The following is a 53984-nucleotide window of genomic DNA, read 5'->3' on the forward strand; positions in this document are numbered from 1 at the left end:
GCTAACATTCCATTTTTCGTAGTTAGATTGAAATACAATTTGTTTATCGTCGAAACTCCAATATGCTTCAGCATTATCACCACCAAAAGTAACTTGACGTAGCTCTTTAAAGTGCACTTCATCTGGATAGATTAAAGGATTCTTATTGCTTGTTTTTTCTGAAGTTATTTCTGTTTTTTTGTCTTCAGTTTTAACTTCATTTTTACAAGAAAAAGAAATAAGAGTAATAAGTAATAAATTAAATATACGTGTTTTCATAAGTCTATATTTATTGTTTTTTATGGTCACATGCTGTTTGCTATTAACCATTCGTTAAGGTGATTAATTTATAACATGCACGTTTCATAACTGCTTAATATTGTCTAATTTTGTACAAAATTAATACTCTTATAATGAAATACATAATCACTTCCCTTTTTTTAGTGTTTTTAACAGCTTGTAAAACCGAAACAAAAGAAACAATTAAAACAGTTTCTATAAAAGACGACGTTACTTTTCTTGCCTCTGATGCTTTAGAAGGCCGACAAACAGGAAGTGATGGAGAGCAAAAAGCCGCGAAGTATATTGCTGAAAGGTTTCAAAGCATAGGCTTGCAAGAAAAAGGAACAAAAGGATATTTACAGACGTTTTCATTTCGTCCAAAAACAGATCCGCATCAAAAAGTAAATTACACTGTAAAAGATGGCGATAGCACAATTACAGGAACAAATGTTATTGGGTTAATAGATAATAAAGCCGAAAACACCATTATTATTGGCGCACATTACGATCATTTAGGTTTAGGTGCAGAAGGTTCGTTGCATAGAGGAGAAAAAGGAGCAATCCATAATGGAGCAGACGATAACGCAAGTGGAGTAGCGGTACTTTTAAATTTAGCAGAAAGATTAAAAGCAATAAACACAAATAACAACTATTTATTTATGGCTTTTTCTGGTGAAGAAATGGGGTTATTAGGTTCTAATTACTTTGTAAAAAACCCAACTATCGATACTAAAAAAGTAAATTATATGATTAATATGGATATGGTTGGACGTTTAAAAGCAGATACTACTTTAGCTGTTTATGGCGTTGGTACATCTCCAATTTTAAAGCAAACTGTAACCTCTAATAATTCTAAATTTAAAATAGTAGCCAAAGAATCTGGTGTTGGACCAAGTGATCATACAAGTTTTTATCATGCAGATATTCCTGTATTACACTTTTTTACTGGTCAGCATGAGGACTATCACAAGCCGAGTGATGATACCGAAAAATTAAATTACGAAGGCATGCAAACCATTTCTAATTACATTTTAGAAATAATTACAGATCTTGATAATAATGGAAAGTTACCATTTAGAGAAACAAAAAATGAAAGCGATTCTGTGCCAAAATTTGAAGTTGGCCTTGGTGTTACTCCAGACTATTTATACGATGGCGAAGGTATGCGAATAGATGGAACGCGATCTGATACTCCAGCAACAAATGCAGGAATTCAAAAAGGAGATATTGTAATGAAAATTGGTGCTCAGGACATTACAGACATGATGAGTTATATGACCGCATTATCAAGCTTTAAAAAAGGAGACACAACTAAAGTTACAGTAAAACGTGGTGAAGAATTGATTACCGTTGACTTGACTTTTTAATAAACATATATTTTAATCCTTAAAGTTATTGAAATCAAAATATATTTTGATTGAAGATACTAGAGCGAAGCCTATAAACTGTATTGATAAACAGTATTATGATAAAAACAAAAACCGATTTCATAAACAAAATACACCTCATCATTTCGGTTTGCATAGTGGTTCCTACAGCTATTATATATGGTTTTAAACCTGAATTAAGTTTCGATATGTTTTTAGAAACTATAGATGAACATAATTTTTACAAAGCTGTTATGGGATTATATTTAGGATTCTCAACCTTATGGCTTTTAGGTATTTTTAAAGCACACTATCTCAAGATAGCAATGACTACTAATATTATTTTTATGTTAGGTTTGGGCTTTGGTAGAGTGGTTAGCATTCTTTTAGATGGTATTCCAACTTTTGGATATGTTTTTGGGGTAATTGCAGAACTTTTTTTAGGCTTTTACGGACTTTGGGTGTTAAAAAAACAGCGCTAAAGTTTTGTAAAACGTAAACGGATGTTTCCGTTTTACAACTAATTTTATACTTATGAAAATGAAAACCATATTAATTATTTTAGGTGTTATTTTTGTAGCCTTTTTAATCTTTCAAGCCTATTTTATGTATGCGCAAAAAGATATTGAAATGCATCAATATAAAACGGTAAAAACTATTGATGATATAGAAATACGCAAATATGAATCCGCATTATTTACATCAATAAAATTACAAACAAGCGATTACGATAAAGCAGGAACCGAAGGTTTTAACGCATTAGGAGGTTATATTTTTGGTAATAACGAAACCAAAGAAAATATTGCCATGACGTCTCCTGTAAACATGAGTCTCGAAGATTCTGTTACGATGCAGTTTATGGTGCCAAAACAATATAATAAAGAAGATTTACCCAAACCAAATCAATCAAATATTGAGTTTAAACAAATGCCAGAAAAAACAGTCGCTGCTATTAGTTTTGGTGGTTGGGCAGACAAAGAAAAAATAGAAAAATATAAAAGCTTGTTAAAAGAGACCTTAGATAAAAATAGTATTTCTTACACTAATAAGTTCTCCTTTTTAGGTTACAATGCGCCTTTCGAGGTTTTTAATAGAAAAAATGAAGTTATTGTAGAGTTAAAGTAAAACCCTAACAAAGTGTTGTTAGGGTTTTTCAAACATTAAATTATAAGAAGTAATAAATTGACTTATAGTCTAGAAGATTCATCACTAAAATTGGATGTAGTTTGTATAGTAGAACCATCGGTATTAAACATAATTGCTGCTGATCTTGCTCCTGTTTCAAGGTCAATGTCTAATATTACCCGATAAATAGTAACATCTATTAAAGCAATACTATTACCAGGATCAGCACTTATACTATATTTTGTTGGAGGGATGTCCGACATAAAATCTAAATACCCTTTAATACCTAAGGGATGTAAAGTAATGTTTACAGGAGTACCATTAACAGATATTAATTTTGCTATTCCCATGTTCTTTTCAAAATCCCAAAGATAATTGTACTCACATACTGGGTTTTCTAAAACAGGTGTTCCTTGAAAGGCATTACTTAATACAACACTAAAAGTTGCATGTGACGCTGTGATAACTTGTTTTGACATATTTTATTTGTTTTGTTAGTTCCAAAGATATGTCTGAATTTCAATCCGTTTTAACGTGTATATACTTATAACAAGAAAAGAGTATAAACACTTAACATTTATATTAAGTGCAAATTACATTTTAGTATTCTTCATAAAAAAGTATTAATTTTGCCCAAAAATTAAACATCTTGGTAAAAATAGACACCATAGAACTTCCAGATTTCCCATTGCTTTTAGCACCAATGGAAGATGTTAGCGATCCACCTTTTCGTGCATTATGTAAAGAACAAGGCGCAGATGTTGTGTATACCGAGTTTGTAAGTAGTGAAGGCTTGATTCGTAATGCTGCGAAAAGCGTTATGAAACTTGATATTTATGAAAAGGAGCGACCTGTTGGCATTCAAATATTTGGAGCTAATATGGAAAGTATGCTAGAAACTATAGATATTGTAACTGCTTCTAAACCAGATATTATTGATATTAATTTTGGTTGTCCAGTAAAAAAAGTAGTAAGTAAAGGAGCAGGAGCAGGTATTTTAAAAGACATCTGTTTAATGGAACAGTTGACTGCCGAAATGGTTAAACGCACTATTATTCCAATTACTGTAAAAACACGTTTAGGCTGGGATGACGATTCTATTAGAATTGTTGAGGTTGCCGAAAGATTGCAAGATGTAGGTTGTAAAGCTATTGCAATTCATGGTAGAACCAGAGCACAAATGTATAAAGGTGATGCAGATTGGAAACCCATTGCTGCAGTAAAAAATAACCCAAGAATGCATATTCCTGTATTTGGAAATGGAGATGTAACAACTCCAGAACGTGCAATGGAAATGCGAGATGATTATGGTTTAGACGGCTGCATGATTGGTAGAGCAACCATTGGTAATCCATGGTTTTTTAAACAAGTAAAACACTTTTTTGAAACAGGAGAACACTACAGACCAATTACTATGCAAGAGCGTGTAGAAGCTGCTCGTAGACACTTACAAATGGCTATTGATTGGAAAGGTGAAATTCTTGGTGTTTTTGAAACCAGAAGACACTACACAAATTACTTTAAAGGGATTCCACACTTCAAGGAGCACAGAATGAAAATGGTAACAAGTGACGCTTCTATAGATGTTTTTGCTGCTTTTGATGAGGTTTTACAGAAGTTTGGTGATTATGAGTTTATGGAATAGAGAATTAAAACTCCAAAAAGCAATAACAATATTCCAATGCTCACAAATTAATTTTACTAACGACTCTCTTTAGTTAAAGAGCGATGTGTTTTAATCTAATATTAAAAACGGAGCGTTTGTTAATTGCGGGAAGCTGCAACAAATATTAACCTTTTAAGTAAAAAAAATTTCGATTTAATAAAAGAACTTTGTAAGCACCCGCGAGAAGGATTGAACGGTCTGTTTGAGCTCCTCGTAGAGCGCAAGTAGTAAAATATTTATATTCACGATTTCATTTATTTAAAAGATAAACCAATGAGTAAAGCCTGCTTGCCTTTTTTAGGCAACTCGACCAAATAATTTAACTAGTTTTCACCATGTTTTTAGTAATACGAACCGAAGCAATTTTTGATGCTATAATGCCTAGAAAAGTGATCGTTAAGAAAACAATAACAAGGTTTTTAGCATGAAAGGATACAGGATAAGCTAAGTTTTGTGTTATCATTACTTTCATACTATCTGGACCGTAAAGCTGAAATAATATTAAAAACGTACTAACTACCAATCCAATTATTCCTCCAAAAACACTCATTAAGGTGCCTTGTAAAAAGAAAATTCTTCTAATGTCTTTTACTGTGGCTCCAATGTTAAATAGGGTATTGAGACTTTTCTTTTTATCGAGCATCATCATTATTAAAGACCCAACGACATTAAAAAATGCGATGATGAGTATTAATGTGAAAATGAGGTAAACAGCAAGGTTTTCGGTATTAAGCATTTTATACAACGTGTCGTTTAGTTGTGCTGTATTTTTTAAGGTAATAGTGTTTCCTAAAACGGCTTGAATTTGAGACGTTACTTCCTCCTCGTCTGCATCTTCTTTTAATCTAAACTCTAAATTTGTAATCTGGTTTTCTTTAAAATTAAGAAGTTCTTGTGCGAGATCTAAACTAGCGAAAATATGACTGTCGTCTAATTTATCGTTTACTCCAAATACACCAACATTTATGGTTTGCACTTGATTGAAAGCTTGTTCTATAGACGTTATTTGTCCTTTCCCTGGTTTTGGTACAAATAGAGAGATGCGTTTACCGTAATCTAAAACTCCAATATTTAAACTGTGAGATACTCCAGCTCCTACTACAACTTGGTTGGTTTTTTCTGTTAGCCAACTACCACGCCATAGAATTGAATCTAATGTATTTATTTTTTTATAATTGGCATCAACTCCTTTTATATACAGGGCTTTTTTATTACCATCGAAAGAAGCAATTACACGCTCTTCTATTACTTTAGAATAGCTAGCAATACCACCGATTGCATTTAGTTTTTCTTCTGTATTAGGTTCAATAAAAAAAGATTTTCCAATGTTGGTTTCTGCTTTTAAATCAGGATCGATTACAGTTGTAAACTGAAGCGTAAAGTCACGCAGACCAGCAAAACCAGACAATACAATAAATAAGGATGCAGATCCTAATATAATACCGGCAATGGCTATATAGGTTATAAAATTAATCGCATTATTGCTGCTTTTAGAACGTAAATAGCGTTTTGCGATGTAAAGAGGAAAGCTCAAACAGTTTAAGATTTTTTACGTTTCCCAAAAAGGTCTGGATCTTTTAATGGGTTATCAGTACCTTTTAAAGATTGCTCGATTTTATCGATATGCTCTAGAGAATCGTCCACAAAAAAGTAAAGTTGTGGCATTCTGCGTAATTGGTTTCTTGTACGTTGGGCTAATTCGTGACGTATAAACGGTTGATTAGACTTTATGCCTTCTACCAATTCCTTTGCTTTATCGTTTGGAAAAATGCTTAAATACACCTTTGCTACTGATAAATCTACGGTTACCGAAACCTTAGAAACCGAAATAATAACACCTCGCATGCCACCTTGAGTCGCTGCTGTTTGTAAAATATCTACGAGATCGCGTTGTAATACCGATCCTATTTTTTTTGTCTTTGACTTTCTTCTGTTTTCATTATGTGTATTGCTCCCAATTATTTTGGGTTATATAGATTGCAAAAATACGCTTTTTAAATATTATAGTATTTTTGAAAGCAAAAATTGTACCTTATAATAAGGTTGTAAAAAGAATAAACAATATAAAAATGATATTTTCGCTTTCGCGGAAATAATAAAACAGAGTATTAAATGAAAAAAATTGAACATATAGGGATTGCTGTAAAGAGTTTAAAAGATTCGAACGAATTGTTTGCAAAACTTTTTGGAGAGCCACATTATAAAGTAGAGGAAGTAAAGTCTGAAGGCGTGAACACATCCTTCTTTCAGATTGGAGAAAACAAAATCGAATTGTTAGAAGCGACAAAAGAAGATAGTCCTATAGCTAAGTTTATTAACAAGAAAGGAGAAGGTATTCACCATATTGCTTTTGATGTTGATGATATTGAAGCAGAAATTACAAGATTAAAGTCCGAAGGTTTTATTGTTTTAAATGAAATACCAAAGAAAGGAGCCGATAACAAATTAGTTGCTTTTCTGCACCCAAAAACGTCAAATGGAGTTTTAATTGAGCTTTGTCAAGAAATAAAGGAATATATAAAGAAATAAATCTTGTAGAATCTTAAAATTAATATTAGATTTGCACACCAATTTTGGTCCCATAGCTCAGTTGGTTAGAGCACCTGACTCATAATCAGGTGGTCCTTGGTTCGAGCCCAAGTGGGACCACTTTTAAAAATTGTAAAGCCTTTCATTAAGTTGAAAGGCTTTTTTTTGCTAAAAACTTATTAACATTAAGTTTTTTTTTCCGACTTCATTTGTAATAAAAAGGACAAACTTAGTGTAAATTAGGTATTTCATCGATAAAAAATAGCCGTTCGTAGGGGTTTTTTACAAAAACTGATCTAAAAGTTTTGTTAACAGAGTTTTTTTTATAAATTTACCAACTTAGAAACAATACATGATCCCAAATAAAAAAATAATTGCCTCTATCTTATTTGTATTAATAAGTTTTGTCTGTACAGCACAATTACCGCCTTCTCCATCAGGAAGACCTCCTGGACCTCCTGGAGATGATTTACCTATAGATAGTAGTATATTAATATTAGCAGCAGCAGCTATTTTGTATGGCATCTACAAAATATATACTTTCAAAAAAAAGCAATTTAATTTTTTAAAGCGTTTAATCTCGAAACGTATTTTCCAATTACATCAAACTCTAAATTTACAATAGAACCAATTTTAAAGGTTTTAAAATTAGTATGCTCGTAAGTATATGGAATTATGGCTACGCTAAACCTATCGCGTTTAGAGTTTACAACTGTTAAGCTTACTCCGTTAACGGTTATAGATCCTTTTTCAATAGTAATATTATTTAATAAAGAATCGTAATTAAAAGTATAAAGCCAGCTTCCTTGGGTCTCTTCAACATGAACACATTCTGCCGTTTGGTCCACGTGACCCTGCACAATATGTCCATCTAGTCTATCTCCAAGTTTCATAGCGCGTTCAAGATTTATAACATTAGAAATTTCTAAACGTCCAATATTAGTTTTATCTAAAGTTTCTTTAATTGCAGTAACGGTATAACAATTATCATTAATGTTTATAACCGTTAGGCAAACACCATTGTGAGCAACACTTTGGTCTATCTTTAGCTCATTTGCAATACTACTTTCAATGGTAATATGTAAATTATTTAATTCATATTTAAGATTTGTAACACGACCTAAGGTTTCAATAATTCCTGTAAACATACTTTAAACTATATTATTTGGTTAGATTTGCGAGTATAAAATTACGAACAATAGTTAGCATTATTAATGAAGAGAGAAGAAAAAATAATTTTAGGCATCTCTATAGGAGATTTAAACGGTATAGGTTCAGAAATTGTATTAAAAATTTTTGAAGACAATAGAATGTTGGATTTTTATACTCCAGTAATTTTTGCATCCACTAAAACAATGACTTTTGTTAAAAACCATTTTAAATTAAACATTAGTTTAAACGGAATTAATAACACAAACGAAATTCTTCATGGTAAAGTAAACGTTCTTAATTGTTGGAAAGAAAATGTGAACATTAATTTTGGTCAAGAGGATGTTAAAATTGGTGAGTATGCTATAAAATCTCTAGAAAGCGCAACCAAAGCTTTAAAGGATCAAACTATAGATATTTTAGTAACAGCTCCAATAAATAAAAGTAATATTCAATCTGAAACCTTTAAATTTCCTGGGCACACAGATTATCTGGCTCAAGAATTAGAAGGAGATAGCCTAATGTTTATGGTTACTGATACTTTAAGAGTTGGTTTATTAACCGACCATGTTCCAGTAAAAGATGTTTCAAGCCATATTTCTTCAGAATTAATAACAAAAAAGATAGAGACGGTTTATAATTCTTTAAAAAAAGATTTTAGAATTAGTAAACCTAAAATTGCAGTTTTAGGTATAAACCCGCATACAGGAGATAATGGTGTAATTGGAGATGAAGATGATACCATAATGAGACCTACACTTAAAAAAATTAAGGAAACTGGAAAATTAGTTTTTGGACCATATGCTGCAGATAGTTTTTTTGGGAGTGATAATTATAAAAGTTTTGATGCTATAATTGCATCCTATCATGATCAAGGTTTAATACCATTTAAAACATTATCCTTTGGTCAAGGTGTAAACTTTACTGCAGGATTAAATAGAGTAAGAACTTCGCCAGATCATGGCACGGCATATGAAATAGCGGGTAAAGGACAAGCAGATACTAGTTCTTTTAAAGAAGCAATATTTACAGCGGTTAGTATTTTTAATAATAGAAATGAGTTTGAAGAGCTAAATAAAAATCCTTTAGCAATAAGTAAAAGGAAGCGTTTTGATGAAAGAAAATACGAATCAAAAAAGAAGTAAACAAAAAATTGTTGATAAGTCTGTGCAGTTAATAAAAATTTGTATATTTGCAGGCTCAAAATAGATGTGATAATGAAACCATTGAAAGAGTTTACAATTCCTTTTGTCGGTTTAAAATTAGGCAAACATAATTTTGATTTTAATATAGATAATAAGTTCTTTGAATATTTTGAGTATGAAGACTTTAACAGTAGTGATTTAAAAGTTAATGTTGCATTTGAAAAAAAGGCAACGCTTTTAGAACTACATTTTGAAGTTTCAGGAACAGTAAACGTTAATTGCGACGTTACAAATGAGCCTTACAATCAACCACTTGAAAATGATTTCGATTTGGTAGTTAAGTTTGGTGATGAATATAATGATGAGAATATAGATATTCTTATTATTTCTCATGGGGAATACGAGATAAGTATACAACAATATGTATATGAATTAATTGTATTAGCTATGCCAACAAAACGTATTCATCCTGGAGTTGAAGATGGCACTTTAGATTCAGACATACTCGAAAAATTAGAAGAGTTAAGTCCTAAGGAAAAGGATATAAAAGAAGACCAAGAGGAAACAGATCCTCGTTGGAATACATTAAAGAAACTATTAACGGATAAATAAAATAATAAAATGGCACATCCTAAAAGAAAAATCTCAAAAACAAGAAGAGATAAAAGAAGAACACATTACAAAGCAACTGCGCCACAAGTTGCAACTTGCCCAACAACTGGTGAGCCGCACTTATACCATAGAGCACATTGGTTCGAAGGTAAATTATATTACAGAGGTCAAGTTTTAATTGACAATGCTGTGGTAGAAGAGAATATTGCATAATTTACTATGCATGCATATAGAAAAACGCTCACTTGTGAGCGTTTTTTTTGTTATATATTTTTCTTTCAGTTAAAAACAACTTAATTTGCACGTAATTAACCAGAATTCGGTATTTTTAATAAAATTTCGTCTTTTTTTGGCGATTTCGAGCAGTTTTTGGTCAAATTAACTTAAAAGTATGAGTAAAATCTCTGCGGCAATAACAGCTGTAGGCGCGTATGTGCCAGAGTACGTTTTAACCAACAAGATCTTAGAATCTATGGTTGATACAAACGACGAATGGATTACCTCCAGAACAGGTATCAAAGAACGTCGTATCCTAAAAGGAGAAGGTAAAGGTACTTCCTATATGGCTATTAAAGCCGCTCAAGACCTTCTTGAAAAATCTAATATAAATCCTGAAGATATAGAATTGGTTATTGTGGCTACCGCTACACCAGATATGCAAGCAGCATCAACAGCAGCATATACTGCTACACAAATTGGAGCTGTAAATGCTTTTTCATTTGATTTGGAAGCAGCATGCTCTAGTTTTCTCTTTGGCATGTCTACTGCAGCACGATATATCGAGTCAGGACGCTACAAAAATGTATTACTTATTGGAGCAGATAAAAACTCTTCAATGATTAATTATGAAGACAGAGCAACATGTATCATCTTTGGTGATGGAGCTGGAGCTGTTTTATTTCAACCAAATGAAGAAGACCTAGGTCTGCAAGACGAATATTTAAGAAGTAATGGAGCAGGTAGAGAATTCCTTCAAGTAAAATCAAGCGGTTCTTCGTATCCAGTTACTGCAGAAACTATAGCCAAAAAAGAGAATTTTGTTTTCCAAGACGGGAAAACGGTATTTAAAAATGCCGTTTTTAATATGGCAGATGTAGCTGAAAAAATTCTTAAAAGAAACAATTTATCAAAAGACGACGTAACCTGGTTGGCAGCTCATCAAGCAAATAAGAGAATTATTGATGCGACAGCAAGACGAATAGAATTGGATAGCAAAAAAGTAATGATGAACATAGAGAAGTATGGTAATACAACCTCTGCCACATTACCATTATTGTTAAACGATTACGAGTCGCAATTAAAAAAAGGAGATAACATCATTTTTGCTGCTTTTGGAGGCGGCTTTACATGGGGCTCAATATATTTAAAGTGGGCGTATAATTCTTAAAAAACGAACTAAAAAAACTTAATAACTCTAAAATTATGGATTTAAAAGACATTCAAAACTTAATCAAATTTGTAGCAAAATCTGGTGCAAGCGAGGTTAAATTAGAAACAGATGACGTTAAGATTACAATTAAAACAGGGTCAGACGAGACAACTTTTGTACAACAAATGCCAATGGCGCAAATGCAACAAATGCCAATGTCAGCAGTACAAGCACCAGCGACTTCGGAGCCAGCAGCGGTAACTCCACCAGCAGAAAGTGAGGATTCTAAATACATAACGATAAAGTCTCCAATTATTGGAACATTTTACAGAAAACCATCTCCAGATAAACCATTATTTGTAGAAATAGGACAAACTATTGCTGAAGGAGACGTGCTTTGTGTTATTGAAGCTATGAAGTTATTTAACGAAATAGAATCTGAGGTTTCAGGGAAAATAGTTAAAGTATTAGTAGATGATGCTTCTCCAGTAGAATTTGATCAACCATTATTTTTAGTAGATCCATCTTAATTTTAGAGTATTAGATTTCTCGATTATTAGATGTTTACTATTCTAATAATGCAATAATCCAATTTTCTAATTTTATCTAAATCAGCATTTATGTTTAAAAAAATACTAATTGCAAATAGAGGAGAAATAGCACTACGTGTTATTAGAACCTGTAAAGAAATGGGCATTAAAACAGTAGCAGTTTATTCTACAGCAGATGCCGAAAGTCTTCACGTTAAATTTGCAGACGAAGCAGTTTGTATTGGTCCAGCTCCAAGTAGCGAATCATACTTAAAAATGTCTAATATTATAGCAGCAGCAGAAATTACAAATGCAGATGCTATACATCCAGGTTACGGGTTTTTATCAGAAAACGCTAAATTTTCTAAAATTTGTAACGAACATGAAATTAAGTTTATTGGTGCCTCTCCTGAAATGATTGATCGTATGGGAGATAAAGCCAATGCTAAATCAACAATGATTGAAGCAGGTGTTCCTGTTGTTCCAGGAAGTGAAGGTGTAATAGAAACTTTCGAAGACTGTATAAAAATAGCCAAAGAAACCGGTTATCCAGTAATGCTTAAAGCATCTGCTGGTGGTGGTGGAAAAGGAATGCGTGCAGTATGGAAGCCAGAAGACCTGCAAGAAGCATGGGAATCTGCTAGACAAGAATCTAAAGCCGCATTTGGGAATGATGATATGTATATGGAAAAGCTTATAGAAGAGCCAAGACATATCGAAATTCAAATTGTTGGCGACTCTAAAGGTACAGCTTGTCACCTTTCTGAAAGAGATTGTTCTATACAAAGACGACACCAAAAATTAACAGAAGAAGTACCGTCTCCATTTATGACACCCGCTTTACGTAAAAAAATGGGAGAGGCAGCAGTGAAAGCAGCTGAATATATTAAATATGAAGGCGCAGGAACGGTAGAGTTTTTAGTAGATAAGAACAGAAACTTTTACTTCATGGAAATGAATACACGTATTCAAGTAGAGCATCCAATTACCGAACAGGTAATTGATTTCGACTTAATTCGTGAACAAATTCTAGTAGCTGCAGGTGTGCCAATTTCAGGTAAAAATTATTTACCACAATTACACTCTATAGAATGTAGAATTAATGCCGAAGATCCATTTAATGACTTTAGACCTTCACCAGGAAAAATAACAACATTACATGCGCCAGGAGGTCATGGCGTGCGTTTAGATACCCACGTATATGCAGGATATTCTATCCCTCCAAATTACGATTCTATGATTGCCAAGTTAATTACTACTGCGCAAACAAGAGAAGAAGCCATTAATAAAATGAAGCGCGCTTTAGATGAATTTGTAATAGAAGGTATAAAAACAACAATTCCGTTCCATAGACAATTAATGGAACATCCAGATTATTTAGCAGGTAATTATACGACTAAATTTATGGAAGATTTTGTAATGGAGAAACCAACTGAAGATTAAAATAGATTAATTATTCTCTGTTTTTTTGTTTCCAGAGTGTTAAAAAGCACAATTTTAAGAAACTTAAGTAAATTTTTACTTAAATTTATGTATAAAAAATTAACTCATAAAATAATCACTATGAAAAAAAATACTTTTTTTGTATTATCATTACTGTTTTTTTCTTGCGCAACTATGTTTGCTCAACAAAATATAAATGCACAAAAAACGTCTGCGAATGCGCAAGAGGCTTTAGAATTAACTGATGAAACTATCAAATCAATTAATACTACAGGTTATGCTCGTTGTTTAACAGATGAATACGAAATTTCTTTACAAAAGCAATTTCCTGACAGATCTACAAGACAAGAATTTGAAGATTGGTTAGCTCCAAAAATTGCTGCAATTAAAGCAAACAGAATAGCAGGAAAATCTTCTCTAACTATATTTAATATCCCAATTGTAATTCATGTGGTTCACAATGGAGATGCTGTAGGAACAGGAGAAAACATCTCTGATGCTCAAGCATTATCTCAAATTCAAGTAATGAATGAAGATTTTAGAAGGCTTGCAGGATCAAGAGGTGGAGCAAACACTACAGGTTTAGCTGTGGATGTAGAATTGAATTTTTGTATTGCTCAAATAGATGAGAATGGTGTCGCTACCAATGGTGTTGTTAGACATAATATAGCGCCATATTCTAATAATGTTGCAGATACAAATGGCGCAGATTGGGAGACTTTTGCAGATGTTCAACAAATGAAAACTGCTACACAATGGGATCCAACTGAATATTTAAATATGTGGACCGTAAGAGTTGGAGGTTTATCATTACAAAATGGCGGAATATCAGATCTTTTAGGATATGCACAATTTCCAAATAACACTCCAAGTTTGGGAGGATTAAATGCAATAGGAGGTTCTGCGAATACAGATGGTGTTGTAGCAGCGTTTGATACAATGGGAACAGCGGATTTAGATGATGGCTCATTCACTTTAAACCCTCAATATAATTTAGGTAGAACAATGACTCACGAGGTAGGACATTGGGTTGGACTATTACACATTTGGGGAGATGGAGACTGCTCTGCAGATGATTTTTGTGTAGATACACCTAATGCTGGTGATGCAAATTATACTTGTAACCTTTCCGCAGATTCATGTCCAACTTCAGCTGGTGGTGATATGGTTCAAAATTATATGGATTATACCAATGATGCTTGTATGGATACATTTACTCAAAATCAAAAAGATAGAATTCAAGCGATTATGGGTGCGTCTCCAAGACGTATGGAATTAAACACTTCTAATGCTTGTAGTGTTGAACCAACGGTGTCAATAACATCAACATTGCCCTCAGAAATTAACGAAGGAAGTGATTGTAATTTTACAGATGTAGTAATTGACTTAGGAGTGAGTACTATAGCTTCTGCAGGTATTACGGCTGTTCTGGTAAACACCGGTACAGCAACAGAAAATGAAGATTTCGAATTATTAAATAACTCAGTAGTAATTGCTCAAGGCGCAACAACAGGAGGGAATAGTGTAACACTTAGAGTTTTTAACGACAGTTTCGTTGAGGCTTCTGAAACAATTATTTTGGGAATTAATATCGCTACAAGTGGAGACGCAGTAGCAAATAATTCAACTTTCGATATAAGCATTTTAAATGATGATAATGCTGTTGCAGATGTGTCGACAGTAACGTATTTTTCAGATGACTTTAACGATGAAGATCTTTCAGATTGGACACTTACCGATGATGATGGTGACACATACAATTGGGGAGACCAAACCACTGTTGATGCAGGAACTAGTCCTGGATTAGTTTCAAGATCTTGGCTTGGTGGTGGCATAGGAGCTATAATGCCAGATAATTGGGCCGTAAGTTCAGCTATAGATTTATCATCGGCAACAGGTTCTATTGTTTTAGACTGGACTACTTTAGTTGCTGCATTCGATTGGGATGAAGAACAATACAGTGTTTACGTTGGTACAACAAACAATATTACTACTCTTGTAGGTTCTGCGACTTCTTTTACTGAAGTTTTAGGTGATGCAGGAAATACAGGTACAGTTGAAAATCATTCTTTAGATATATCTGCATTTGCTGGTCAAGCAAGTGTTTATATTGCTTTTAGACATTGGGGAAGTACAGATGAAGACTTTATTCTAGTTGATGATGTTACAGTAACTTCACAAGTAGCAACAACTATCCAAACTGCAGTTAACAGTGCAACAGGAGCATCTATTAACCTAAATGCAACTGGAATTGCTTTTTGTACAGATTCTACTTCTGGAAACATTATGCTCGATATAGACAATACAGATGGTTTTGATTATGGCTGTACTACAGCTCAAGTTTCAAGAGACATTGCAACTGCAGGAGCTGATGCTGTAATGTATCTTGGTACAAATGCCGATTCATTTGTAACAGCAAAAACGTTTAATATAACATCTGTTAATTCGAGTATTACGGATGCAACAATTATTACGTTTTATTTTACTGAGACTGAAATTGCAGGATGGGAAACAGTAACAGGAAATAGTAGAAACGACTTATATGTAAAGAATGAAGATACAGATGAAGTTGCAGTAATTTCTATTACTCCGTTTGGATCAGGTCATGAGTTAATAGGTTCGTTTAGTAAAGGAGTAGCAGGAACTTACTACTTTGGTACTCAACTTGCATTGTTATCTACAGCTAATTTCAGCTTAGATAATGCTTTAGAAGTTTATCCTAATCCAAATAATGGAGTGTTTAATATTAAATTCACACCAACCTCAAATAATGTTGAAGTTGCAGTATTTGATATTAGAGGGCGTTCTATTTATAATAAAGCGTACAGTATTTCTCAGACGTTTAACGAAAGTATTAATATAGGAAACGTTCAATCTGGTATTTATTTACTTAATGTAAAAGATGGTACTAGAACAGTAACGAAAAAGATTATTGTTGAATAAATAATAATTTTAATATAATTAAAAACTCCGGAAGTAATTTTCGGAGTTTTTTTATGCTCTAAGAGCTCAAATAATTAAACTACATTAGGCTTATGAATTTGTCTTACTGGGAAATTAAAACTTGGCTTAGCAATATCGACTATACTATAGTTGGAAGTGGTATTGTAGGTCTTAATTGTGCTCTAGAATTAAAAAACCGGTTTCCAAAAGCTAATATTTTAATTTTAGAAAAAGGCTTTCTACCACAAGGAGCAAGTACAAAGAATGCCGGCTTTGCCTGTTTTGGTAGTTTAAGCGAAATTTTAGACGATTTAAAACAACATAGTCAAGTTGAAGTCTTAGAATTAGTAAGCCAAAGACAAAAAGGCTTAAAGCGACTAAGAGACAATTTAGGAGACAAAAACATCAATTACAAAGCATTAGGTGGCTACGAATTGTTTTCAGAAAAGGATACTACTTTATTTGAAGCTTGCCTTTCTAAAAGAGAGGCCATAAACCAATTTTTAAAACCATTATTTAAAGCAGATGTTTTTAGCTTAAAACCAAATAGCTTTCAATTTAAAATGGTTCAAGAAAACACTATTTTTAATCAGTTTGAAGGTCAAATTGATACAGGGAAAATGATGGATGCTTTGCTTAAGAAAGCACAGGAAAAAGGCGTTAAAATATTAAATAACGTTTTAGTTGAAGAATTCTCAGACAATAATAACTCTGTAAATATCAAAACAAACCAATTCGAATTCACTACCACTAAGTTATTAATTGCCACAAACGGTTTTGCTTCGCAATTGTTAAATGAAAGCGTAAAGCCAGCAAGAGCTCAAGTATTGATTACAAAGCCAATTAAAAACTTGCACATAAAAGGCACGTTTCATTTAGAAGAAGGCTACTATTATTTTAGAAATATAGATAATAGAATATTATTTGGAGGCGGAAGAAATCTCGATTTTAAAGCTGAAGAAACCACTGAAATGTCTCAAACAGATCTCATTCAAAACAAACTTGAAGAATTATTAAAAACCACCATTTTACCTAACATACCTTTTGAGGTTGAACATAGATGGAGTGGAATCATGGGAGTTGGTAGTCAAAAAAAACCAATAGTAAAACAATTGAGTAATAATGTGTTTTGTGGTATAAGATTAGGTGGAATGGGAGTAGCAATAGGGAGTACTATTGGAAAGCAGTTAGCAGACTTATTAGAATAATTCATGAATAGATTATTTCGTTTTTTTGTTAAACTATTTTTCTGGAGTGTGGTATCTTCTATCGGTTTAGTCGTTTTATTTAAGTTCGTGCCAGTTCCTGTAACGCCTTTAATGGTAATCCGTTATTTTGAAAGCCCTTCAGAAAATAAAATGTGGAATCACGATTGGGTTCCTATAGAGAATATTTCTAAAAACATACAATTAGCTGTTATTTGCAGTGAAGATCAGAAGTTTTTACAGCATAATGGTTTCGATATCGACGCTATAGAAAGAGCCTACAATAATAATAAGAAGAAAGGTAAACGCATAAAAGGAGGAAGTACTATTAGTCAGCAAACGGCGAAAAACGTGTTTTTATGGCCGGCACGCAGCTGGTTGCGAAAGGGTTTAGAAACGTATTTTTCTTTTTTAATTGAAAAAATATGGAGTAAAGAGCGAATTCTCGAAGTGTATTTAAACAGTATAGAGATGGGAAATGGTGTTTATGGTATTGAAGCCGCATCGCAGTATTGGTTTAAAAAATCAGCAATAAAACTATCAGCTTATGAAGCCGCAGCAATAGCATCAATATTGCCAAGTCCTAGAAAATATCGTGCAAATCCAGCTTCTGTTTATATTGAGAAAAGAAAGGAATGGATTGTAAAGCAGATGCAATTTTATGGCACATTAGAATTAAAAGAATTAAAATGACTACAAAAGAAAAACTATATAATCTATGTTTAGAATTTATTGACAACCGCTTATTAACGGTTAAATCTACAATGGATGAAATACAAGAATCTTTACTTTCTGAAACCAAAAGTAGCGCAGGAGACAAGCACGAAACTGGACGGGCAATGTTACAATTAGAGCGGGAAAAAGCAGGAAATCAACTTGCCGAAATACTTAAAATAAAAGTAAATTTGGCTAAGATTGATGTTTCAAATCACTCTAAAAAAGCTAGACTTGGTAGTGTTGTTTATACTAATAAGTTAAATTATTTTATAAGTATTAGTGCAGGAGAACTAACAATTGATAAAGATTATTTTTATGCCATTTCACCAGAAACACCAATTGCGAAGTTACTTTTAGGAAAAATAGTTTCCGAAGAGGTTCAATTTAGGGATCAATATTTTAAAATTATTAAGGTTATCTAAATCTATTTCGACTTATCTTTATAAAAAAGATTGATAACTAGAAATTGAATACAACTCAGGTAAATTTTGATGTCATTATAGTTGGAGGTGGATTGGCTGGTTTGTCTAGTGCAATTCATCTTTCTAAAGCAAAACTTAGTGTTTTACTTATAGAAAAAAACAGCTATCCCAAGCACAAGGTTTGTGGTGAATACATTTCTAACGAAGTATTACCATACTTAGACTTTTTAGATTTAGATGTCTTTAAGCTAGGCGCAAAAAAAATCAATAAATTCCAATTATCTACAACCAAAGGAAAATTAATTTCTGCACCATTACCTTTAGGCGGATTTGGAATTAGTAGATTTTGTTTAGATGAAGCTTTAGCAAATAAAGCTATTGAAAATGCTGTGGTAATTCTTCAAGATAGCGCAGAAGACATTCAGTTCCTTAATGATGAATTTTCAGTAGAGACAAAAAAAACAAGAGTTTTAAGGCTAGAATAGTAATAGGCGCTTATGGTAAACGCGCTAATTTAGATGTGAAATTAAAACGAAAATTCATAAAAACCAAGTCACCATATTTAGCCGTAAAAACACATGTAAATGGGGATTTTCCTAACGATTTGGTCGCGCTTCATAATTTTGAAGGTGGCTATTGTGGCGTTTCCAAAGTAGAAAATAATAGCATTAACTTATGCTACATTACGAATTTTAAAACCTTTAAGAAGTATAAAGATATAGAAGAGTTTCAGCAAAAAGTGGTTCTTAAAAACAAGTATTTAAAAGTTGTTTTTAGTAACACAGCTCCTGTTTTCGAGCAACCACTAAGCATTAGTCAAATTTCATTTGAAGATAAAAAACCTATAGAAAATCATGTGCTTATGTGCGGTGATACTGCGGCTTTAATTCACCCACTATGTGGAAATGGAATGAGTATGGCCATTAGGAGTGCGCAAATAGCATCACTTTTAATTATTGAATTTTTTAATTCTGAAACACCCAATAGAGAAACCTTAGAAAAGCAGTATCTTAGAGAGTGGAATAAAGCTTTTAAATCAAGATTAAAAATAGGTCATGTTGTTGCTGCCTTATTTAATCAGCCTAAAATTTCTGAAGTTTTAATGCAAGGTTTAAAATGGTTCCCATTCATTTTACCTCATATTATTAAACGAACACACGGCAAATTAATGAAAGTTAAATGAGTATTTTAATAAACACAAAATATAGAAGTGAAGACCAGGAGATTATGGACGATTTGGATTACAATGGCCCAATACTTCATGATGCTCTAGATAAATTAGCAAAAATAAATCAATGGTTAGGTGGAAATATAGTCACCATAAACGGACTTAAGAAAGCACTAAAAAATCTCGAAAAATTAGAAACGATTACTATTATTGATTTAGGATGTGGAGGAGGCGATATTTTAAGAGAAATCTCAACATTTGGAAAGAAACATAATTACAATTTTAAATTAATAGGTTTAGATGCTAATATTCATACCATCGATTATGCGATTAGTTTGTCTCAAAATTACGATAATATCGAGTTTAAAGCGATCGATATCTTTTCAGAAGACTTTAAAGTATTAGAATACGATTTAGTTTTAACCACATTATTTCTACACCATTTTAAAGAGGGTGCTTTGGTGAACTTTTTAAAACCAGTAGTAGTAAAAGCAAAATTAGGAGTAGTCGTTAACGATTTGCACAGACATAAATTGGCGTATTACTTATTTAAGTTATTATGCACAACGATAAAGAATAAAACGATTGTTGAAGATGGATTAACTTCTGTTTTACGAGGCTTTAAAAGAGAGGACCTGAAAGCTATTTCAGAATTAATAAATGTAGATTATCAAATACATTGGAAATGGGCATTTCGTTACCAATGGATTTTGAAAAAAAAATAACATGAGTGTAAAAATAACAGCAGTAGCTAAACAATTACCAAAATATACCAGGGAAACTAAGGATATTATTCCGTTTTTAAATATTTGGTTAGAAGGTCAGGAGGACCGTTTTAAGCGCAAAGTGATCAAGCTTTTTGAGAACGCAGGAGTAGATAGGCGCTATTCGATAATGGATGCCGAAGAGGTGTTTTTTAAAACATCATTCGAAGAGAAAAACGGAATTTATGCACGCGAAGTTGTCAAATTAGCAGAGCAATCTTTGGTAAAAGCTTTAGACAAAGCCGAGCTTAAACCAACAGATATAGATTATATAATTACGGTAAGTTGCACAGGAATTATGATTCCTTCTGTAGATGCCTATTTGATTAATAATCTAAAAATGAAACAAGATATCGTAAGATTACCTGTAACAGAAATGGGTTGTGCAGCAGGTGTTTCAGGGATTATTTATGCTAAAAATTTTTTAAAGGCAAACCCAAACAAGCGTGCAGCGGTTATTGCTGTAGAGTCGCCAACAGCAACCTTCCAGCTTGATGATTTCTCAATGGTAAATATTGTGAGCGCAGCTATTTTTGGCGATGGAGCATCGAGTGTTATTTTATCTTCTTACGAAAATGAAGACGGACCAAAAATTATTGACGAGGCCATGTATCATTTTTATGATGCTGAAACCATGATGGGTTTTAAATTGGTGAATACTGGTTTGCAAATGATCTTAGATAAGGCTGTTCCTGAAACCATTTCAGAGCACTTTCCTAAATTTGTTCATCCGTTTTTAGAACGAAATAATATAGCAATTGAAGATATCGATCATTTAATTTTTCATCCTGGAGGAAAAAAAATTGTGCAAACTGTAGAAGGTTTATTTGGAGCGCTCGGAAAGAACATAGACGACACCAAAGAAGTACTTAAACTGTATGGCAATATGAGTAGTGCCACGGTACTTTACGTTCTTGAGCGCTTTATGGACAAGAAATTACCAAAAGGAGATCTCGGATTAATGTTAAGTTTTGGACCAGGTTTTTCTGCTCAACGTATATTATTAGAATGGTAAATAGTTTACATTTTACAGGTTGCATAAACTCGCGAAGTCTTCCAAAACCAAAACAATGACATCAAAACAAATCATAAACCTTTTACCATATCAACATCCTTTTTTGTTCGTTGATGAATTAACGGCTATTTCTTCCGAAGGCATAACAGGTAATTATACCTTTAAAAAAGAGGACTATTTTTATAAAGGTCACTTTAAAAATAACCCAGTAACACCAGGTGTTATTCTAACCGAATGTATGGCACAAATAGGAGTTGTCTGCTTAGGTATTTATATGTTGAAAGATGAAATCGCTAACGAAAACGAACCGAAAATAGCATTAACCTCGAGTCAAGTAGACTTCTTTTTACCAGTATTTCCAGGAGAAAAAGTAACAGTGGTTTCAGAAAAAGAAGTATTTCGGTTTAATAAATTGAAATGTAAGGTGAAGTTATTAAATGAAAAAGGACAATTGGTTTGTAGAGGGCAAATTTCAGGAATGACACACATTTTTGCGTAGACAGGAATCTCATAATCGAAAATAACGTCCCTATTGAATAAAACCATTGTTTTGTTCGTGACTTAAAGTGAAATTGAACGTTTAATTAATAAGATGACTGCCTAAGCAGGAATAAATAAATGAGAGTAGTAATCACTGGTTTAGGAGTCGTTGCACCAAATGGTGTTGGACTTGAAGCGTTTGCTAAAGCCATTAAAAATGGAGAATCCGGAATTACCTTTCACCAGCATTTAGCCGACTTGAATTTTTCGTGCCGCATTGGGGGTATTCCGCAAATTTCCGAAGAAAAGAAATTAGAGTATTTAACACCTTTACAACTTAGAGGTTTTAATAGTTCAGGTATTTTATATGGTTGCATTGCAGGAATGGATGCTTGGAACGATGCAGGATTCGATATTGATACAGATAGCGACTTAGACTTCGATAGTGGAACTATTTTTGGCACAGGAACATCAGGAGTAGAAAAGTTTCGAGAAGCTATTTATAAGCTAGATAAGGGACAGGTAAAGAGATTAGGCAGCACAGTTGTGGTACAAACGATGGCAAGCGGTATTAGTGCTTTTTTAGGCGGCATATTAGGTTTAGGAAATCAAGTAACCACAAATTCTTCGGCATGCACAACAGGAACCGAAGCTATTTTAATGGGTTATGAACGGATTAAAAACGGACAAGCAAAACGGATGCTTGTTGGAAGTTGTAGTGATGATGGCCCATATATTTGGGGAGGATTTGATGCTATGCGAGTAATGACTTATAAGCATAACGAATTTTCAGAAAAAGGGTCTCGCCCAATGAGTGCAAGCGCATCAGGATTTGTTCCTGGTTCAGGCGCAGGCGCACTAGTTTTAGAATCTTTAGAAAGTGCTTTAGCGCGAAACGCAACAATTTATGCTGAGGTTTTAGGTGGAAATATTAATTCTGGTGGACAACGTAATGGAGGAACCATGACAGCTCCAAACGCAGAAGCTGTGCAACGCTGTATTAAAGATGCTATAAAAAATGCTTGCATTACTAATGAAGACATTGATGTAATAAACGGGCATTTAACCGCAACATCTAAAGATGGTTTAGAGATTGAAAACTGGACGAAAGCGTTAAATAGAAAAGGAGACGATTTTCCGTATATCAATTCTTTGAAATCTATGGTTGGCCACTGTTTGGCAGCAGCAGGAAGTATAGAAAGTGTTGCAACAGTGTTACAATTAAAAGAACAGTTTGTGTTTCCTAATATTAATTGTGACGATATTCATCCTGATATTTCTAAGCTAATTTCCGAAGATAAAATTGTAAAACAACTTTTAAAAATAGATCTAAATATTGCCGTTAAAGCTAGTTTTGGTTTTGGTGATGTAAATGGTTGTGTTATCTTTAAGAGGTATAATTAAAAAATTTCTAACTTTCCGGAAATGAAAAAATAAAACATGAAAAAAGAAGAATTATTAGCCAAGTTAAAAACCATCGTTAAACCCTATATTCAAGATGAAGAGGCATATACTAAGCTCTCTGAAGAGACTGATTTTATAAACGATTTAAAAATAAACTCTGCTAATTTGGTAGATGTTATTTTAGATGTTGAAGATGAATTTGACATTAGAATTGAAAATGACGATATGGAAAAAATGGTTTCTGTAAAAGCAGCAATGGCTATTGTTAATGAAAAACTTGCCGCAAAGTGATAGGTAACGACATTGTCGATTTACAACAAGCAGCTAAAGATTCTAACTGGCAAAGACCACGTTTTTTAGACAAAGTATTTACAAAAGAAGAACAGAAACTTATTTCTAATTCTGAAGACAAACACCAAATGGTTTGGTTGCTTTGGAGTATGAAAGAGGCTGCTTATAAAGTGAATGTACAACAGTTTGAGAAGCGTTTTTTTAACCCGAAACGCTTAGTGTGTAAATTGTTCTCTTTTGAAAAAGGAATGGTTTCTATTGACAATGAAAGCTACTTTACGAGTTCTGAAATCACCGAAGATTATGTTTATACTGTCGCCACTTTAAATGAAGAAAAAAAGTATAAAACGCATTGTTTTAAAATGGAACAAACAGACTTTAAATTACAATCTCAATTTTTGAAAAAGCAGTTGTTAACAACAGTTGCTAAAATTGAAAATTATAATATAAAAGAATTGATGATTAAAAAAACTGAAGTTGGTGTTCCTCAGCTGTTCAATAATTTTGAGAAATTATTGACTTCATTTTCTTTAACACATTGTGGTAGATATTCTGGGTTTGTATATTTATAAAATTAAAAAAGCAGACCAACTCACGCTAGTCCACTTTTCACGGTTCTAAGATTTACTTTTATTCCTCTCCCTTTTCTTATCTCTTTTAATTTTCCAAGGTGCATTTTTCTGAAAATCTCCAGCCATAATACAACCATAAGGTATTACCTCGTCAATTACTTTACCTAAATTGTATTCGTCCATTTGTGCTCTTACGCTATTTGCGTTTTTGTAAGCACTTGGCAACTCGGTAATATCAATTTCTTTTGAGAAAAACCTGATATCTAAACCTCTAGTTTCTTCCTTAAAAATTTGCATGGTTGTACCAGTTTTACTTCTTCTATGTTGTGTTCTACTCACATTTCTACCAGCTCCATGAGGCGCAAAACCTAAATTGGTTTTTGTGGTATTACCTTCAACAATTAAAATAGGTTCACTCATGTTTAAAGGAATTAATCTTGGTCCAGTAATATCTGGCATAAACTTAGCATCTAAAGGTGTTGCACCTTTAGCATGGTAAAACAAATCACCATCTTTAAAAACAAAGTTATGCTCGTTCCAATATCTGTTTTCAATGGCAATCTCTAAAGTTTCAGCTACCGAATCATGAATTACTTCGTGGTTTACTTTCGTCCAATCTCTTATGGTTTGCAATGCTTCCCAATAGGCTTTTCCGTCTTCGGTTAAAAATGGAATCCATGCGTTTTCCTTTTTAGCATCTGGTGATAATTCTTTTCTAAAACGTTCGGCTACTTTCATGCCTTTTGTATACAATCTTGCTCCTGGACCTCTTGATCCATGATGTGTAATCATCATGGTGTTTCCTGTTTTTTTAGATTTGCCAACAAACAAGAAATGATTACCATCGCCTTGCGTTCCTAAATGAGATCTTGCAATTTGTAACATATTTCCATCGTTTAAGAAATAGTTTGCTTCAAAAGCCTCTATTAATTCCTTTGGTAATCTAAATTGCGAGTCTCTATCTCTTCCGCCCGGGCCAAAATGTGTGTTAGCATGCGCAGCATCTAAAATGGCTTTTGGGTCTGCTTTACCAAAATCGGTTAACATGACTGAACAGCAAATATCTGCACTATGCATGCCTGGATGAATGGCGTTTTTAGCCACAGCAACTCCACCAACAGGAATTGTTCCGTCTGGACCGGCAGGACAAGCATCTGGCATGATTGTACCAGCCACTAATGTTGGTGTTTTCATTAAGGTTTGCATAGAGTTTACCACTTTTGCTACGTTGTCTTTTTCTTCTTCGTTTTCTGCTTTAATGTTTATAGAAAACGTTTGTGGCTTTTCGTGTAGCGCAATAGGATCTGGCGATTTAAATTGCTCTAAATACGTGATCATTTCGTTGTCTTCTAAGTTGTTTTCATTAATATGTGTAATGGCGTCTTTCATCCATTTTCCTTGCCTGAAACCTAATGCTTGTAAGTGGTTTCCTGTTATTTTTGTATTTGTTTCCATTGTTTCTTTTTAATTACACTACAAATATGATAGTGTATTACGCAATGTTTTTGCGTAGTTTAATTTATTCTTTTAAATACTGCTTTATGTGATTCTGAAACGAGTTCAGAATGACGACCGGTCTTAGTAAATATTCACTGCGTAAGTGATTGAAGCATTGTTGAAGCTCCTCGCAGAGAGCGACTGCGGAAAGCGCGACCCAAACCTTTTTTGGTTTGGGATACGCCATAACCTTACCTACTTACTTACTTACTGAGAAAATGTCTTTTAATTGCTCGATCACGTTTCCGTTGCCGGCTACTGTGATTTCGCCAATTTTATCGGCAATTCTCTCTACATACTCCATTTCTTTTAATTTAAACAACATGGTGTTGTCTTCCATTAATTTTGCGGTATTTAACAAACTACGTGTAGCAGCTGTTTCTTCTCGTCTTGTAACCACATTGGCTTGTGCTTTTTTATGTGCAATTAATACTTGGTTCATGATTTCTTTCATGTCGCCTGGTAAAATAACATCTCTAATGCCTGCGTGTAAAACGGTAACGCCTAATTTAGTAGCCTGTGCTTTTACATCTTGCAGAACAGCTTTGGCAATTGTTTCCTTTTGCTCTAACAATTCGTCTAATGTGTAAGTACCAACAAAAGCTCTTAACGCCAATTGCAATGTGATGTACAATTGCTTTTCGTACTCTTTATTTCGCATTAATGCCGTTTCGATATCTGTAACTTTGTACTGTGCGTAAAAGTTGATACGAACGGTTGCTTTATCTTTAGTTAACAACTCTTGACCAGCAATTTCCATTTGTAATTGACGTAAATCTGCTTTCGCAATTTTAATAGTTTCATTGTTTCTCCAGAAACGGTATGTACCATGTTCTACAATTTTTTCGAAAGTGTCGTTTACTATTAATGCGGCTTTTTCGTATGCAGCAACTTCAAAAACTCTAATGTATTTACTTAATTCTGGTTTGTTAAAAATGGCTTTATCAATGTTTTCTGTAATATCGATTTTGTTTAAATCAGCACTCACAAATTTGTAATTAATTAAGGCATTCCAATAGGCATAGCGACCAGCTGTTAAAACGGTTTTAAAGTTGTTGTTCTCGTAAACCAAAACAATTTCGTTATCCTTAACTTCTATAATGGTTAACATATTTGCCAAAGCGTCATCTTTAAGTAAGATTTCTAATGCTTTTGGCGCTTGAAATGGTGTGTTTAAGGCATACTTTATAACACTTTCGTTAAAACTTAACCAATGTGTTCCTTGGGTAATTACACGTTGATAATTGCCGTTTTTAAATACTAAACCTACGTTTCCTGCATGAATTCTTACTCTGTTCATGATTTCTAATTTTTTTTTGTTCTGATGTTTTTTTATTGCAGAACGATTAAACATTTATAATAGAGTTTCAGCTTTACTGAAATGACTATTATTAATTAAAACAAAGCGGAAGAAAATCATCTTTCTAACTACGGAAATACAAGTGATTTAAAAGTGATTTAAAAGTGTTTTATTAATTGTTTCTATTGATGATTTATTAGCTTTTATTCTAACAAATAGATCTTTAAAAAGAAAAGACAAAACGTTTTTTAATACTACTGTATTTCAAAGTGTTTTCTGGATTGCTAAAACTATTTATAGTAATAGCGCGTTTTCTTTCACTTTGTTTTTTTGGTGCCATTTTAAGTGTGGCGCACTTGGTGGTCTTTTTTAAAAGTTAACCTTCTTTTTCAATAGATGGATTTAAAGTCCATTTGAAGCATAGCCATTCTGCCACAAACCGATTTCTCGGTTTGGTAGGAATCGAACCTACATGGTCAGTCTATTGCTCTAACCTACTGAGCTACCTCAAAAAAATTGAGAATGGGAGTCGAACCCATGACACATAGATGGTGATTTTTTTTGGCAAATAATCGAAACCTTCAAGTCAAGTTGAACATAAAAACCTCATGTCAATTGGCAAGGATTTATGCAATAGTGCTATACCGAAACACTTAACAAGACTCGCTTGATGTGGAAATAGTAGGACTCGAACCTACATGCTTAAAAAAGACCTGATTTACAGTCAGGTGGGCCAGCCAATTGCTCAATATTTCCGTTTTTAATATTTTAATGAACTTTTATTAAACTCCACCAGCTTCACTATCTGGCGGAGCACTACTTTTATAGTCTGATTCCAAAAGACTTCTTATTAATTACTCTGCAAATATTCTACACTATTGCGCAGTGTTTTTGCGTAGTTAAATTATTTTTACTTTTTCTTTCTTTTTTTCTTCGCTTTGCTTTTAGATGTTTCCTTTTTCTTTGATTTTATCTTGTTCTTAATTCTTGAGATTTGAGAATCTGCATAAGCTATAAAATCATTATTATAACCAAATTGCTTTGCCTTTTTTAGTGCCTTTACTGCTTTTTTGTATGTTTCTAAATGCTCATAAAGCGAGCCTTGCAATTGAAAGACCTTACCTCTATCTATTCCTTTTATGGTTAATGAAAAAGTGATTAGTTTTTGCGCTTCTTCAAAATCATCATTCCATATTAAAACTAAAATATAGTGTGTGTATATTTTTTGAAAATCCATTTTGTTAGCCAAAGCTTCAGCATAATATTGCTTAGCCCTTTCATAATCTCCCATTTTTTCTGCCTGTAAACGTCCCATTAAGTATAAAGCATGTGCGTTATCGTTTTGGTAAGACAAGGCGTAGTTTAAATTCTCAACGGTTTCTTCTAATTCGTATGGATAAGCATCTATAGCTTTAAGCACGTAATTGTTTAATAAATTTGTTTCCATGATTACTCGGTTTTTAATGTTTCGCGTAATTCTTTTTTTAATTGATTACGTTGTTTTTTAAATGTCTTTTCTCTTTTTTGAATTTTAAAATCGTAACCTTTAAAGATTCTTGTTGGATTGCCTCTATTAATATTCAAGTGGTTTTCCCAAAGGTTTTTAACTTCCGTTTTTAAGTGTTCTTCTTGTAATTGATTTACTTTTTCAATCAATCTGAGTTTTGCTATTTTTTTGTTTTGATGTTGTGATCTGCTATCCATAACCAATACTTGTGTTTTTGTTGGTTGATGTGTAGCTCTAATAGCGGAACTTACTTTATTTACATGTTGACCTCCAGGCCCAGAGCTTCGTGTTGCTTGATAACTGATATCTTTGTCTGTTACCAAAATATGTTCGGTTGATTTTATTTGATTAATACTTATAAACCAATTTTTTCTTTTGTGTTTTGGTCTATATGCAGAAATGCCAACCCATTGAATGGTACCTAGCCATTGGCTTAAAAACAGACTTAAATTTGTACCTGTAATTTTAACGGTCACAGATTGCAAAGTGGTATTTTCTGTTCCTTTTTCGCGATGTATTATTTTATAATCAAAGTCTTTAATCTGTAAAGCTTCTAAAAATAGTTTTAATACTTGCGCCACAACCCAGCAGCATTCTGCAGGTCCTCGTCCTGAGGTTATTTGTATTATTTTAGTTTTTATTAATGGTTTTCCCATGATATATTATCGTTAATAACATCTTTAAGAGCATATTTTTTTAACCCTTTTAGATTTCTTTTTGTTTTTAATTTTTCTTGTTTACCGTCTATATTATCCCACTTGCTTTTCCATGGGTTTACAGCTTCAGTAATGTTGTAATATCCTTTTTTAGATAATTGAGAAGCGATAAAATCATCGGTTCTAATTAATTCTGGATCAATTCGTTTTCTATACGTTGTATAAGCTCTTGTATATTTAATTCTATACGCTCCTTTTGGGATTCGTATATAAAATCTAAGCTTTAATTTTTTACATTCATTTTTATATGGAAATGCAGTACACATGTATTGTGCTTTATAGCTTAAGCTGTTAAATTGCTTTTTATTTAGCGTTGGAAATTCTTTGTATATAAGATATTTTGAAGTTTTGTTTCGCCATTTTTTTTCGGCTTCTTCTTTAGTTCTTCCCCAATAAGATCTTTGGATTTCATTATAGATTTCGAGAATAGCAGCTTTGTTTTTATAGCGATCTACTTTTTCTGTTATAACAATTTCTTTATACCAACCGTGACGAATAGGTGTTTTTAATTTTATATATCCTAACTCACGTTGTAGTTTCCAAATGTCTCGTTGTCTTTTTTGTAAACAACGCACTTCCTTTTGCCTTTGTTCTTTTATGTTTATCGATTTCATTAGACATATTCATAATTGATTTATATGTTTTAAATGATTCCAATAATTACTCCCAATTAGGAATCGGTGTCTAGGCGAATTGTGTGTGTTTCATTTTTTTTAATTTATTTTTTTAAATGCACTTTTAAACGTGTCGACTTAAGTTTATCCTAAGCGGAGTCGATAGGCCTAATATTACATTTAGGTTGTTTTGTTATTACTGTTTTTGGGAATGTGTTTAGCAGGCTTGCTAATGACTGAAAACAAAAAACCCGAAACAGTTTTTAAATTGCTTCGGGTTTTTCATTTGTTTATGAAAAGTTGTATTAACTAAAATACTCACGAAGCACCATAAAAGGCATAATGCCTTTTGGACGATTTTGATTTGATATGAATAGGTACATAACTTCGTGTTTTGTTAATAATTGATTTTTTTGATGCTTAGGAATTGCTATTTCCTGAGTGCAAATATTTAGATTAATTTTCGACTTTACAAAATTTATTTTTTCTTTTCTTTAAAATTGGCTCTCATAATACGAAGTATTATATTTTTTTGAAAAAAGCAAGGAATTTGTGTTTAATTGAGTTTTTCGTTCTCTTTTAATCTTTAAATGGTTTTAAATTTTCTTCTAATTGTGATTTTAATTCATCAATATTCTTGAAATTTTTTATTATTTCAATTGTTTTTTTAGAATGAAATTTTACCTCATTTTTAAGTGTTCCTTTTTTCCAAATACCTTCCTTAACCAAATCAAAGTAATCTTTGAAACGACTAAACACCCAGAGTATTGAATACCCTGTATTATATTCAAAATCTCTTACAGCAGCAGTTAGCATTTTATGAGTGTCTTCAAATGTTTCTGATTCAATAATATTTAAACAACTTCTTTTAATTGTTAATATTTCCAGATAATCATTATGGAGATGGCATTCTGCTAAATGATTTAATTCTAATTTCCAGCTACAACTTTTATAATTTATAGAAATTACATCAAAATAAAACGAATTTAAATCAATTTCGTTCATTATTTCTTCCGAATTATACAGCCAATTCTCAAGTTTTGAAACGGTTATTTTTTCAGTTAAAACATCAAATATTATTAGTTTTAAAGTGTCCATTATTTCTAATTTTCATCAAATAATGTATTGTAATGCGCAATGTTTTTGCGTACTAGATATTTTAATCTAAATTAGTTTAAAATTTCAGTATCATGGCAGTCAATAAGAATGCATTAATTAGATATAAAACCATAGATAAATGTCTTCAAAATAACTTTAGACAATGGACGCTTAACGATTTAATAGAAGCTGTATCTGACGCCCTTTATGAGTACGAAGGTAAAGATGTAGATGTTAGTAAACGTACTGTGCAATTAGACTTACAGATGATGCGTAGCGATAAATTAGGCTATAATGCGCCAATTTTGGTTTACGACAGAAAGTATTACAAATATGAAGATGAAAACTATAGTATAACCAAAAGCCCAATTTCTAATCAGGATCTCATAAAGTTATCTGAAGCGGTTTCTTTTTTAAAACAGTTTCAAGGTTTTTCGCATTTTGATGAATTAGGTAGCATGGTTCAGAAACTAGAAGATCATGTTTATACTCAAAAAACACATGAAAAAGCATTAATAGATTTTGAGAAAAATGATAATTTAAAAGGTTTGGAATTTTTAAATGAATTGTATCAATTTATTTTAAAAAAGAAGACTATTGAAATGACATATAAATCATTTAAAGCGCGTGCCGAAAACACGTTTACGTTTCATCCTTATTTGCTTAAAGAGTTTAGAAATAGATGGTTTGTTATTGGGAAAAAAAATAGAAACGAAGGTATTATGAATTTAGCTTTAGATAGAATTGTGAGCTTAAAAAGTAGTGATGCCAGTTTTGTTTCCGAGCCTAATTTTAACTCAGAAACCTATTATAAGAATGCGATTGGTGTATCTGTAAGCCCGAATTTAGATACAGAAAACGTACTGCTTTATGTAAGCCATAAACACGCACCTTATGTGGTTACAAAACCATTTCATAACTCGCAAAAAATGATAGAAAAAGATAATTATGGGATTACTATTTCTTTAGATGTACAATTAAATTTCGAACTTGAAAAAGAGATTTTAGGCTTTGGTGAAAGCATAAAAGTAATCGCTCCAGAACGTTTAAAACGAATTATTAAAGAACGCCTACACGATGCTGTAGATTTTTATGAAACAGAAATTAACGAAAAAAGTATAAGAACAGTTTCAAAACAATTAGAACATAAAGGCTTTGCTATTTTAAGCCAGTTATATTCTAAACGCGATATAAGAAAGCTAAAAGCAAAGCTTGATGGGTATATTAAACAGAATGATGAACAACCATTTGGAATGCGGGAAGTGTTATTAAAATTACCAGAGTTAAAAAGTATTCTATTTAATAAAAATTTTAAAAAGCTTACTAAAGCCATTGGCAACAATGTGTTTTTAACGAAAGCTATTTATTTTGATAAGTCACCACAAGATAATTGGTATGTAACTTGGCATCAAGATGTGCCTATAAATGTTACACGTAAAATAGAAACGGAAGGTTTTAAATCTTGGACTAATAAAAAAGGTGTAATTAGCGTGAGACCTCCAGAGGCCATTTCTAAAAACACATTTGCTATGCGTATTCATTTAGATGATACTAATGCAGAAAATGGCGCATTAAAAGTGATTTCGGGTTCTCATAACAAGCGTTTAAATGATGAAGAAGTTAAGTTAATTACAGAAAGTTCTATTCCATTTATATGCGAAGTTGCTTTAGGTGGTGTTCAATTATTAAAACCATTATTATTACATGCATCTTCTAAATCTATGAAGCAAAGAAGGAGACGTGTTTTACATTTAGAGTTTTCTTCAATTGAATTGCCTAACGGATTAAAATATACTGAAAGAGAGGATTTAAATTAGTGTTTCTATATAAATACAAGAATCTTTTTCTAGTATTTCACTATGTTCAAAAAACACGATTTCATCCTTTAAATCAGCTTCAATTAAATAATAATTCCCTTTAAAGTAATAATTTTTTACGGTTGCTTTTAATTCGGATCGTTTAACTAGCTTTATTTGATCTGCATAAAAAATTTCATTATTTATCATGCTAAACTCACCAAAGAATGAAGCCGTTAATGGTGTCTCGGGATTTTTGTATAAGTGCTCAGGCGTATTATAAGCTTCAATTTTATTGTTGTTGAGCACGATCATATTATCTACAAAACCCAATACATCTTCTTTATCATGCGTAGCCACAATACACGTAATGTTTTTATCTTTTAAATATTTAAAAACATTACGTCTAAGCGATTGTTTTTTAAAGTTGTCAATATGACTAAAAGGTTCATCTAACAACAAAATTTCTGGTGCATTAGCTAAAGCTCTTGCTAAGGCAACACGTTGCTTTTGTCCACCGCTTAACAGTTTTACTTTGGTTTTTGCTAAAGACGTAAGTTCAACAACTTCAAGAAGTTCTGCAACACGTTCTTTTTTCTCTTCTTTGAAAAAGTTTGAAAGATGTTGACCAATATTTTCAGCAACCGAAATAAAAGGTTCTAACTCGAATTCCTGAGCAACATATTTCATAAAATCGTAACCAATAACAAGGTTGTGTTTTGGTCCCTGTATTTGTTCTTTTTTCCAGAAGATATTACCTTTAGTTAAATCATATTCACCACGAAGCACTTTTAAAAGTGTGCTTTTTCCGCAACCACTTTCTCCAATAATTGCAAGATATTCTCCAGGCTTAACTTTAAAAGAAAGATCTTTTAAAACAGGTGTTTTGTTATAAGAAAAGTTGAGGTTCTTAACGTTTAGCATATTCTTTAATAAGAGACCTCTCAGGTTTTTGAAACCTGAGAAGTCTAAATAGTGTTATTTAGTAGATTCCTGCCTTCGCAGGAATAGTTAATCCTTAAACTCGTCTTTCATTTTACTTGGTAACACATCATAACCCATATTAAATAGCGTGAAACCAAAAATATCTGCAGCTTGATCTATAGTTTTGCTTACTGGCGTTCCTGCTCCATGTCCTGCATCTGTTTCTATTCTAATAAGCGTTGGGTTTTTTCCAGATTGTTTTGCTTGTAATTCTGCAGCAAATTTAAAACTGTGTGCTGGAACCACGCGATCATCATGATCTCCTGTAGTTATTAAAGTTGCTGGATATTGCGTGCCAGCTTTTACATTGTGAACAGGAGAATAGCCTTTTAAATAGGCGAACATTTCTTTGTTATCTTCTGCTGTTCCATAATCGTAAGCCCAGCCAGCTCCTGCTGTAAAAGTATGGTAACGTAACATATCTAAAACGCCAACAGCTGGTAAAGCAACCTTCATTAAATCTGGTCGTTGCGTCATGGTCGCACCAACTAATAAGCCTCCATTAGAACCTCCTTTAATTGCTAAATAGTCGCTTGACGTATAGTTTTTAGCGATTAAATATTCGGCAGCAGCAATAAAATCATCAAAAACATTTTGCTTTTTTAATTGCGTTCCTGCATCGTGCCATTCTTTTCCATATTCTCCACCACCTCTTAAGTTTGCTACGGCATAAATACCACCTTGTTCCATCCAAACTGCGTTTGTAATACTAAAACCTGGTGTTAAACTAATATTGAAACCTCCATAACCATAGAGGATCGTTGGGTTTTTTCCGTTAAGTTTTATGCCTTTTTTGTGAGTGATTATCATCGGAATTTTTGTGCCATCTTTTGAAGGATAAAAAACCTGTACGCTTTCATAATCATCAGAATTAAAGTCGATATCTGGTTTTCTATATAATTTAGAAATTCCCTTTTTTATATCATATTTGTAAATACTTCCAGGAGTAACATAGTTAGTAAAAGAGTAATACAATTCTTTTTCTTCTTTTTTAGCGCCAAAACCGCCAGCGCTTCCAATACTAGGTAATTTTACCTCACGGATTAATTTGCCATTATAATCGTATTGAAAAATTTGAGACACGGCATCTACCATATACTCGGTAAAAAAGTAACCACCTGCTGTTGATGGACTTAATACGTTTTTGGTTTCTGGAATAAAATCCACCCAAAGTTCTGGAGTTGGGTTTGAAGCGTCAACTGTAACTATTTTCTGATTTGGTGCATTTAAATTGGTTACTAAAAACAATTTTGAACCTACATTTTCTAATAGATAAGTATCGCTGTCTGTGTTGCCAATAACTTCTACTAATGGTGCATTTGGTAGCGTTAAGTCCTTAATGTATAATTTATTTCCTGAAGTTGATGTACGAGGAGAAATTATTAGGTAACGATTATCTTCTGTAACGCTTCCATAAATATATCTATGTTTTTCTTCTGGAGTGTTTCCATAAATTATTTTATCATCTTTTTGCGATGTTCCTAGTTTGTGATAATATACTTTATGCTGATCTGTTTTTGCAGACAACTCGCTACCTTCAGGTTTATCGTAACTTGAATAATAGAAACCTTCATTTTTATACCAAGACATACCACTAAACTTTACATCGACAATAGTGTCTTCAATAATTTCCTTAGTTTCGGTATTCATTATTAGTATTTTCCTCCAATCGCTTCCACCTTCAGAAATAGCATAGGCTAGTTTTTTTCCATCCTTAGAAAAACTTGTACCTCCTAAAGAGGTTGTACCATCGTCGCTAAATCCATTTGGATCTAAAAACACAGTTGCTGTTGTTGGGTCTGCTCCTGTTTTATATCTATAAATTATATATTGGTTCTGGAGCCCTGTATTTTTGTAAAAGTATGTGTAGTCACCTTTTTTAAAAGGGGAGCCTATTTTTTCGTAGTTCCAAAGTTTGGTTAGTCTGTCTTTTAACTCATTACGAAATGGAATATTATCTAGATAACCGTAAGTTGCTTTATTTTGGTTTTTTACCCAATCCATAGTTTCTTCGCTTCTGTCATCTTCGAGCCATCTGTATGGATCTTTAACTTCTGTTCCAAAGTAAGTGTTTGCTTTATCTACTGTATTTGTTTCAGGATAATTTATTGTAATCTCTTTACGCATTTTTTCCTCTTTGTTACAAGACATAAGTATTGAAAGTGTTAGTAATAATAGTGCTATATTTTTCATATTAATAAGTGTTAATGAACTATAAAAATAAACAAAAAAGCGTTTACACTTTTATGTAAACGCTTTTTTGAAAATTAAATGACTTATTTTAGTCTAAATTAAATTGTTTTTAACCAAATATTCGGCAATTTGAACTGTATTCGTTGCAGCTCCTTTTCTGAGATTATCACTAACAATCCAAAGGTTAAGTGAGTTGGGTTGAGAACCATCTCTGCGAATACGTCCTACAAAAACATCATCTTTTCCATTAGCATATAATGGCATTGGATAGACGTTTACATCTATATTGTCTTGTACAGTAATACCTTCAGTATTGTTAAGTAATTGTCTTACTTCTGTGATATCAAAATCATTCTCAAATTCTACATTAACAGATTCACTATGTCCTCCAGCTGTTGGTATTCTAACTGCAGTGGCTGTTATTGCAATGGTTTTATCGTTAAGGATTTTTTGTGTTTCGCGAACCAATTTCATTTCTTCTTTGGTATAACCGTTGGTCTCGAAAACATCGCAATGCGGAATAGCATTTTTATGAATAGGATAATGATAAGCCATTTCTCCTTTTACGCCAGTCATTTCGTTTTCTAATTGTTGCATTGCTTTAACTCCAGTTCCGGAAATAGATTGGTATGTAGAAACAACAATACGTTTTATTTTGTATTTTTTATGAAGCGGAGCCAAAGCCATTACCATTTGAATGGTTGAACAGTTTGGATTGGCAATAATTTTATCTTCTTTTGATAGTTCGCCAGCATTAATTTCTGGAACAATTAATTTTTTGGAAAGATCCATTCTCCAAGCAGAAGAATTATCGATTACAGTAGTGCCAATTGCTGCAAATTTTGGAGCCCATTCAAGAGATGTATTGCCACCAGCTGAAAATAATGCTATATCTGGTTTCATTGCAACAGCATCTGCTAAGCTTACAATAGTAAATTCTTGATTTTTAAATGTTACTTTTTTTCCAACGGAGCGCTCTGAAGCTACAGGAATAAATTCTGAAATTTTAAAATTACGCTCTTCTAGTACTTTGCGCATTACTTCGCCAACCATGCCTGTAACACCAATAACCGCTAATTTCATAGAAAATTTATTTTTTTATTTCCGTGAAGATGGAAATCTAATTTAAATATAAAAAGCAAAGCTATTATATTTCTTACTGTTTGTCTTTAAATAGTTATTAATTTTTTCGTAAAAATTGGGCATAAAAAAATCGATTTTGCATTCCAAAATCGATTTTTAATATTTTTATTTAAAATTAGAGTTACTTTTTTAAAGCATCTCTAATTTCCTTTAATAAATCGTTATCAGATGGTCCAGCAGGTGCCGCAGGAGCAGCAACTTCTACTGGTTTCTTAGTTTTATTGTAGGCTTTCACTATCATAAACATTACTAAACCTACTATTATTAAGTTTATAATGGTGTTCACCCAAGATCCCCACATAATAGCGTTTTCAGGACTAGTAACTTTTCCAGCCGCGTCTAAAACAGCTTCGTCAAGAATTATTTTTTTATCATCAAAATTGGTTCCGCCTGTAAAATGGCCTACAACGGGCATTATAATGTTACCTACAAATCCTTTAACAACAGCGCCAATAGCTCCTGCCATAATTACAGCAACAGCAAATTCTATAACATTGCCTCCTGTAATAAATTCTTTAAATTCTTTAAGCATAATTTTAATTTTAAGTGAGTTGAATTAATTATTTGTTAAATTTAGTTAAAATTTTAACAAAAAAGTAAAATTATGAAGGCGTAAAAGTAAAAACTATCGACGAAATACTCGTTTTACACGCTGAGAGACAGAGCTTAGCAATTCATAAGAGATAGAATTGATACTTTCTGCTAAGTTTTCGGCTGAATGTTTTGGTCCAAAAACAATAACTTCGTCGCCTTCTTTGCATACTATATCTGTTACATTTACCATAATCATATCCATACAGACATTACCAATGATAGAGGCTTTTTCTCCATTTACAAATACGAAACCATTTCCATTTCCAAAAAGTCTGTTTAAACCATCTGCATGACCAATTGGTAAGGTTGCTGTTTTAGTCTTTTTAGTGGCTATAAAAGCGCGATTGTAACCTAAACTGTCTCCTATTTTTAAACTGTGAATTTGAGAAATAGTTGTTTTTAGTGTTGCTATTGGTTTCAGACTTTTATTAATTTCGATATTATTTCCAAAGCCATACAAGCCAATACCACATCTAACCATATCGAAATGTGCTTCGGGATAATTTAATATACCAGACGTATTACTTTGGTGTAAAATAGGCTGGTAGCCTAAGGTATTCAATACTTTTTGGGTGATACGTTTAAAGCTTTCAATTTGATTTATTGTGAACTCTTTTTCGTTTTTATCATCACTAGCTGCTAAATGTGAGAATAGTGATTTTATTTTAATTGCTTTTGTTGTCTCAAGACTGTTTAAAATACTTTTAACTTCAGTTTCAGCAAAACCTAATCTATTTAAACCTGTATTAAATTTTAGATGAATAGGATAATTTGATTGTTTTTGTTCTTCAGCAACAGCTATAAAATCATTTAAAACACGTTTGGAATAGATGCTTGGTTCGAGACAGCGTTCTATAATTATTTTGAAATTTTGTGGTTGTGGATGTAATACTAAAATTGGTGTTTCTATGCCTGCATCTCGAAGCGCAACGCCTTCGTCTGTATAAGCTACAGCGAAATAATCTACATTTATGTTTTTAAGAAATTTTGCTATTTCTAGAGCATCACTTCCGTAAGCAAATGCTTTTACTACGGCTAAGAATTTGGTATTACTTTTAAGTTTAGACTTTATAAAAGTAACATTATGCTTTAAAGCGTTTAAGTCTATTTCTAGAATGGTTTCCTGAGCTTTAGGCATCTTTATTTTTAGATTTTAGCTCCTCGGATTCATTCACTTTCATGGTTTTTACTTTTTCGCGCGTTATTGCCTTATAGTATGCTGCGCGACTTAAAGGTTCGTATTCTTCGATTTCCCCTAATAATACAAGGTCTTTACTTTCATTTTTTCTATAGCTAAATTGCGCTAAGTTTCCTGTGCGTGTGCAAACGGCATGTACTTTGGTTACATATTCTGCAGTTGCCATTAAATTAGGCATGGGACCAAATGGGTTCCCTTTAAAATCCATATCTAAACCAGCAACAATTACGCGAATGCCTTTATTAGCTAAATCGTTACAAACACGTACTATCTCATCGTCGAAAAATTGAGCTTCGTCAATACCAACCACATCGCAACCATCGGCTAAAATTGGAATATTAGCAGCAGCAGGAACTGGAGTTGAACGAATTTGGTTAGCATCGTGAGAGACTACCATTTCATCATCATAACGTACATCTATTGCAGGCTTAAAAATCTCCACTTTTTGCTTTGCAAACTGCGCGCGCTTTAGTCTTCGAATGAGCTCTTCGGTTTTTCCAGAGAACATGGAACCGCAAATAACTTCAATCCAACCAAATTGTTCTTTTTGATTTACTGTATTTTCAAGAAACATTTCGTAATTTTAACACAACAACGAGATAAATTTCTCGTTGCTATAAAGGTGGCTCAAATTTATTAAAAATCAAAAGCCTAATTTGTATAAATTTGAATAATTATAAAAACTTTAATTTATGATGAAGAAGTTAGAATCCGAATTGATGAGCATTGCTCACAAGATTCTTAAACTAAAAGGGAAAGAGGATGTAAATAAAATGCATTCTGAAGTGGCTGCATTGTACGAAAAACTTACCGTTTTAAAATTCGCGCAAGAGAATTTTGAAAACGATTTGCCAACCATTGGTAATAACTCATCGTTTTTTGGGATGTTAGATACCGCTTTTAATAACACGGTAAGTGATAATATTGAGGTAGGAAACAAAACGTATATTGATGTAGATGAGCGTGATGATGATGAAATAATGGAACCAGTAATGGAAAAAATTAAAGATATGGTGGCCCAAATGCCTGAAGAAACGCAGCAGGTAGATGCTGTTTTTGATGCTATTCAGTCTAAATATCATAAAAATGATTTTGAAGATATTACTGCCGATTTTAAAGAAACTCCAATTTTTGATAAATTAAGTGATGTTAAATCTGCTGAAAAAAAATCGTTAAACGATAAGTTAAAATCTGGCGGGCTAACTATTGGTTTAAACGACAAACTGGCTTTTATTAAGCATCTATTTGATGGTAAAAATGAAGATTACGATCGTGTAGTTTCACAGTTAAATACAATGTCTAATTTTGATGAAGCCAATACTTTTATTAAAACTACTGTAAAACCAGATTACAATTCTTGGGTGGATAAAGATGAGTATGCTGAGCGTTTTATGGAGCTTATTGAGTCTAGATTTAATTAGTAGAACTAATGAAAATTCAAAAAATAATCTATTGGACTGCAACTTTAGGAGTTTGTAGTGTATTCTTGTTTTCGGCAAGTATGTATTTTGCTAAGTATGATATGGTTAAAGGCTTTTTTGAAGCACTTAACCATCCTACTTATATTATTTATCCTTTAGCAACACTAAAAATTGTTGGTGTTATTATGATTTTATGGCGTAAAAATAGCTGGCTTACAGAATGGGCATATGCAGGTTTTTTTTTCAATGCTATTTTAGCAAGTGCTGCGCATTATAATGCAGATCATGATATAGGACTCTCTTTTGTTGCAATTCCGTTAATTTTAATATCTTACTTTTTAGGAAAAGTTGAGAGGCCAATAATATCAACTAATAGTTAAGGTATATCCAACCTGCAAAAGGTTTTTCGATAGACTCAATTGTTATTACATAATAGTACGTTCCAACCGGTAATAAAGCATTAGACTTTGGAGTACCTTTGTTTGGGATACCATTCCAGTTGTTTTTATAGTTATTAGCTTCGAAAACCAACGTTCCATATCTATTAAAAATATTAACACTATTTACTGGATAATCTTCAACACAATTTATTGTGAATGTATCGTTATCTCCATCGTTATTAGGGGAGATACCTTGAGTAATTTTTAAACAATCGTTTACAGAAACTTCAGCTGAATCTTCATTGTTCGTATCATCCTGATCTATTTCTTCAACACTATCTAAACTTGCAGTGTTCAATAAGTTGTTAGATGAAATCACTTGAGCTGTTATGGTAAGTGTTTCAGATTGATTTGGAGATAAATTGGGTAAATTCCAAAGAAAGGTTGAGTCGTTATATATGCCATAAGTTGTATTAGCACTACTGTAAATGTAGCCAGAAGGAAGACTTTCGTATATAAAAATATTGCTACCGTTTGTAGTTCCAAGATTGGTTACCGTAATACTAAATGTAACAGATTCTCCAAGACTTGTTTCTATTGGCGAAACAGATTTTAAAACTTCAATATCAACATCAGGTATTAAAATAGTGACTTCTGCTGTATCTTGATTGTTTGTAACGTCTCTATCTGTTTGTGTAACGCCATTTAAACTAACACTATTTATTAAATTATTTGATGAGATAACCTGAGCTGTAATACTTAATGTTTCGGTTTGATTTGGTAGTAAACTATTTAAACTCCATAAGGATAAAGTATCGTCATAATTTCCTAAACTAGTAGAAGCAGATATAAATTGATAACCCGTAGGAAGGGTTTCTAAAATTGTAATATTTGTTGCTTCGTCTGTTCCTAAGTTAGAAACTGTAATTGTAAAAGCCACGTTTTCTCCAACAAATGCTTGAGTAGGTGAAACAGACTTTAAAACTTCAATATCAACATTAGTGTTGTCTACAATGACCTCTAAAGTTGCATTAGCAAGTGAAGTATCGATATTGTTTTGGTCTGAGAAATTACTATCATTATTTAAATAATCACCAATACTTGTTGCCGTTACAGGAACAGCAAACGTGCAAGTACTTACATTAATAGGAAACATTAAATTATTTACGATAACACTAGTGTCTCCATTATTTCCTGTAAAAGTTGCAGTACAACCATTGCTTTGTGTCCAGCTTATTGGTCCAGAAACAGATAATCCAGTTGGAAGGTTATCGGTAAAATCGATATTGTTTTGAGCAGGGTTTCCTGCTAAATTAGTAACTGTAAACTCTAAAACACTTTCTTGACCAGCAATAATTTGATTTGGTGTAAACGATTTCAAAACGTTTGGAGCTATAACCTGAACGTTGCTAATAGAAATATTAGTTTCGATACTTAATTCTTGGTTATCACTTTCGTTTGGAATTGCCTGAGCATTATTTGTAAAAGCGCCACCATAACTTGGAGCAGTAACAGGAATTACAATTTGTAGTGTAGAAGCCGCGTCCATATTTGGTATGACTCCAATAATAGTATTTCCGTTTATGGTAAAAGAAGTACAACTAGCATTGCCATTTACAACGGTACACGTTGGCACACCGTTTAAAGTAAACTGGTTTCCTATTATATCTTGAAAGTCTATATTAATAGCATTAGAACTCGTATTGCTATTTGTGATATCGATAATCCAATTAAAACTTTGATTCACAATAACCTGAGTGAATTCTGGATAAGTTTGCACAACCAAATCTACACAAGGTGCAAAAAAGGTTATTACACTAGCTTGATTGTTACCTTGTGCATTATCGGCTAACCCATCACTACTAATTATCTTCACAGCATTAGTTGCTTCTATTGCATCACTAGAACATTCTGGTTGCCAATTTACAACTACTTGAAAAGTAATAGAACTTTGAGCAGGTAAGGTGTAGCTATCTTCTGGTGTAATACTCCAAAATATATCTTCTATTCCAGCATCTGGAACACCATCTAAAATAACACCAATATTAGTTGTATTAATAGTTGGGCAAATTGCTGTTCCTGTTGTTGAAATACAATGTACAGAAATCAAAGTAGCTGAGGTTAGTACATTTGCTCCATTGGGCATATAATCCTGTATTTCTATTAAAGCATCTAAGTTTTGATTTGGGTTGGTAGCTGTAATTTCATAAGTTATATTTCCCCAACTAATAGTATTTAGGTCATCGCTACCAAGCGGTAAAATAGGATCTATTTGTGTTTTAGTAATCTGTAAATCGACAAGGTCTTCTGGTTCGCAAGTAGGTAACGCTGGTAAGATTACAAAGTCGCTTTCTGCATTATTAGCCATGTTACTATCTAAAATATTTGGTTCCAGTAAATTAATTCCACTTCTTACATGTCCAGTTGAATTATTAGGAGTTCCTGGAGAACAATCATCAGGATCTATAAACTTTGCAATTGTTGTTATAGTTATAGTAACATTTGCAGGAATATTAAAGTTGTTACTTAACCAAAAAGTATCTTGATCTGTTAAAGTAAAATCGTTACAGGTTATATTTCCAGTAGTTGTATCGCAAGTAATGGATACAATATCCCACTCTATATTTATAGATAAATTTTGAAGAAAAAAACGTCCAAAGGCATCTAATGGTCCATTATTACATACAATAGTTTCAAAAGTTACTTCTTGATCCCAATTTACCATTTGCGACGGTAAAGGATTAATTTGAGTGGTTTCTATACACAAATCTGTTGTAAAACACAGAGGAGCATCAACCAGTTGAGTAAAAACCACATTAGAATCGTTAGAAGACTCATTGGCATGATCTAATTCAATTCTAATAAAACTATCTGCGGCTAATGGGCCTAATTCAATACTACAAGTAGGTTCTAAATATTGATACACAATTTCAAAACTTAAAGTGCTATTAGCATTAAATAGAATTGGGTTATTATAGCTAAAAAATGGACTTGCTCCTGCATTACTAGTCATTTGAGGTACACCAGAAACATCGGGACACAATGTACCATTTGTTCCGTTTGAGCATATTATAGATTGAAATTGTACCAGTGGTACTCCAAGATTACTGGCATTTGCCAATAGTATTCTTCCAGAAAAACCATCTAAGGGAAAGGGAATACTGCTATTATTTGTTATTGTAAATTGGTAGGTAACTGTGTCGTCCCAATTATTTATTCCTGTACCTTCTAGAGGTGCAACTTGAGAATAGACTACAGAGAAATCTATTGGTAAATCGGTTACATCTATAGATATTATAGATTGATTGTTTGCCGTGTTAGAATCGGTAGTTCCATTAGGGGAAAGAATTGTAACACTTGTTGCAATACCTCCAGGACTAATTGGTGCACCTACTGTAACCAATACTTCAACGCTAGAATTATTTGGCATATGCGCAATCGTTCCTGTTAATTCATTACCTGTAAAAGAAAAATTAGAAACAGCACTAGATCCTCCATTAGGATTTTGACTTATAGATGTGAAATAGTTAATATTCGTATTTAAAGTCTGAGAAAAGGTAGCATTATTAACTTCATTTCCAGAATTTAATACTGAAAATTTTCAAAGATATTAACCTGAGAAACAGAAGTTCCAGAACTATTTTGAGCTTCAACAACAATCGATAAATCTGTTGTTTGTGCTTTTACATTTAAAAATGAAAAACAGAAAAGGAAGAAGCAAATAGTGATTTTTTGCATTGGTTGGTTTAGTTAATAGATACCTAAATTATAAAAAGGTTGCGTTAATAACTATTAAAAAGATTGTAAATTTGAAAATATAAGCAATACTAAATGAGTAAACTCTACATCGTACCAACTCCAATAGGAAATCTCGAAGATATGACTTTTAGAGCCATTTCGGTTTTAAAGTCTGCGGATTCTATTTTAGCTGAAGATACAAGAACTTCAGGAAAACTTTTGAAGCACTACGAGATAAAAACACCAATGCAAAGTCACCATATGCATAACGAACATAAAACGGTCGAACGTTTGGTTGAACGTTTAAAAAGTGGTGAAACTATTGCGCTTATTAGCGATGCAGGAACACCTGCCATTAGCGATCCAGGTTTTTTATTAACACGAGCTTGTGTAGAAAACAATATTGAAGTCGATTGTTTACCAGGCGCAACAGCTTTTGTTCCGGCTTTGGTAAACTCTGGCTTGCCAAACGATAAATTTGTATTCGAAGGTTTTTTGCCAGTTAAAAAAGGAAGGCAAACGCGATTAAAACTACTTGCTGAAGAAACTAGGACTATTATTTTTTACGAGAGTCCACATAAACTTCTAAAAACATTGGGTCATTTTTGCGAATATTTTGGAGAGAATAGACCCGTTTCTGTATCTCGAGAGCTTACTAAAATGTTCGAAGAAACCATAAGAGGAACAGCTAAAGAAGTTCTAGGGCATTACACTAATAAGCCACCAAAAGGTGAGATTGTTATTGTTGTTGGCGGAAAAAAATAAACATAAAATTCAATTTAGAACATGGTTAAAAAACAGATTTTTATTTTAGTAGTTTCAATCTTATTTATAGCTTGTAATACTACTAAAATAAGCGCACAAACGCAGTCGTCATCAACAGAAAACACAGATTATTTTAATCTTGTGAGCAATGAGTTTACAGGTGATTTAGCTTACCAGACGACCGCCTTCGTCGAGAAGTATTGGCGAGTAGTTGGTAATAAGGGTTTCGATGCTAGTATTTACGAAATAGAAAAGCAGCTTAAAAATGCGGGTTATATTAATGAAAATAATGCGACTCCAGAAACTATTTTCACGTATAGAATAGAAAAAAGAGAACTAAAAAATCCCACTTGGGAACCGGTTTCTGCTATTGTAAAAATTGAAGGAGAAGACAAGCCGTTATTACATCAAGAGACCAATAGAAATATGGTAATGCTAAACTCTTATAGCACACCAAAAGAAGGTGTAAATGCAGAAGTTGTGTTTGTAAAAGATATTACGAAATTAAAAGATATAGACGTAAAAGGAAAAATAGTGTTTGCAGAGGCCAATCCTTTTAGAGTATATAATTCTGCACTTGTAAAAGGAGAAGCTATTGGGATGATGACTTATGATAATCCTAAATACTTACAACCTGAGAAAAACACGACTTCCATTCAGTTTCGTTCAATGCCATTAAACACGGAATTAAAGCCATGGGCAATTGCATTGTCATACGAAGCAAAAGAAAGATTAAAATTAGCTCTTAAAAAAGGCAAAGTAAATCTAAACGTTGCTATTGAAACTAAAATTTATCCTTCAGAAGAACTTACTATAGTTGCAGAAATTAAAGGCTTAAAAAAGCCTAAAGAACGTTTAGTCTTTAGTGCACACGTTCAAGAACCTGGAGCAAACGATAATGCAACAGGAGTTGGTGTAGCTCTAGAAATGGCAACTGTAACGGCTAAACTTATTAAAGAAGGCCAATGGTCTAACAATCGAACATTAACCTTTCTTTGGGGAGACGAGATTGTATCTACCAAACGCTATGTTGAAGAAGATAAAATAAGAGCTAAAGACATTAAATGGGGAATTAGCTTAGATATGGTTGGCGAAAACACAGATATAACTGGAGGTACTTTTTTAATTGAAAAAATGCCTGATCCAAGTGCTATTTGGACTAGAGGAAATGATAAACATACAGAATGGGGAGGAAGAAAAATGAGCTTAAACCAGATGAAACCTCATTACTTAAACGATTTTTTAATCACTATTTTTCAAGAACAAGGCAAAAGAGCGAATTGGATTGTAAAAACAAATCCTTATGAAGGCGGAAGCGATCATGTACCATTTTTAAGAGGTAATATTCCAAGTGTTTTGTTTTGGCATTTTACAGACCAGTTTTACCATACAGATAATGATAGACTAGATAAAGTATCTAAAACAACACTTAGAAATGTTGGAACAGCCGCTTTAGTTTCTGCTTACACGCTTTTAAACGCTGACGAAAATTTAGCTAAAGGAACACTAATGCAAATAGAATCTGCTGCAATAGAAAGATTAAACGAAGAATTAAAACAAGGAAAAATAGCCTTAGCAAATGGTGAAGATCTAAAAACACAAATAGAAATACTAGAGGCTTGGAAAGACTGGTATAATAAAGCTCTTGAAACCACAAAAGATATGGTTGAAGAGCATTCTACAATAGCGGATGCTATTTTGAAATCTCAAAATAAAATTAAAGCGATAACTACACAAAATATTACGAGGTTAAGTAATTAAATGGAACCCTTACTCCACAATATTAGCCAGTGTGTGATTTGTAAAGCCCATTTACCTCTAGGTCCAAGACTTGCGGTTACTGCGCATCCAGAATCTAAAATTGTAATTATTGGGCAAGCACCGGGAACTAAAGTACACGCATCTGGAATTCCTTGGGACGACCAAAGTGGTAAAAAATTAAGGCAATGGCTAAATGTAAGCGATGAAAATTTTTATAACACTAAAAATTTTGCCATTGTACCAATGGGCTTTTGCTATCCAGGCAAAGGAAAAACGGGAGATTTACCCCCAAGAAAAGAATGTGCTCCAGAATGGCATGAAGCGTTACTTAATAAAATGCCTAAAGTAGAATTAGTACTATTAATTGGCGCTTATGCTCAAAAGTACTATTTAAAAGAAAACTTTAAAAAAAATCTTACCGAAACCGTTGGTAAGTATAAACCCTATTTACCAAAATATTTCCCAATGCCTCATCCTTCACCAACCAATAGGTTTTGGAGAAGTAAGAATCCTTGGTTCGAAGAATTGGTTGTTCCAGAGTTACAGAAAGTAGTTAAAATCATCTTGTAGAAAACTACCACTTCGCCACCATTACGGTTTTTACCGTAACTCAACAACACCAAAAACCCATATTATCGATAATATGCACAAATATTGAAAAAATAATTTGTGCAGTATTATTTTTTTTATTTTATGTTTACAAAGTATTCAATATTAGTTTGAGAATTAAGAAGCCTCAAATTAGTAGAGAATATGGTTGCAACTTAAATAGCTTGCGCAAGTTTATTTTTAATAGTACAGCTTCTTAAAAACGCTTCTTAGCTTCTTAATTTTTTGCTTCTTAATTTTATTAACCAACCAGTTTAAAATATAAACTGGTTTAAACTTTTAAATTATGAAAAAATTATTTTTTGCTTTAGCATTTATGCTTATCGGAACTTTTTCTTTTGCAAACTCTTTAGAACTAAAAGACAACAATTGTATGACGCTTAATGATTAAGTTAAGGTTGTTAATACCAAATTTGAACAAGGCACTTGCAAAGCCACATTTAATGTTTATAATTCAGAAGGTGAACAGACTGGTACAGTTACTTATACTTGGACCTCACAGAGTGGTTTTACGTGTAACCAAGAAGCTTATGCGCTTTTAAATTGGTTAAACGGCAATTTATAATCCAATTATACTGCTTAACTTAATCTTATAAAAGGTTGAGCAGTATTAATTTAATAAATTCATACATATGAAATTAATAGTATTACTTCTATCAATTAGTATTTCAATAGTTGAGCTAAGCGCTCAAGAAACCCTTAATTATAATTTAAAAATTAAATATGATATAAATTATAATACCGAATTACCAAACACAAAAAAAGGAACCTTGTATGTTGATAATTCTAATTCTAAATCTATTTTTATTTATGGAAAAAAAACGACTAATTCTCAAGAACAAAGTGATGAGGATGATCTTACTTTCAAACTTATTTCTAGTGGTGTTGTAAAATTTAATTATTTAGATTTACTAAAAGACACTTTATACTCAAAAGAGAAAGCTTCTAATAAAGTTTTTGTTATCGAAGAAAAGAAACCATTATTAAACTGGACGTTAAAAAATGAAGAAAAAATAATAGATGGAATAAAAGTAAAAAAAGCATTGGTCAATTTTAGAGGAAGAAACTATGTCGCTTGGTATAATGAATTATACCCAATTAAATTTGGCCCATGGAAGTTTAGTGGCTTACCAGGTCTTATCTTTGAAATATATGATGAATCAATGAGATACCATTGGATTGTTACTTCAATATCAAAACAAGAAGAGAAGTCTTTAATAATTGACTCACTCTATAATAATCTTGAAAAAATTGACATAAAAAAATATGTTGACTATAGATACAATAGTAGGTTGTCAATTATCAACGAATCTAGGCTACCAAGAGGAACTGTTATAAAAAAAAATAAAATTAAAAGAAATGGTATGGAAATAGAATTTGAATGGGAAAAGGAAACGAAAGAATAATAAACATAGGTTTAACAATAGTTGCTTTCTTTTTATTTCAAAAGAGTTGTTTTTCTCAAACTACAATTTTAGGCACGGTAAAAGACAGTACTAATAATTTATATTCTACAAGTGTAATACTTAAAGATAGTTTGTCTAAATCAATTATTACTTATACCTATTCTAATAACAGAGGTGATTTCGAACTAAAAACAAATAAAACAGGTAAATTTAATTTAGTATTTATTGCCTTGGGCTATAAACCTAAAATCATTCCTATAGTCTTAACACTTAAAAAAGGCACCTCTTAAAATTAATGTTGTTTTAGATAGCCAACCAATGCATTTGGATGAAGTTATTATCCAAGCAGAAAAGTCAATTTCTATTAAAAAAGACACCATAAATTTCAAGACAAAATATTTTGTAAATGGCACAGAAAAAACGGTAGAAGACCTCTTGAAAAGAATTCCTGGGATTAATATTGATTCTGAGGGTATAATAAAAATAGGTAACCAAGAGATTGAAAAACTAATGATTGATGGAGATGACCTTTTTGAAAAAGGTTACAAAATTTTATCTAAAAATATGCCAGCCTATCCCATTGAAGAAGTTGAGGTTTTAAAAAACTTTTCTAACAATAGATTATTAAAAGGTATTGAAGAAAGTAATAAAGTTGCTCTAAATTTAAAATTAAACGAAAACGCGAAAAATATTTGGTTTGGCAATATTGAAACAAATATTGCTAATGATAGTTTTTACCAACTAAAAGGCAATTTGATGAACTTTGGTAAGAAAAATAAATATTTCTTTTTCACCAATTTCAACTCAATTGGTTACGATGCTACAGGTGATATTGAAAACTTAATTCGTCCTTTTCGTTATAATGAACCTGCAAGTATTGGAGATAATCAAAAAGTAAACTCTTTATTGAATTTAGCACCAAACAATATTAATTTTAAAGAAAGCAGAACTAATTTTAACAATGCCAAATTAGTTTCGCTAAATGCTATTTTTAATCCAACTAAAAAGTTAAAAATAAAAACACTAGGATTTTTAAATTTGGATGAAACGGACTTTTTTAGAAACTCAAGAGATTTTGTTAATGTGAGCAATACAAACTTTACTAATACACTAGATTATCAATTAGAAAACAAAAAGAGAGTAGCTTTTGGGAAATTAGACTTTACATACAATATCTCAAAAACTAAAATGTTAGAAGCCACAACCAAGTATAACAATGGCGATTTTAAAGACACATCTAATTTAATGTTTAATGGCAATTCTACTATTGAAAATTTACAATATCAAAACACACTTTTCGACCAAAAAATTAGCTATACAAACAAATTTAAAGACAAAAAAGTATTTTTGCTAACAGGACGTTTTATTGATGAAAAAACACCACAGTATTATGCTATAAATCAATTTTTTTATCAAAATTTATTTCCTACAACTAACAATGTTACTAATGTAGAGCAGCAAAACACTAATCAAATGCAATTTACTGGTGTAAATGCACATTTATTAGACCGAAAAGATAATGGCAACTTAATTGAATTACAATTAGGTAACGAATATAGAAAAGATAGGTTAGAAACAACATTTTTACTTTTTGAAAACAATATAGTTTTAGAACAACCAAACGAATATCAAAACAAAACTAATTATCAAGTTAATGATTTATATTTTAAAAGCAAATACAGATTAAAAATTAAAGATTTTGGTATAGTGGGTAAATTAAATGCGCATAAACTTTTTAACCAATTAGAAAATAATAATGTAAAGAGCAATCAAAATCCGTTTTTCATCAATCCTAGTTTAGGTTTTGATTGGAAAATAAATGACAAAAATAAAATTATTTCTTCTTACTCTTACAATAGCACAAATGCAAAAGTTTTAGATGTATTTAGCAATTTTGTGTTAACTGATTTTCGTTCTTTCAATAAGGGAACAGCAAATTTTAACCAACTAAATGCTTCAAGTGCTGTTTTAAATTACCAACTTGGTAACTGGAGCGATCGTTTTTTCACAAATACATTTATTATTTATAGCAAAAACCACGACTTCTTTACATCAAACACTGCTGTAGAACAAAACTTTACTCAAGCAGAAAAAACTCTGATTAAAGACCGAGAGTTTATAAGTTTTAATTCAAAATTAGATTATTATTTCAAATTTATTTCATCAAATTTAAAATTTGATTTAGGCTATATAAAAAGTGAATTTAAAAATATTGTAAATAATTCCAATTTAAGACTAGTAACCTCAAACAACTATAACTATGGTTTAGAATTACGTTCTGGTTTTAAAGGTATTTTCAACTACCATGTTGGCACTAAATGGACAAGGACAGAAATAGAGACTACAATAAATAATTCGTTTACAGATAATGTGAGTTTTTTGGATTTGTCATTTATTTTTAATAAAAAGCTAGATTTTCAATTACAATCTGAAATTTACTACTTTGGAAATTTACAAAACGATAACACGTATTATTTTTTGGATTTTGATGCAAGTTATAAACTCATTGATAACAAATTGACTTTAGGACTTACAGGTAAAAACCTATTTAATACCGAAAGATTTAGTAGTTTTTCAATTAGTGATATTGGAAGTTCAACTACTGAATATAGATTACTGCCCAGATTTGTTCTTTTAAAATTGGAATACAGATTTTAAAAAAGTAACACTAAGTTCAAACAAGACAATAGCTTTAGCGACTTTTTAATAAGCTACAGCCAAACCTTTATTTTACCTAGAATTATTATGTTTAAAGTAGCTTATAAGTTGTAGTTTAAAGTTTTTTTGTAATAATTAAACAGCACTAAAACAGTGTTTTACGTTTTTTACCGTAACGTAAAAATACCAAAAACCCATCTTTTCGATGAAATGCACAAATGCAGCCAAAATAATTTGTGTAGTATTGATTTTTTTTAGGTTTATAAAGTATTCAATATTAGTTTGAGTTTTAGAAGCCTCAAATTACTGGAGAATAAAGGTTGCAACTTAATAACATGCGCATGTTTATTTTTAAACCTTACATTTCAGCTTCTAAAAAATGCTTCTAACCTTCTAAAAAATAGCTTCTTAATTTTATTAACCAACCAGTTAAAAAACAGAAACTGGTTTAAACTTTTAAATTATGAAATATACTAAAGTTATTCACGAGCACTTAAAAAATAGTAGAGAAGTGAGTAAAAAATTAAAGAAAATCAGTTTTCTTTTATTACTAGCTCTAACATTTTCATCTATAGTATTTGTTAGTTGTCAAAATGAAGAAGTTAACCCTGAACAAGAATTAACACAGATAGATAGTGATGCATCTAAAATAGATAAACTTTTAGTAGATTATAAATCTAATTTAGTAAAAAAGGCTTCAACGCTAAAAGACGATCAAATCATAACTTTTGAAGTCGTTAAGAATTTAAAAACTGGTGAAATAACGATTCAGAATCAGAAAGTGGTAAGTTTCTTTCCCATAGACGAAAAATCGACTTACTATAATAAAATTTCTGATTCTTACCAAGTAAGTTGCGATAGAGGAGGTGGCGGAAGTGATGATTGGAGTAAAGATTGTGATGGAAAATGGTCTTGTGGAAAACTTATTGCAGCTTGTCTTGACGAAGGTGGGTGTTCAACAATATGCGAGCAAGAAATGTCTAAAACTGGAAATATTGAAAAATTATATTCTTCAGTCGAAATCACCTATATTCCAGTAAAATAATTTTGGCATAACATGTATTTAAAAATTCTCTTCGCTCTTTTTTTGGGGTGAAGAGAATTTTAATTACTAAAAAATGAAACAGATTCTATTTTTACTTATTATAACATTATATTCATACCAATGTTACTCGCAGAACATTATAATAGTAGATACTATAACAAAAAAACCTATTGCATTTGCTGCTATAAAATTTAATGAAAATGGTTTTTATACATCAGATGATGGGATCTTTAATTTAAATAAAATTGATGCCAATTTACTTGAAGTCAATTTATTACTTGAATCTAGCAAAACGAACACGTCTGACACCTATTTTAAGCTAGACAAAAACAACAAGTTATGAAGCCTTTTACTGCTTCTTTTTTATGTCGTTTTAAAGTGTATTATCCTTTTAAAAATTCATTTATAAATTTGATTTTCCTGTTTTTAGTCAAGCCATTATGATTCCTCAATTTGTTTTTTAAATCTGAAAAATGACCATCAATCATATTTGTTGTATTAGGTATATTTTGATCGAAATTATCATACCAAGTAAAGAGCCATTTTATATTTGTGTTTAGACTTCTATAAGCACTTCTGAGTCGTTTATGAGTATAGTAACTTTTTCCTGTTTCGAGGTTTGTAGTGCGCTCATTTAGGAAGCATTCCCATTTTGTAAACCATAATCCTAAGCCTCCAGCAAAAGATTCTTTATCGTTCTGTTTTAACAAGCTTACAAGTGCTTTAAGCTCAATTGAAGCAGGCATCTTAGGGTTTTTAGTTATGTATGGTCTTATGGTTGCAACCTGATGAAACTGACAAAGCTGTACAGGTAAATTCTTAAACAATCCTAGAAGTCCCTTTCTTCCATCACAGACAATTGCAACTATAATATAGCCTCTTGATATGAGGTGATTAACACCTTCTAAGTAAAGTGTATTAGTTTCTGAACGGACATAATACCAAAGTAGATTTTCTTTGGTGTAGGCGTCCTTAAATAACATCAAACCAAAGCTTCTACCCCAATAGGTTGTATCCATTAAAACTACAATTTTCCTCGGAATGCGCTCTGGAATTGTAACCTTGTATAAATCCATTTTTCGCTGGATAGTTCTCTTAGAACATCCGTGCTTTCTAGCAAGTTGCTGGTAAGTCTGTTTTCCTTTAGTATAGTCTTCCCAAATGATAGCAGGAATGACTTGTTTTCCTCCTGTAAAAAACGTGCCGCAGGATAAACATTTGTAGCGTTGTTTTTCATTTCTAATCCCATATTTTTTGGTTAGGGAACTCTTACAATAAACACATTTTTTTTATTCAAAGCCTTTGATTTACTACAAACCTAATCAATATAAGGGCTAACAAGATTATCAGCAACCATTTTGTCTATTACATCAACATTTTATAC

The 53984-nt window shown here is 32.2% G+C and carries 55 protein-coding genes, 2 tRNA genes and 1 pseudogene (1 of these 58 cut by a window edge); 36 read left to right on the forward strand and 22 right to left on the reverse strand.

Translation table 11 applies throughout. From position 1 onward, the window contains the following. Nucleotides 1–258, reverse strand: partial view of a TolB-like translocation protein gene (locus RH82_RS10225; protein WP_034060579.1) — the start only. 855 nt of this gene lie to the left of the window's left edge; 258 of the gene's 1113 nt are visible here — the first part of the coding sequence; the start codon lies at nucleotides 256–258; its stop codon lies off the left edge, out of view. Between the two features lie 134 nt (nucleotides 259–392). Between RH82_RS10225 and RH82_RS10230 the strand changes: the two genes are divergently transcribed. The 3 genes from RH82_RS10230 (at nucleotide 393) to RH82_RS10240 (ending at nucleotide 2753) form a co-directional block, all read left to right on the forward strand. Continuing rightward, nucleotides 393–1628 carry a M28 family peptidase gene (locus tag RH82_RS10230; protein ID WP_034060478.1) on the forward strand — a complete coding sequence of 412 codons (1236 nt, stop codon included), beginning with the start codon at nucleotides 393–395 and terminating at the stop codon, nucleotides 1626–1628. Nucleotides 1629–1726: 98 nt separating this feature from the next. Continuing rightward, nucleotides 1727–2110 (forward strand): DUF4345 domain-containing protein, encoded by a 384-nt coding sequence (locus tag RH82_RS10235; RefSeq protein ID WP_034060480.1) that lies wholly within the window; start codon nucleotides 1727–1729, stop codon nucleotides 2108–2110. A gap of 58 nt (nucleotides 2111–2168) precedes the next feature. Beyond that, nucleotides 2169–2753: an SOUL family heme-binding protein gene (locus tag RH82_RS10240; protein ID WP_034060482.1), complete on the forward strand. Its 585-nt coding sequence runs from the start codon at nucleotides 2169–2171 to the stop codon at nucleotides 2751–2753. 62 nt (nucleotides 2754–2815) lie between these two features. Here the strand turns inward: RH82_RS10240 and RH82_RS10245 are convergent, their stop codons facing one another. Continuing rightward, nucleotides 2816–3232, reverse strand: a complete 417-nt coding sequence (locus RH82_RS10245) for a hypothetical protein (protein ID WP_034060483.1) — start codon at nucleotides 3230–3232, stop codon at nucleotides 2816–2818. A 170-nt stretch (nucleotides 3233–3402) separates the two neighbouring features. On the opposite strand from RH82_RS10245, the gene dusB reads away from it, so the two are divergent. Further along, complete coding sequence (gene dusB, locus RH82_RS10250; RefSeq protein WP_034060484.1) at nucleotides 3403–4398, forward strand: tRNA dihydrouridine synthase DusB; 996 nt, start codon at nucleotides 3403–3405, stop codon at nucleotides 4396–4398. A gap of 340 nt (nucleotides 4399–4738) precedes the next feature. Here the strand turns inward: dusB and RH82_RS10255 are convergent, their stop codons facing one another. Both RH82_RS10255 and rbfA read right to left on the reverse strand, forming a co-directional pair. After that, nucleotides 4739–5953 carry an ABC transporter permease gene (locus tag RH82_RS10255; RefSeq protein WP_034060485.1) on the reverse strand — a complete coding sequence of 405 codons (1215 nt, stop codon included), beginning with the start codon at nucleotides 5951–5953 and terminating at the stop codon, nucleotides 4739–4741. Nucleotides 5954–5958: 5 nt separating this feature from the next. Continuing rightward, nucleotides 5959–6381, reverse strand: coding sequence for a 30S ribosome-binding factor RbfA (gene rbfA / locus RH82_RS10260; protein WP_394330730.1), 423 nt, complete (start codon nucleotides 6379–6381; stop codon nucleotides 5959–5961). Nucleotides 6382–6531: 150 nt separating this feature from the next. Between rbfA and mce the strand changes: the two genes are divergently transcribed. Next, entirely contained in the window at nucleotides 6532–6948 is a 417-nt protein-coding gene (gene mce, locus RH82_RS10265) for a methylmalonyl-CoA epimerase (protein WP_034060489.1), read from the forward strand. A 46-nt stretch (nucleotides 6949–6994) separates the two neighbouring features. Continuing rightward, nucleotides 6995–7068: transfer RNA gene (locus RH82_RS10270), tRNA-Ile, on the forward strand. Nucleotides 7069–7287: 219 nt separating this feature from the next. On the opposite strand, the gene RH82_RS18405 is transcribed toward RH82_RS10270, so the two are convergent. Beyond that, a complete protein-coding gene (locus RH82_RS18405) occupies nucleotides 7288–7473 on the reverse strand; it encodes a hypothetical protein (protein WP_034060491.1) in 186 nt (61 codons plus the stop codon). Between RH82_RS18405 and RH82_RS19250 the strand changes: the two genes are divergently transcribed. After that, nucleotides 7424–7573, forward strand: a complete 150-nt coding sequence (locus tag RH82_RS19250; RefSeq protein WP_394330731.1) for a hypothetical protein — start codon at nucleotides 7424–7426, stop codon at nucleotides 7571–7573. The genes RH82_RS18405 and RH82_RS19250 overlap by 50 nt on opposite strands. On the opposite strand, the gene RH82_RS10280 is transcribed toward RH82_RS19250, so the two are convergent. After that, the gene (locus RH82_RS10280) at nucleotides 7506–8096 is read right to left on the reverse strand and encodes a riboflavin synthase (RefSeq protein ID WP_034060492.1); all 591 of its coding nucleotides are present in this window, start codon (nucleotides 8094–8096) and stop codon (nucleotides 7506–7508) included. The genes RH82_RS19250 and RH82_RS10280 overlap by 68 nt on opposite strands. A gap of 66 nt (nucleotides 8097–8162) precedes the next feature. Here RH82_RS10280 and pdxA point away from each other — a divergent pair, with 66 nt between their 5' ends. The 18 genes from pdxA (at nucleotide 8163) to RH82_RS10365 (ending at nucleotide 24177) form a co-directional block, all read left to right on the forward strand. Continuing rightward, nucleotides 8163–9242, forward strand: coding sequence for a 4-hydroxythreonine-4-phosphate dehydrogenase PdxA (gene pdxA, locus RH82_RS10285; RefSeq protein ID WP_034060493.1), 1080 nt, complete (start codon nucleotides 8163–8165; stop codon nucleotides 9240–9242). 72 nt (nucleotides 9243–9314) lie between these two features. After that, nucleotides 9315–9854: a YceD family protein gene (locus RH82_RS10290; RefSeq protein WP_034060495.1), complete on the forward strand. Its 540-nt coding sequence runs from the start codon at nucleotides 9315–9317 to the stop codon at nucleotides 9852–9854. 9 nt (nucleotides 9855–9863) lie between these two features. Continuing rightward, nucleotides 9864–10067, forward strand: coding sequence for a 50S ribosomal protein L32 (gene rpmF, locus RH82_RS10295; RefSeq protein ID WP_034060496.1), 204 nt, complete (start codon nucleotides 9864–9866; stop codon nucleotides 10065–10067). A gap of 178 nt (nucleotides 10068–10245) precedes the next feature. Next, on the forward strand, nucleotides 10246–11241 hold the full coding sequence (locus RH82_RS10300; protein ID WP_034060497.1) for a beta-ketoacyl-ACP synthase III: 996 nt from the start codon (nucleotides 10246–10248) through the stop codon (nucleotides 11239–11241). Between the two features lie 35 nt (nucleotides 11242–11276). Then, nucleotides 11277–11753: an acetyl-CoA carboxylase biotin carboxyl carrier protein gene (gene accB, locus RH82_RS10305; protein WP_034060499.1), complete on the forward strand. Its 477-nt coding sequence runs from the start codon at nucleotides 11277–11279 to the stop codon at nucleotides 11751–11753. 90 nt (nucleotides 11754–11843) lie between these two features. Further along, nucleotides 11844–13196 (forward strand): acetyl-CoA carboxylase biotin carboxylase subunit, encoded by a 1353-nt coding sequence (gene accC / locus RH82_RS10310; protein WP_034060501.1) that lies wholly within the window; start codon nucleotides 11844–11846, stop codon nucleotides 13194–13196. A 120-nt stretch (nucleotides 13197–13316) separates the two neighbouring features. Further along, complete coding sequence (locus RH82_RS10315) at nucleotides 13317–16139, forward strand: T9SS type A sorting domain-containing protein (RefSeq protein WP_034060581.1); 2823 nt, start codon at nucleotides 13317–13319, stop codon at nucleotides 16137–16139. Nucleotides 16140–16231: 92 nt separating this feature from the next. Continuing rightward, nucleotides 16232–17347, forward strand: coding sequence for an NAD(P)/FAD-dependent oxidoreductase (locus RH82_RS10320; RefSeq protein WP_034060503.1), 1116 nt, complete (start codon nucleotides 16232–16234; stop codon nucleotides 17345–17347). Nucleotides 17348–17350: 3 nt separating this feature from the next. Continuing rightward, on the forward strand, nucleotides 17351–18037 hold the full coding sequence (gene mtgA / locus RH82_RS10325; RefSeq protein WP_034060505.1) for a monofunctional biosynthetic peptidoglycan transglycosylase: 687 nt from the start codon (nucleotides 17351–17353) through the stop codon (nucleotides 18035–18037). Continuing rightward, entirely contained in the window at nucleotides 18034–18483 is a 450-nt protein-coding gene (locus RH82_RS10330; protein ID WP_034060582.1) for a 3-oxoacyl-ACP synthase, read from the forward strand. Before mtgA ends, RH82_RS10330 begins: the two co-directional genes overlap by 4 nt. Before the next feature lie 44 nt (nucleotides 18484–18527). After that, nucleotides 18528–18968, forward strand: a complete 441-nt coding sequence (locus RH82_RS19120) for an NAD(P)/FAD-dependent oxidoreductase (protein ID WP_316930925.1) — start codon at nucleotides 18528–18530, stop codon at nucleotides 18966–18968. Nucleotides 18969–19003: 35 nt separating this feature from the next. After that, nucleotides 19004–19666, forward strand: coding sequence for an NAD(P)/FAD-dependent oxidoreductase (locus RH82_RS19125; protein ID WP_316930926.1), 663 nt, complete (start codon nucleotides 19004–19006; stop codon nucleotides 19664–19666). Then, nucleotides 19663–20376 carry a methyltransferase domain-containing protein gene (locus RH82_RS10340; protein WP_034060507.1) on the forward strand — a complete coding sequence of 238 codons (714 nt, stop codon included), beginning with the start codon at nucleotides 19663–19665 and terminating at the stop codon, nucleotides 20374–20376. The genes RH82_RS19125 and RH82_RS10340 overlap by 4 nt, the downstream gene beginning before the upstream one ends. A gap of 1 nt (nucleotide 20377) precedes the next feature. Further along, nucleotides 20378–21430 (forward strand): type III polyketide synthase, encoded by a 1053-nt coding sequence (locus RH82_RS10345; protein ID WP_034060508.1) that lies wholly within the window; start codon nucleotides 20378–20380, stop codon nucleotides 21428–21430. A 55-nt stretch (nucleotides 21431–21485) separates the two neighbouring features. Continuing rightward, nucleotides 21486–21929: a 3-hydroxyacyl-ACP dehydratase FabZ family protein gene (locus tag RH82_RS10350; RefSeq protein ID WP_034060509.1), complete on the forward strand. Its 444-nt coding sequence runs from the start codon at nucleotides 21486–21488 to the stop codon at nucleotides 21927–21929. A gap of 119 nt (nucleotides 21930–22048) precedes the next feature. Continuing rightward, the gene (locus RH82_RS10355; protein ID WP_034060511.1) at nucleotides 22049–23314 is read left to right on the forward strand and encodes a beta-ketoacyl-[acyl-carrier-protein] synthase family protein; all 1266 of its coding nucleotides are present in this window, start codon (nucleotides 22049–22051) and stop codon (nucleotides 23312–23314) included. Between the two features lie 36 nt (nucleotides 23315–23350). Further along, nucleotides 23351–23605 (forward strand): acyl carrier protein, encoded by a 255-nt coding sequence (locus RH82_RS10360; protein WP_034060513.1) that lies wholly within the window; start codon nucleotides 23351–23353, stop codon nucleotides 23603–23605. Continuing rightward, nucleotides 23602–24177 (forward strand): 4'-phosphopantetheinyl transferase family protein, encoded by a 576-nt coding sequence (locus tag RH82_RS10365; protein ID WP_034060514.1) that lies wholly within the window; start codon nucleotides 23602–23604, stop codon nucleotides 24175–24177. Before RH82_RS10360 ends, RH82_RS10365 begins: the two co-directional genes overlap by 4 nt. 45 nt (nucleotides 24178–24222) lie before the next feature. On the opposite strand, the gene RH82_RS10370 is transcribed toward RH82_RS10365, so the two are convergent. The 7 genes from RH82_RS10370 to RH82_RS10400 form a co-directional block, all read right to left on the reverse strand. Beyond that, nucleotides 24223–25632 carry an RtcB family protein gene (locus RH82_RS10370; protein WP_034060515.1) on the reverse strand — a complete coding sequence of 470 codons (1410 nt, stop codon included), beginning with the start codon at nucleotides 25630–25632 and terminating at the stop codon, nucleotides 24223–24225. 241 nt (nucleotides 25633–25873) lie between these two features. Next, the gene (locus tag RH82_RS10375; RefSeq protein WP_034060583.1) at nucleotides 25874–26974 is read right to left on the reverse strand and encodes a slipin family protein; all 1101 of its coding nucleotides are present in this window, start codon (nucleotides 26972–26974) and stop codon (nucleotides 25874–25876) included. Between the two features lie 673 nt (nucleotides 26975–27647). Further along, a tRNA-Tyr gene (locus RH82_RS10380) sits at nucleotides 27648–27730 on the reverse strand. Nucleotides 27731–27884: 154 nt separating this feature from the next. Continuing rightward, nucleotides 27885–28421: a hypothetical protein gene (locus tag RH82_RS10385; protein ID WP_034060517.1), complete on the reverse strand. Its 537-nt coding sequence runs from the start codon at nucleotides 28419–28421 to the stop codon at nucleotides 27885–27887. 2 nt (nucleotides 28422–28423) lie between these two features. Next, a complete protein-coding gene (gene prfH / locus RH82_RS10390; protein WP_034060519.1) occupies nucleotides 28424–29137 on the reverse strand; it encodes a peptide chain release factor H in 714 nt (237 codons plus the stop codon). Next, entirely contained in the window at nucleotides 29122–29811 is a 690-nt protein-coding gene (locus RH82_RS10395) for a hypothetical protein (RefSeq protein ID WP_034060521.1), read from the reverse strand. Before RH82_RS10395 ends, prfH begins: the two co-directional genes overlap by 16 nt. Nucleotides 29812–30390: 579 nt before the next feature. Next, a complete protein-coding gene (locus RH82_RS10400; RefSeq protein WP_034060522.1) occupies nucleotides 30391–30909 on the reverse strand; it encodes a hypothetical protein in 519 nt (172 codons plus the stop codon). Nucleotides 30910–31001: 92 nt separating this feature from the next. Between RH82_RS10400 and RH82_RS19130 the strand changes: the two genes are divergently transcribed. Then, nucleotides 31002–32726 (forward strand): WYL domain-containing protein, encoded by a 1725-nt coding sequence (locus RH82_RS19130; protein WP_034060523.1) that lies wholly within the window; start codon nucleotides 31002–31004, stop codon nucleotides 32724–32726. Here RH82_RS19130 and RH82_RS10410 read toward each other — a convergent pair. The 6 genes from RH82_RS10410 to RH82_RS10435 form a co-directional block, all read right to left on the reverse strand. Further along, nucleotides 32718–33629 (reverse strand): ABC transporter ATP-binding protein, encoded by a 912-nt coding sequence (locus tag RH82_RS10410; protein ID WP_034060524.1) that lies wholly within the window; start codon nucleotides 33627–33629, stop codon nucleotides 32718–32720. The two genes, RH82_RS19130 and RH82_RS10410, sit on opposite strands and share 9 nt — an antisense overlap. Before the next feature lie 87 nt (nucleotides 33630–33716). After that, entirely contained in the window at nucleotides 33717–35882 is a 2166-nt protein-coding gene (locus RH82_RS10415; protein ID WP_034060525.1) for a prolyl oligopeptidase family serine peptidase, read from the reverse strand. 93 nt (nucleotides 35883–35975) lie between these two features. Next, nucleotides 35976–36965, reverse strand: a complete 990-nt coding sequence (locus tag RH82_RS10420) for an aspartate-semialdehyde dehydrogenase (RefSeq protein ID WP_034060527.1) — start codon at nucleotides 36963–36965, stop codon at nucleotides 35976–35978. A gap of 181 nt (nucleotides 36966–37146) precedes the next feature. Then, on the reverse strand, nucleotides 37147–37557 hold the full coding sequence (gene mscL / locus RH82_RS10425; protein WP_034060528.1) for a large conductance mechanosensitive channel protein MscL: 411 nt from the start codon (nucleotides 37555–37557) through the stop codon (nucleotides 37147–37149). Nucleotides 37558–37650: 93 nt separating this feature from the next. Then, nucleotides 37651–38757, reverse strand: a complete 1107-nt coding sequence (gene alr, locus RH82_RS10430) for an alanine racemase (protein ID WP_034060529.1) — start codon at nucleotides 38755–38757, stop codon at nucleotides 37651–37653. Beyond that, complete coding sequence (locus RH82_RS10435; protein ID WP_034060530.1) at nucleotides 38750–39391, reverse strand: thymidine kinase; 642 nt, start codon at nucleotides 39389–39391, stop codon at nucleotides 38750–38752. Before RH82_RS10435 ends, alr begins: the two co-directional genes overlap by 8 nt. Nucleotides 39392–39509: 118 nt before the next feature. Here RH82_RS10435 and RH82_RS10440 point away from each other — a divergent pair, with 118 nt between their 5' ends. Together RH82_RS10440 and RH82_RS10445 are read left to right on the forward strand one after the other, a co-directional pair. Next, a complete protein-coding gene (locus tag RH82_RS10440; protein ID WP_034060532.1) occupies nucleotides 39510–40238 on the forward strand; it encodes a hypothetical protein in 729 nt (242 codons plus the stop codon). Between the two features lie 8 nt (nucleotides 40239–40246). Continuing rightward, a complete protein-coding gene (locus tag RH82_RS10445; RefSeq protein ID WP_034060533.1) occupies nucleotides 40247–40618 on the forward strand; it encodes a DoxX family protein in 372 nt (123 codons plus the stop codon). Here RH82_RS10445 and RH82_RS10450 read toward each other — a convergent pair. Together RH82_RS10450 and RH82_RS18410 are read right to left on the reverse strand one after the other, a co-directional pair. Continuing rightward, nucleotides 40608–44048, reverse strand: coding sequence for a T9SS C-terminal target domain-containing protein (locus RH82_RS10450; protein ID WP_034060534.1), 3441 nt, complete (start codon nucleotides 44046–44048; stop codon nucleotides 40608–40610). The two genes, RH82_RS10445 and RH82_RS10450, sit on opposite strands and share 11 nt — an antisense overlap. A gap of 155 nt (nucleotides 44049–44203) precedes the next feature. Further along, nucleotides 44204–44356, reverse strand: a complete 153-nt coding sequence (locus RH82_RS18410; protein WP_156112452.1) for a hypothetical protein — start codon at nucleotides 44354–44356, stop codon at nucleotides 44204–44206. Between the two features lie 93 nt (nucleotides 44357–44449). Between RH82_RS18410 and rsmI the strand changes: the two genes are divergently transcribed. The 8 genes from rsmI to RH82_RS10490 all read left to right on the forward strand — a co-directional run bounded on the left by rsmI (nucleotide 44450) and on the right by RH82_RS10490 (nucleotide 52943). Beyond that, nucleotides 44450–45121 carry a 16S rRNA (cytidine(1402)-2'-O)-methyltransferase gene (gene rsmI, locus RH82_RS10455; RefSeq protein WP_034060535.1) on the forward strand — a complete coding sequence of 224 codons (672 nt, stop codon included), beginning with the start codon at nucleotides 44450–44452 and terminating at the stop codon, nucleotides 45119–45121. A 21-nt stretch (nucleotides 45122–45142) separates the two neighbouring features. Next, on the forward strand, nucleotides 45143–46882 hold the full coding sequence (locus tag RH82_RS10460) for a M28 family peptidase (protein ID WP_034060537.1): 1740 nt from the start codon (nucleotides 45143–45145) through the stop codon (nucleotides 46880–46882). Continuing rightward, nucleotides 46883–47452 (forward strand): uracil-DNA glycosylase family protein, encoded by a 570-nt coding sequence (locus RH82_RS10465; protein WP_034060539.1) that lies wholly within the window; start codon nucleotides 46883–46885, stop codon nucleotides 47450–47452. A gap of 671 nt (nucleotides 47453–48123) precedes the next feature. Continuing rightward, on the forward strand, nucleotides 48124–48897 hold the full coding sequence (locus tag RH82_RS10470) for a GLPGLI family protein (protein WP_034060541.1): 774 nt from the start codon (nucleotides 48124–48126) through the stop codon (nucleotides 48895–48897). Beyond that, nucleotides 48873–49187 carry a peptidase associated/transthyretin-like domain-containing protein gene (locus tag RH82_RS18840; RefSeq protein WP_034060543.1) on the forward strand — a complete coding sequence of 105 codons (315 nt, stop codon included), beginning with the start codon at nucleotides 48873–48875 and terminating at the stop codon, nucleotides 49185–49187. The genes RH82_RS10470 and RH82_RS18840 overlap by 25 nt, the downstream gene beginning before the upstream one ends. Before the next feature lie 28 nt (nucleotides 49188–49215). After that, nucleotides 49216–51555: a TonB-dependent receptor gene (locus RH82_RS10480; RefSeq protein WP_241148038.1), complete on the forward strand. Its 2340-nt coding sequence runs from the start codon at nucleotides 49216–49218 to the stop codon at nucleotides 51553–51555. A gap of 463 nt (nucleotides 51556–52018) precedes the next feature. Then, the gene (locus RH82_RS10485; protein ID WP_034060545.1) at nucleotides 52019–52600 is read left to right on the forward strand and encodes a hypothetical protein; all 582 of its coding nucleotides are present in this window, start codon (nucleotides 52019–52021) and stop codon (nucleotides 52598–52600) included. A 73-nt stretch (nucleotides 52601–52673) separates the two neighbouring features. Next, complete coding sequence (locus RH82_RS10490; protein ID WP_034060547.1) at nucleotides 52674–52943, forward strand: hypothetical protein; 270 nt, start codon at nucleotides 52674–52676, stop codon at nucleotides 52941–52943. Between the two features lie 40 nt (nucleotides 52944–52983). On the opposite strand, the pseudogene RH82_RS10495 reads toward RH82_RS10490, so the two are convergent. Further along, nucleotides 52984–53874 (reverse strand): annotated as a pseudogene (locus tag RH82_RS10495) (IS256 family transposase, variant Zn-binding type); the annotation flags it as partial. Nucleotides 53875–53984 lie beyond the last annotated feature (110 nt).

Source organism: Lacinutrix jangbogonensis (genome assembly GCF_000797445.1).
Classification (GTDB): domain Bacteria; phylum Bacteroidota; class Bacteroidia; order Flavobacteriales; family Flavobacteriaceae; genus Lacinutrix; species Lacinutrix jangbogonensis.

Coding starts and splice junctions, on each gene's coding strand:
- RH82_RS10230 (WP_034060478.1), top strand. CDS start 393: ATGAAATACATAATCACTTCCCTTTTTTTAGTGTTTTTAACAGCTTGT.
- RH82_RS10235 (WP_034060480.1), top strand. CDS start 1,727: ATGATAAAAACAAAAACCGATTTCATAAACAAAATACACCTCATCATT.
- RH82_RS10240 (WP_034060482.1), top strand. CDS start 2,169: ATGAAAACCATATTAATTATTTTAGGTGTTATTTTTGTAGCCTTTTTA.
- RH82_RS10245 (WP_034060483.1), bottom strand. CDS start 3,232: ATGTCAAAACAAGTTATCACAGCGTCACATGCAACTTTTAGTGTTGTA.
- mce (WP_034060489.1), top strand. CDS start 6,532: ATGAAAAAAATTGAACATATAGGGATTGCTGTAAAGAGTTTAAAAGAT.
- RH82_RS18405 (WP_034060491.1), bottom strand. CDS start 7,473: ATGCCATACAAAATAGCTGCTGCTGCTAATATTAATATACTACTATCT.
- RH82_RS10280 (WP_034060492.1), bottom strand. CDS start 8,096: ATGTTTACAGGAATTATTGAAACCTTAGGTCGTGTTACAAATCTTAAA.
- pdxA (WP_034060493.1), top strand. CDS start 8,163: ATGAAGAGAGAAGAAAAAATAATTTTAGGCATCTCTATAGGAGATTTA.
- RH82_RS10290 (WP_034060495.1), top strand. CDS start 9,315: ATGAAACCATTGAAAGAGTTTACAATTCCTTTTGTCGGTTTAAAATTA.
- rpmF (WP_034060496.1), top strand. CDS start 9,864: ATGGCACATCCTAAAAGAAAAATCTCAAAAACAAGAAGAGATAAAAGA.
- RH82_RS10300 (WP_034060497.1), top strand. CDS start 10,246: ATGAGTAAAATCTCTGCGGCAATAACAGCTGTAGGCGCGTATGTGCCA.
- accB (WP_034060499.1), top strand. CDS start 11,277: ATGGATTTAAAAGACATTCAAAACTTAATCAAATTTGTAGCAAAATCT.
- accC (WP_034060501.1), top strand. CDS start 11,844: ATGTTTAAAAAAATACTAATTGCAAATAGAGGAGAAATAGCACTACGT.
- RH82_RS10315 (WP_034060581.1), top strand. CDS start 13,317: ATGAAAAAAAATACTTTTTTTGTATTATCATTACTGTTTTTTTCTTGC.
- RH82_RS10320 (WP_034060503.1), top strand. CDS start 16,232: ATGAATTTGTCTTACTGGGAAATTAAAACTTGGCTTAGCAATATCGAC.
- mtgA (WP_034060505.1), top strand. CDS start 17,351: ATGAATAGATTATTTCGTTTTTTTGTTAAACTATTTTTCTGGAGTGTG.
- RH82_RS10330 (WP_034060582.1), top strand. CDS start 18,034: ATGACTACAAAAGAAAAACTATATAATCTATGTTTAGAATTTATTGAC.
- RH82_RS10340 (WP_034060507.1), top strand. CDS start 19,663: ATGAGTATTTTAATAAACACAAAATATAGAAGTGAAGACCAGGAGATT.
- RH82_RS10345 (WP_034060508.1), top strand. CDS start 20,378: ATGAGTGTAAAAATAACAGCAGTAGCTAAACAATTACCAAAATATACC.
- RH82_RS10350 (WP_034060509.1), top strand. CDS start 21,486: ATGACATCAAAACAAATCATAAACCTTTTACCATATCAACATCCTTTT.
- RH82_RS10355 (WP_034060511.1), top strand. CDS start 22,049: ATGAGAGTAGTAATCACTGGTTTAGGAGTCGTTGCACCAAATGGTGTT.
- RH82_RS10360 (WP_034060513.1), top strand. CDS start 23,351: ATGAAAAAAGAAGAATTATTAGCCAAGTTAAAAACCATCGTTAAACCC.
- RH82_RS10370 (WP_034060515.1), bottom strand. CDS start 25,632: ATGGAAACAAATACAAAAATAACAGGAAACCACTTACAAGCATTAGGT.
- RH82_RS10375 (WP_034060583.1), bottom strand. CDS start 26,974: ATGAACAGAGTAAGAATTCATGCAGGAAACGTAGGTTTAGTATTTAAA.
- RH82_RS10385 (WP_034060517.1), bottom strand. CDS start 28,421: ATGGAAACAAATTTATTAAACAATTACGTGCTTAAAGCTATAGATGCT.
- prfH (WP_034060519.1), bottom strand. CDS start 29,137: ATGGGAAAACCATTAATAAAAACTAAAATAATACAAATAACCTCAGGA.
- RH82_RS10395 (WP_034060521.1), bottom strand. CDS start 29,811: ATGAAATCGATAAACATAAAAGAACAAAGGCAAAAGGAAGTGCGTTGT.
- RH82_RS10400 (WP_034060522.1), bottom strand. CDS start 30,909: ATGGACACTTTAAAACTAATAATATTTGATGTTTTAACTGAAAAAATA.
- RH82_RS19130 (WP_034060523.1), top strand. CDS start 31,002: ATGGCAGTCAATAAGAATGCATTAATTAGATATAAAACCATAGATAAA.
- RH82_RS10410 (WP_034060524.1), bottom strand. CDS start 33,629: ATGCTAAACGTTAAGAACCTCAACTTTTCTTATAACAAAACACCTGTT.
- RH82_RS10415 (WP_034060525.1), bottom strand. CDS start 35,882: ATGAAAAATATAGCACTATTATTACTAACACTTTCAATACTTATGTCT.
- RH82_RS10420 (WP_034060527.1), bottom strand. CDS start 36,965: ATGAAATTAGCGGTTATTGGTGTTACAGGCATGGTTGGCGAAGTAATG.
- mscL (WP_034060528.1), bottom strand. CDS start 37,557: ATGCTTAAAGAATTTAAAGAATTTATTACAGGAGGCAATGTTATAGAA.
- alr (WP_034060529.1), bottom strand. CDS start 38,757: ATGCCTAAAGCTCAGGAAACCATTCTAGAAATAGACTTAAACGCTTTA.
- RH82_RS10435 (WP_034060530.1), bottom strand. CDS start 39,391: ATGTTTCTTGAAAATACAGTAAATCAAAAAGAACAATTTGGTTGGATT.
- RH82_RS10440 (WP_034060532.1), top strand. CDS start 39,510: ATGATGAAGAAGTTAGAATCCGAATTGATGAGCATTGCTCACAAGATT.
- RH82_RS10445 (WP_034060533.1), top strand. CDS start 40,247: ATGAAAATTCAAAAAATAATCTATTGGACTGCAACTTTAGGAGTTTGT.
- RH82_RS10450 (WP_034060534.1), bottom strand. CDS start 44,048: ATGCCAAATAATTCTAGCGTTGAAGTATTGGTTACAGTAGGTGCACCA.
- RH82_RS18410 (WP_156112452.1), bottom strand. CDS start 44,356: ATGCAAAAAATCACTATTTGCTTCTTCCTTTTCTGTTTTTCATTTTTA.
- rsmI (WP_034060535.1), top strand. CDS start 44,450: ATGAGTAAACTCTACATCGTACCAACTCCAATAGGAAATCTCGAAGAT.
- RH82_RS10460 (WP_034060537.1), top strand. CDS start 45,143: ATGGTTAAAAAACAGATTTTTATTTTAGTAGTTTCAATCTTATTTATA.
- RH82_RS10465 (WP_034060539.1), top strand. CDS start 46,883: ATGGAACCCTTACTCCACAATATTAGCCAGTGTGTGATTTGTAAAGCC.
- RH82_RS10470 (WP_034060541.1), top strand. CDS start 48,124: ATGAAATTAATAGTATTACTTCTATCAATTAGTATTTCAATAGTTGAG.
- RH82_RS18840 (WP_034060543.1), top strand. CDS start 48,873: ATGGGAAAAGGAAACGAAAGAATAATAAACATAGGTTTAACAATAGTT.
- RH82_RS10480 (WP_241148038.1), top strand. CDS start 49,216: ATGCATTTGGATGAAGTTATTATCCAAGCAGAAAAGTCAATTTCTATT.
- RH82_RS10485 (WP_034060545.1), top strand. CDS start 52,019: ATGAAATATACTAAAGTTATTCACGAGCACTTAAAAAATAGTAGAGAA.
- RH82_RS10490 (WP_034060547.1), top strand. CDS start 52,674: ATGAAACAGATTCTATTTTTACTTATTATAACATTATATTCATACCAA.